The following is a 56,631-nucleotide window of genomic DNA, read 5'->3' on the forward strand; positions in this document are numbered from 1 at the left end:
ACCGCACGCACCGGCTGACGACCGGAGCGTGTAAATTTTTCGAGGGCGGCCTGGTCAGCTGCCGGAAGGGAAAAGGGAGAGATTGGTCGGGCCATAGGCCCTCAACTCTAAATCCTTAATGTTGTTGCTTAACTCGATTGACGCAGCACTAGTCTCCGACGAAGCGCTGGCCAATGCGCGACGCTTCGACCTGGGTACGCTGCTCCCCACGAATGGGAAGCCACTGCTGGCGAGTAAACTACCGCTCCAATTGCGACTTCTGGACCAGCCTTTTAACCAAGGCCACCTAACCAGCCGAATTGCTCGATGAGCATCGCGGAGAGCACCAGCCTCACCACGACCAAAATGATGAGGCAGGTGAGGCCGACGCGGGCCCAAACCAGCGCCACGTTGTAGGCCGGCCCCAATGCCTCACACTTTTTGATGCTCTCGCACAATTGCGGGTCCTCAGCTTTTATAAACCGAACGGGATTCCGCAGCCTTTTGTACTCAGTGCGATGCCTCGCGCTGCAGCCGGCTCAGCCATTGGCGGGCCGAGTCGGCAATCAGTACCACTGCGCCGGCGAGCATCATCACATCCTTGATAACCAACCGGCCCCGGCCCGATAAGAAGGGAAACCCGTAGTCGGCATCGCCCAGGTGGGGCACCCACGCTTCGGGGGTTGTAATCAGAAAGGAAAGCGTGCCGAGACTTAGTATTACCACTAAAATCCCGCCGACAAGGCCAAGAGCCGGGTGCAGGCGGTTGCCTAACAGTAGGAGCCCAAGCCCAATCAGCAGCACGCCCAGGCCTTTGGCGAAACCATAGGTATTATTGGCTTCGTGCCACTGCCGGTTATGGATATTTAACTCTCCTTCTTTGTTTTGATACTTTTGATAATCAGCGGGATGCTGGTAGAAAAAGGACATAAACGGGCTATGGGCCACGAAAGGGACGATGCCATCGGCCTCGTAGGGCGCAAATTTGAGCCCACCAATCCAAATCAGGACGAGGGCAATGGCCAAGCGTAGCGACCGTATCCCAAGGGGTTGAAGATTGGCAAGCGCACGGAGCCAGGAAAGCAGGGAGGAGTTCATAAGGAGTTCAAAAAAACAGACTGGTTTGTACGATTGATTTAAAAAAATCACAGCAGGCTTGCAACGATTTTTTTGGCGGTCTCGATAGGGGCCAGGCTGCGATGAATCTGGCAGGAGATTAAGGCCCCTTCGTAAAGGAGCGCAATGGAGTCGGCGTTGGCCTCGCAGGCAATGGGCAACAGTAGCTCGGCAAAAAAATCGCGCATTTGAATGCTGTGCTGCTGAATAAGTTCGTGGACCCGTGGACTGCTGGCGGGAACCTCGGCCAGCATGTTTTGGAACCGGCACCCCCGGAAATCGTGGCCATCCATGAACTCGGCCATCAGGGAAAAGCACGCCAGTACTTGGTCCCGCGGATTGGCAAGCGGTAGTACCTGAGCCCGCAACCGAACGAACGCGGCCGTGATTGCCTGCTCAAGGTAGGCCACCAATAGCTCTTCCTTAGCCGTGAAGTGCTGATAGAGGCTGGCCTTGGCTACCCCGGCTTCCGCAATAATTTGATTGATGCCAGTAGCCGTGTAGCCTTGCCGGTAAAAAAGCTCGGCCGCGGTATCCACCAGTTTGATTCGAGCACGATAATCTTTGTCTTTTGGCAAAATCATAAAGCAAAGATACAACCGAATAAGCATAAAACAAACCTGTCTGTTTTTTTATTTATTTGGTTTACACTCCCGGACCTGTTGCCAGTTTACAGAAACAGCGTGATTGTCCTGCTTAATAGGAGAGAAAATCCATGGCAGGACGCTAATTGTCCATTTCATAAGCCCACTATAGCCCATAGTTTTGCTTGACTAGTTGGATATTGCATTACAGGAATCACCCCGGCGCCCCGGCTGCGAAGGGATAAATCATTGAACGGACGATTTGCCCTCGCTTGCGACTGGCCCGGCCAAGTTAATGCGGTATCGGGCGGGTAAATACTTCCATTACACGGTTCCGCATTTTCGAGGCAATCCGTTGACTGGAAATAATTTATGTACCAAGCTTATGTTGCCTTCCTCCGCCACCCAAACCGCTGACAGTACGGCGGAACACGCTTTACCAGCCCACCCGGCCTTGCCCGGGCGGAGCTTTGACGTCACGTACATCGGGGGGCCCACGGTTATCCTCGACATTAGCGGAATGCGCTTCATGACGGACCCCACGCTGGACCCCGCGGGCGGGGTTTACCCCGTGGTTGCCGAGGTGGTGATTACCAAGCTAATCGGACCGGCAACGACTGACATCGGCCCGATTGACGTGGTCCTCCTCAGCCACGACCAGCACAGCGATAACCTGGATAAGAAGGGCCGGGAGTTTCTAAAAGAGGTAAAGACCACGCTGACGACCAAAGCAGGAGCCGAACGCCTGCTGGGCAATAGCCAGGGGCTGCTGCCGTGGGAAAGCACGGTGCTACAGGCCCCAAACGGCGACGAAATCACCATCACGGCCACCCCGGCCCGGCACGGCCCCGCGGGGACTGAAAAAGCCTCCGGGGACGTCGTCGGCTTCTTGCTTTCGGTGAAGGGCAAAAGTCCGATGGAGGTATACCTGACCGGCGACACCGTATTTTACGACGGTATAGCTGAGGTAGCTGCCAGGTTCCAGCCGGCGTATGTGTTCGTGTATGCCGGCGCGGCCCAGCCCCGCGGCCCTTTCAACGTGACAATGGGCACCAACGACGCCCTTGACACCGCGGCGGCCTTCCCCAAAGCCACGTTGATTCCCCTGCATTACGAGGGATGGTCGCATGACACCCAACACCGGGAAGCCTTTGAGCAAGCCTTTAAGGCGGTGGGCCTCGGAGGCCGATTGAAATTGCTGACCGCGGGCGTGATGGAACGCCTGCCGGCATAAGCCCACAGGAGCATTTTGCGGCGCTTTTTCCTTTCAGTCGGGCGTTAGCCCTCACCGCCAACGGCCCGCCACCAGCGCCACGCAGCCAGGCGGGAGGAACCCGGGGGCAATTTCTTAAACCATATTTCCTGCTCTACCATGAATCCGAGGATATTAGGACTACACCATATCACGGCAATTGCCGGGCAGGCGCAGCGCAACTACAATTTCTACAGCAAGCTGTTAGGAATGCACTTCATTAAGAAAACGGTCAATTTTGACGACCCCAACACCTATCATTTTTACTACGGCGATGCCACGGGCGCAGCGGGCACCATCCTTACGTTCTTTCCCTGGGGGGATGTGGTGACGGGGCGGCCCGGCGTGGGGCAGGCCTCGGCAGTGAGCTACTCGGTACCGGCCGGCAGCTTCCCCTTCTGGATGCAGCGCCTGGAGGAAAGCCAGGTGCCGTACCAATTGCTGGAAGAGCGGTTTGGGGAGCCCTGCCTGGCGTTTACTGACCCCGATGGGCTGTCTTTGGAATTCGTTATCAGCAACACCCACGACGAGCGCGTGCCCTGGACAACAGCGGAAGTAGGGGCGGAGGTCGCGCTTCGGGGCTTCCACGCGGTGCAGCTCACCCTCGGCCGGGCGGCGGCCACGGTGGCGCTGCTCACGGAGGTATTTGGCTATCAGCTGCTCCGGCAGCAAGGGGGGCGCTGCCGCTTAACCACCGATGCCGTGCCCGAGGCCGCCATTGTGGATGTGATAGAAACCGTGAATGGCAGCCAGGGCCACGTGGCTGGGGGCTCGGTGCATCACGTGGCCTTCCGGGTCGCCGACGATGCCACGCTGCAGCATTTTCGGGAAGTGCTGGTACGCCGCGGCTTGCACGTCACGCCCCAAATCGACCGGCAATACTTTCACTCCCTGTACTTCCGCGAGCCGGGCGGCGTGCTCTTCGAAATTGCCACCGATAACCCCGGCTTTTTGATTGATGAGCCCCTGGCCGAGCTGGGCACTCACCTGCTGCTGCCCCCGCAGCACGAAGTCCGCCGCGCGCAAATCACCGCTCGCCTGCCCCAAATCCTGTAGCATTACGCTCCCAATGCTGATTACCACCCCCTGCGCTACCTCTATCAGCCCGCCCCGGTGCCAGCGGCCCGCACCCCATTGCTGCTGCACGGCACCGGCGGCGACGAGCACGACTTCTTGCCGCGGGCCGCGCACGTTGGGCCACACCTGAATGTGCTGAGCCTGCGCGGTAACGTTTCGGAAAATGGAATGCCCCGCTTTTGTCGCTGCCTGGTACCCCGTCGGTATTTTCCGGTAACGTAATTCGCTGGCCTATTTCGCTGCAGGCACCGCAACGGCCGGTTTCTGCATCGGGGACGGGAGCGCGCGCGCCAGCTGCGGAAAGGTGGATTTACCAACCTCCACCGTTCTGCTGCGGACAACTGCTCCCCGCCCGGAATCGAACGTCATCACCTTCTCTGCCGGCCATAGCCCATCCGGCATTCATATCCGACCACCTCAACCTTCCATAGAAAGGGAGATTCCGACAGCAGCATTTTCCTCGGGAGTGCCCAACCAATAGTGGTATTTCTGAATGGAAATTTGAACAAAATGGCCTATTTCCTCGGGTGTTGGCGCGCGCTGCTGCTCACCTGGTTCAACCACCCGGCCCACTTCCTGAAAAAATCTTCCAAGTGCCGGAGTAGTTGTCGTTAACGTCACCAGGTTTTCGGTGGCGGTATTCTTCCAGGCGTGCTTTACATTACCGGGGATGTGCACAAAATCGCCGACCTTCAGCTCCAGCCAGTTGAAACCGCCTTCCTGCTGGGCCAAAAATTGGGCAACGCCGGCGAGCACATAAAAACTTTCATTGTCGGGATGGCTGTGCAGTGGCACCGATACCCCCGGAGGAATGGTCCCCTCCATTACACAGTATTCAATATCCGGTTCGGAGGGCGAGGTAAGCAGCTGCAAAGTGGGACCGAATACGTCCAGAAATTTAGTCGTCCCTGCTTTGATTACTTTGGGCGTCTTCATGGCATACGATGTTTGTAAAACAATTCTGAAAATCAGTCTGTTATGCAATTCGATTTAATGCCGGGGCAGCGGTAGCTGCGCATTTCGGTGGCATCCCATTCAAAGCACCTGGATTGAGCTTCGACCTTTGTCAACGAGTAAATCAGGTTAGCCGCTTCGGCGGATTAATCTCTGAATCAGACGATTCCTGAAAGACCGTTTAGCCAGCGAAGGCCCCCATGCTTTCCATTCCGGCGCGGCGGTACTGCTGCGGCGCAATACTGGTGGTGTGCTTGAAAAACCGGCTGAAGTAGTACTGGTCGTTGAAGCCCAGGGCAAAGGCAATTTCCTTGACTGATTTGTTGGTCAGGTACAGCTGGCGCTTGGCCTCGATGACGATGCGCTCCTGAATCAGCGCAGTCAGGGTTTTGCGATAATACGTGCGCAGCAGCTTGCCCAAAGACTTAGGGCTCAAATGGAGGAGGTGGGCATAGTCGGCCGGAGTATGTTTTTGATGGTAGTGCTGCTCAATCAGCTTTTCCAGCCGTTGCAGCACGTCCGGCACCGCTGCCCGGGCGGGGCCCGCCGCGGCTTCGGCTGATTGCTCGAGGCGGAGCCGGGAGGCTCGAATCAGCAAAATTTTCAGGCAGGAAAATAACATCTCGCGCTGGGCCAGCGCCGGCTGCTGCATCTCTTCCCGTAACATGGCCACCATGCCGGTAAAGGCGGCTTCGTCGTCCGCGCCCACCTGTATGGTGACCGGCGCGGCCGCCAGGTTGAACAGCAACTCCTTGCAGGCGGCCTCAACCTGGTGCTTTTGCTGGGAATAAAAATCCGGCCCGAAGTGCAAGGCCACTCCGCGAACCAGGGTGTTGTCATCGAACGATAACCGAAACGGCTGGTTCGCGGAGAAGAACAGCAGGGTCTGGACGGCAAACGACGCGTTGCTCAGCGCCACGTCGTAGCGGCCTTCGCCCTGCTGAATCCAGAGAACGGAATAGGTCGGCCGATGCTGCCACTGCACATAATCCGTACCGGGGCCAAACTCGTGCAGCTGAAAATTCGGCTCACCAGTGCGCGGGTCAACCAGAGTGAAGGGGGAAGTCATCATAGCGGGGAAGGCTTAGCTGAGTAAAGGGCGCGAGGGCGGTTAAACCTTGGCAAATAGGTCGTTCAGTACTTCTGCTATTGAGGGGTGGGTAAAGATGTGGTCGCGTAACGCCGTAGCCGGTAAGCCGGCCTGAATGGCCAGCTGCACCGTATTTATGATTTCGCCGGCTTCGACGCACAGCAGCGTGCAGCCCAGAATGCGGTTCGTGCCCACTTCTACCACGGCCTTGAGCAAGCCTTCGGTTTGCCGCAGGATTTGCGCCCGCACGCTGGCGGCCGCGGGCAGCGTTAGGACCTTCACGGTGTAGCCCTGGGCCACCGCCTCTTTTTCGCGCAGCCCGACATGGGCCAGCGGCGGAGTGATAAAAACGGTGGAGGCAACGTACCGGCGGTCAGCAGTGGTGCGCGCACCGGAGCCGAACAGCTGGTCGCGCACCACGCGGTAGTCGTCGAGTGAAATGTAGGTAAACTGCGGCCCGCCGTTCACGTCGCCGAGCGCCCAGATGTGGGGCACGTTGGTTTGCAGGTGCTCGTTGACCGGGATAAAGCCGTGGGCATCCTGGGCCACGCCGGCGGCGGCCAGGTTAAGGTCCGCCGTCACCGGCCTGCGGCCCACGGCTACCAGGATGGCCGAAGCGGGCAGGCGCTGCGTTTGGCCCTGCTGGTCTTCGTATACCACCACGTCCTCGGCCGCAGCCGGTGCTGACTCGATGCGCAGCAGCCGCACGCTGGTTTCGATGCGGATTTGTTTGCGGGTCAGCACCGCCCGCACCACGTCGGCAAAGTCCTCGTCTTCGCGGGGCAAAAAGGCGGGGCCGCTTTCCAGCACCGTGACGGCCGAGCCAAACTGGGCGTACATGCTGGCAAATTCCAGCCCGATAAAGCCCCCGCCCAGGATGACCAGGCGGGCGGGCAATTCGGTTTGCTCCATCAGCGTGGTGCTGGTGAACACGCGCGGGTTGTGGTGCAGGCCCGGCAGGTCGGGCAGGCGCGGCTGGGTGCCGGTGTTGATGAAGATGTGCTCGGCTTCCACCAGCACGTCTTCGCCGGTCTCGCTCAGGTGCACCCGCACCTGCTTCGGCGTGACGAACGAGGCCTTGCCGGTGAGCACCGTTAGCTGCGGGTACGCCGTGACGTTGGCCAGATTGCGCTGGCGCAGGAAACTGGTCAGCCGGTTTTTTTCGGCAATGGCCGCCGGGTAGGGCACTCCCTCCTCGGCGCTGTACACCAACGACTTGGTAGGAATACAGGCGATGTTGATGCAGGTGCCGCCGTACATCTGAGCCGACTGCTCGGCCAGCGCCACCCGCCAGCCCTGACCGGCCAGAAAAGAAGCCAGGGTTTTGCCGGCTTTGCCAAAGCCGATAATCAGGGCCTGGAAGCGTTGGGGTTGGATTTCCATAAACGCGGGGAGGGGGGTACAAGCGCCGGTAACTCAGGTTCGTGAACAGGCCGGCCTGGTAAGCCGTGGTTGGCCAATCTTAACCGAAAAGAGTGCCAAGTGCCTTGGCCGGGCTACCGAATAAACCGGAAGCCAGCCAGTTGGCCAGAAAAGACCTTTTTTCTCGACGGCGTGCTGCTTCGGGAGAATACGATTAACTGCTTAAACTCCAGTCCCGTGGAGATTCTGCCACACACGCTCCATGAGAATGGAGGTTACTCAGAGGGCGAAGGATGCACGGGGCATTTAAGGAGTTGAACCCAGCCTATGAAGGCAGTAAATGCATGTAAGTTTTATATATGATTATAATGTTATTATCTTGTGCTTTTGCGCAGGAACTTCGTTGCGCCGTAGCGCTGGGGAATAGTCTCACAATCAGCACCGCAACCGCCCTGCCGCGTGCTACAGTTAATGATGCAGAAGCTGGATGCGGCCCATTTCTTGCGCTAAGCAAAAACTATAATTCCTTTTTCCAGATTTTCTGCTGCTGATGGCCGGGCTACGCGCCCCGGCAGGAGGGCAGTCGTTCCCCGGGGTGGTGCTCATGCCGGGAGTCAGTCAGCAGTTGGGCAACAGGCGCACCATTTGGAATAATGAGGGGCTGAAAATGCGTTTAGCCTTTGAGAAAGAATATTTGGCCATGTCCCATGCCATGCTAGCGATGCCTGGTTCCCAGCTGCTGCTTCCGTCACCCGCCCAGCAATCCATCCTAATCGTGGAGGATGAGCTTGCCGTGGCCAATGACTTGCGCCAGATTGTGGAACTGGCCGGCTACGTTGTGAGTGGTACCGCTTTCACCGCCGCCCAGGCCCTCCACCTGATTGGGCAGCACCGGCCCAGCCTGGTGTTGCTCGACCTTCATCTGAAGGACCCGCAAGGGGGCATCAACCTGGCTCATCTGCTAAACAAAGCGGGGGTGCCGTTCGTGTTGGTGTCCGCCAATACCAACACCCGCATTCTGGAAGAAGCGAAGGCCACGGAGCCCTACGGATTCATCGTGAAGCCTTTCCGCGACAAGGATGTGCTGGTGGCAGTCGAGATGGCCCAGTACCGGCACGCCCGTGGCATTGAAGTGCGCATCCGGCAAGAGCAGGCCCTGCAAATTGCCCTCACCGATGCCTTATCCGGCGATGGGAGCTGGGAGCACCGCCTGGTAAAAGTGGCCCGGCTTTTCAAGCCCTTCATTCCCTTCAGCTACCTCATTATGGGCCTGAAGAACCAACAGCGTATAAGTGTCTTTCGCGCCTGCTCTTTCCGACGGACCGGCCCGGACGAATATCAAACGATTTGGCTACGCGAGTTCATTCAAAAAGCCCGCCTGACGTGGGACGAGGCCATCCAGATAATTGATGCCAATCCCTATGACGTGGGTTCCATCCTCAACGGAGCGGATTTTGAAGCGGCGTGCCAGCAAAGTCCGCTCAAGCGGCTCCTGGCGGAGCGTTTTGAGCTGCGGTCCAATCTGATAATACCGCTCAAAACGGCCCAGTATGGCACCTTCTTTATTTCTTTTTATAGCGACCAGGCGGCCGCTTTCCTTCCCGAGCATCTGCAAATGCTCGAGCGAATAGAGCCTTCGCTCACCCTCACCCTGGACCGGCTGATGGCCTTTGAGGAAATTGCCGCCCGGGAGCAGTTCAGGACAGCCGAGCTGACGATACTGAATGCCTTCACCGGCGGGCAGCCGTACCCGGCCATCATCGGGCAGGTAGCGGCAGCCCTTAATCAGGTCATTTCCTGCGATTTGTTTAGCGTGTATCGCGCCGGCATGAAGCTGGAAGGCTCCGTCATCGATGGCACGGTCATCAAAAAAGAGGGCGAATTTGTTCCTTTCTCCCTGATAGACCTGCTGCCCAAGCCGGAAGACAAACCACACTGGCAGGAGAAACTGGATGAAATCGACGGCTCGTTCAGCCGGGCCGGCCTTTATGTGGGCGAGCAGTACCGCCAGCTTTCGCACCAGAACGAGATTACGCAGTTTTACAGCGACTCACTCGGGCTGCAATGCTGCATGATTGTGCCCATGACCACCAACGGCAATGCGGTGGCTTCGCTGGTGCTGGCCAGTAGAGCGGCCTACGCTTTCACCGAAAAAGATTTTGCGTCTTTTCAGCAGCTCAGCCTGCAAATGTCGTTGGGATTTGAAAACCACATGGCCTTCGGTCGAATTGACGCTCTGCTTAAACAGCTGGAACAAGAGAATGCCTACCTGCTGGGAGAAGTAAAAACCGGGGCCGACTTCGAGCAAATCATCGGCGATAGCAACCTGCTGCTGAACGTGTTCAAGTGTGTGGGACAGGTAGCACCGACCGATTACACGGTTCTGATTTTGGGCGAGACGGGCACGGGCAAGGAGCTGATTGCGCGGGCGCTCCACAACCTTTCGGCGCGTAAGGGCAAAGCCCTCATCAAGGTGAACTGCGCCGCGTTGCCGCCCCAGCTCATCGAGAGCGAGCTGTTTGGGCACGAAAAAGGGGCTTTTACGGGCGCCACCGACCAGCGTATCGGCAAGTTTGAGCTGGCCCACGGGGGCACCATCTTCCTGGACGAAATTGGCGAGCTGCCCCTGGAGCTGCAACCTAAGCTGCTGCGGGTGCTGCAGGAAAAGGAGATTGAACGCATCGGGGGCAAAGGGTTCATTCCATGCGATGTACGCATCATTGCCGCCACCAACCGTCACCTCCAGCAGGAAGTGGACGAGGGCCGTTTCCGCGCCGACCTGTTTTACCGGCTCAACGTCTTTCCCATCCGGCTGCCCGCCCTGCGCGAGCGGCCGGAAGATTTGCTTCCGTTAGCGACTTATTTCCTGCATAAGATTGCCAAAAACCTCGGCAAGCGCCTGATGGGCATTTCGGAAGCGTCGCTGCGGCAAATGCAGGCTTACCATTGGCCGGGCAACATCCGGGAGCTGGAGCACTTGCTGGAGCGGGCCGCTATCATGGCCACCACGCCGATTATTTCGCTGGTCGAGCCCCTGATGCCCGACTATATGGCCGGTGCGCCCGGGCCGCCACCCCCGGCTGTTAAGCCATATGAGCAGGCCGAGCGGGACAATCTGCTCGCGGCTCTGGAGCAGACCAATCACCGTATCCGAGGGAAAAATGGGGCGGCGGAGCTGCTCCATATGAAGCCCACCACGTTGGAAGGCAAGCTGGCCCGGCTGGGCATTGCTCGCCCCTCCAGCACCGCCTAGCTGTCCGGGTGAGGGTGGTTAAAAGCCGAAAATGAAGCAGCTGGCATTACACACCACAAATAGTCATGACCATGTGATGTATTTGATTAATCGACACTTAGTCAACACCATGCATGTAAGCTGTTAATGTTTGTCAAGGTGTTTTTTTGACATATGTCAAAGGATGTGGTAGTAGGCTTAGCCGACCTTTGTGCTGTCGGAACACCCTATATTTCTTGGCCCGGCAACTCCTTTAATTTTCTCTTACCAATAGCTTACATGCCATGTCTAAAATCATCTTAATTACCGGCACCAGCACCGGTTTTGGCAAGCTGATGACCACCACGCTGGCCGCGGCCGGCCACACCGTCGTTGCCAGCATGCGCGGCAGCACCGGCAAAAATGCCGCCGTCGCGCAGGAGCTGGCCGCCCTGCCCAACGTTGAGGTTGTGGAGATGGATGTAATCAGCGACGAGTCGGTGCAACGGGCCGTGGCGCAAACCCTGGCCCGGCACGGGCGCATCGACGTGCTGGTCAACAACGCCGCCGTGACCGGCTATGGTCTGGTCGAAGCCTACTCGCTGGACCAGGTCCGCGCCATGTTCGAGGTGAACTTCTACGGCGTGCTCCGCACCTACCAGGCGGTGCTGCCGGCCATGCGCCAGGCCAAAAGCGGCCTGATTATCAACATCACCTCGGGGGCCAGCGGGCACACGCTGCCCTTCATGATTCCCTACCTGTCCTCCAAGTTTGCGGTCGAAAGCCTCACCGAGGGCATTCAGGAGGAACTGCGCGACTACCACATTGAGAACGTGAGCATCCAGCCCGGCGTGTACCCCACGGAAATGAATTCCGGCGAGAAAACCGGGGTCAACGCCGACAAGGCCGACATCGTGGCCGCCTACGGCGAAGCCGCCGCGGAGAAGTTTAATGCCATGGGGGCCGGCCTGTTCGGCAAAATGGTCGCCTACGACATGAACCCGCAGGTCATTGCCGATGGGGTGCTGGATTTGGTGAATATGGCTGCCGGCACCCGTCCGCTGCGCTACCCGCTCGATGCCATCGCAGAGGGTACGGACAAAGAATTTATTGATGCCCGCGCCGCTATCAAAGCCAAGTGGCTGACTCATTACACGGCCTAAAAACCAACGGCGCGCTCTGGCCGGCGGTAGCAGGGCCAGAGCGCGCCAGCGGGTTTAGGAGGTGGCATTACCGCAAAAGGCATTTCTTTGCGCATGCATCCGCCACATCCCGCGCCTACGTTCGACGTGTTGGCGAAATACCTGCTTAGCAAGGGTGATTTCACTGCCGACGACTTACGGCACATCCAGGCCGCAACGCTGCTGCGGCCGCTGCGCAAACGCCAGTATCTGCTGCACGCCGGCGATGTTGACATGTACCACGGGTTTGTGGCGCAGGGCTGCCTGCGCACGTACACGGTGGATGCGAAGGGTGGCGAGCACATCATCTATTTCGCGCCGGAAAACTGGTGGGCCGGCGACCAGGAAAGCCTGGCTTCCGGCCAGCCTTCCCGCTACAACATTGATGCGATTGAGGACTCGACCCTTCTCCTGATTAAGAGGGACGATTTTGTTCGGTTGCGCCAGGAACTGCCGGTTTTCAACAGCGTAATAAACGCCATTCTGTACCGCGGCTTCATGGCCTCGCAGACCCGTATTCACGCGGCCATCAGCTACTCGGCGGAAGAAAAGTACCGGGAGTTTCTGCACCACTTCCCCGGCCTGGCCTTGCGCATTCCCCAGCACATGGTCGCTTCTTACCTGGGCATGACTACCGAGACGCTGAGCCGTATCCGCAACCGCCTCAAATAGGGCACAACCGACTTGTTTTCTGCTATTTGATTTTGGCGAATAAACTGATGCCGATTCCGACTGCCTGCAAGCTGGCACTGAACGTCAGCCGGCCCGACCTCGACTGCCTGCAAGCCTTCGCCATCGCGGTGTTGGGCGCGGAGGCCGTGCATCAGGAGCCCGGCCTTTGGGCCGGCAAGCTCCCCGATGGCAACTTGCTCGAACTCTACGGCCCCGGAGCCAATCCGCCGGCGTGTTTGTTCGCGCATGGCCCCGTCGTCGTCAGCTTCCGGGTGGCCAACCTGGGCCAGGCAATGGAGCAGGCGCAGGCCGCCGGGCTGCTTACCGTGAGTGGGCCAACCGACATATGTCCGGGCTTGTCGCACGGCTACCTTCGCCTGGCTGATGGAATGATTATCGGGCTCTACGAGGCCCTCACTGCGGAAAGCCAAATCCGGTAGTGGCTTGCGGGCCAATGCGGCTAAGGTATTGATAACGTAGCGGCGGAATCGGTGCTGTGGTGCAGGAGAGTGGCTGTAGCATCCTATTTATTCGCCAAGGCCGTCTGGAGTAATGCCGGCACGGCGGCCAGGCGCGCTGTCAGCTCCGGAGTCACCGAATAGTAAGTGGTGAGCACCTGCACGGCGTCCTGGTAATCAAGGTGCACGAGCTGCTGGTTATCCTCCCACACCACCACTCGCAGGGGTAGCTCCAAGGCCGCGTGGGGGTTGGCCTGCATAATGGGCGTGCCGGAAGCCGGGTTGCCAAAAAGCAGCAGCCGGGTGGGGCGTAGCTCCAGGCCGGCGTGTGCCGCTGCCGCGCGTTGGTCGATGTCGGCAAATACGGTCAGGCCGTGCGTGGTCAGCGCCGTTTTCAGGCGCGCTATGGTATCCTCGAAGCCATAGCTACTCATTAAAGAACGGACGGAAGCGGGTTGTTGGGCCATGGTGGGGAAAGAAAGAAGCAACAGCGCGAGCAGCATAACCAGCGCCGGCCGACGGAATGGGGGAGTAGGGTTCATGGTGAAACAGTTTGGTTAGGCCGAGTGCCCGTGTTTCCGACCAGCACAGGGGCATCAGAAGCCGCGCCAGCCGCAACGGCAACTCGTCGAGCGGGTGATGGATTGGCGGTTGAATCGCCATTTTCGATGCCCTTCATTTGGCTTGTTGATTGAGATAATGTCTTCCAGTGCTGACGGCAGTTGTCAGCCTACTCCGCTCAGATGCGGACGGTGACCCGCAGCCCGCCATAATATATATCGGTAGTCAGGGCAGGTTGATTCAGCAAGTAGGGCCCGCGTCTGAAGTATACCCCCGTCGCCTGCATCGTCAGGACGGGGGTCGGGTTGTAGGCCAGAATGACGTCGTACATCTCCCCGATAAAGCGTCCGGTGGCTACCGCGGGCAACAGCAGCACCCCGTTCGGCACGTACACCCCATCCTGGAGGCTGGTACGCCAAAAGCGGTAATAACCCGTCAGGAGCCGAATCTGGGGTGCCAGATTCACGTCCGCGCGGGGATGTGCAACGAGAACATTGGAAGACCCCACGTTGTCGACATACCCGTAGTAAATCCCTTTGGGATAGAGGGGGTTAAACGTGTTCAGCTCGTCGTCCGACGCATTGCGGTCACCGCTGGAAAGAGCGCCCTGCAAGGTGAATACGGGCCGCCATTTGGGACTCGGCACTTCGTAAGCGACCAGCTGCGCGGCCTTCCACGCCTTGATCGGGCCGCCGGCAAAATGGCCGAGCTGGCCTTCGACTTCCGTGATGCCGTTCCAGTGGCCCCGCTTGTAGTAGAGGGACGAGCCGGCCGTGTGCCGCCTTTCCGCGCCGATGCCTTGGTTGAAGAGGGTCCGGTCGCGGTGGACGTAGAGGTAAACCAGGTCCAGGCGCGTGACCAACCGGTGCTGGTAGGCATGGGTCAGCCAGCCGCCGAGCAGCCACTGGGTGCGGTCGCGCCCATCGTCGAAAAACCCGGGGTCGTTGCGCACCAGCCACATGGCCAACCCATCGACCCGGGTGTTGCCCAGGTAAACGATGGCTTTAGCGCCCATAAACGAGCGCCGGACGTTGATATCGCGGAGGTCCAGCAGCGTGCCTTGGCCGTATTGCAGGGCCTGCTGGCCCAGCCGAACAAACAGGTGGGCCCGCGGCGCCAGCGGCCAGGAGAGTTCGGCAAAGAGCTGATTGAAGTTGAGCTTGTTGACGTCCTGCACCGGGCGCGGCCCGCCGGTGCGCCCCGAAATGGTGCTGCTGTTCGCTTCGGCATAGGCCCGGAAGTGCCGGTTCCAGCGCACATCGGCGTACCCGATGGCCCGGTGCAGCAGGTAACCGTTCCGGTCGGTCGGTCCCAGGCCCCAGTAGTAGGTCTGGTAATTTTCGTAGGTTTCGCGCAAGTGCAGCCCGTAGCCCATGAAACCCCGCCCCGACCGGATGGGCAGGTGCTTTATTCTGTTGATGAATCTGTTGTGCAACGTGTCCTTCACCGCCGGCCAGTATTCCTCGGCTGAGTTGGCGAGGTGGCCCGTCGCGACGGAGTCCGGACCCGTGATTTGGGCTTTTGCCCCTCCCGGCACCCCGATTTGAAGGGCGACCACCAGGGCAATAGCCGTCAGACCTTGCTGCGCGCGAAGTGATATTGCTGGCTTCATGGCAGTGAAAGTTGGTTTTTCAACGTGACGACAGCTCCCATCGAGCGGGCTGAGGCGCCGCCGCGCCGGGCAAGCCCCCCCCGGCCGGCCCCAAGGACTCGATGCCGAGAAGCTGGCCCAGGTGCCGAAGGCGCTGGGAAAAGGCCTTTTCGCCGCCGAAACAGGGGCGCTGACCGCCGCCAGCCTATCCCGCGTCATCCGCTGCCGCAACTACCTGCCCGCCGTACTGAGCCACCAGCGCCCCGAAGGACTCACATAGCCCTGGCCCGGCCCGATGGCCATGGCGCGTTCCCGGGTATCGGCCAACTGGTAGCGCGTCAGAAAATACCGGCCATCGCCTCCCGCCGAATCCTGGTTCAGCTGCGTGAGAAAATACCCGGCTATTTCGGCCCTAAGCCCGGGCAAAACGGCATATTCAAACGCGTAGTTGGTGTTGTACGAAATGCCCGGCCTGGTATGGGTGCCAATGACGTTAAAGTTGTAATTCAGATGGTGGCGCATGCTGATGGAAAACTTATCCGAAGGCGAAAGAGTGAAGGCGTAACAGGGGGTAATCGTAAAAAAATGCGTGCTGGGGGTGATGATGTAGGCACGCTGAAAAGCGCCTATCGGCAGGGATACGTCCAGTTCCAGCCGCGTTCCCAAAAAATGGCAGTCGAACCACTGGATGGCCGTTCCGACAAGATGCTGGCGCGCGTCGCAGACGCGCGCCAGCCTTACGTTGCGTAACAGCAGGCAGTAGATACCCTCCGCTTCGAAATGCCCTGGGGTTTGATTGAACAGATGCCAGAACTGCTCGGCTATTGCCGGGGCGTTGTATTGGGGGTCGTCGTCTTTGACTACTTCGTTAACAGTCAGCGTGGTGACCTGCACATTGGTGTCCTGCACGCTTAGGGCCGCGCCTATCACCCGAGTACGCAAAGCTGCTTTGCCCATGCTCAACCCAACCAGGACCGGGGAAGGGGCCGTGCTCAGCCCGCCGCCGGTGAAGAAGAGCCGGCCCTTATTCTGCTGTTTATACGCGGGCAAATACGTCTTTAGCACGGTAAAGGCCCCGCCGGCATTCACGGCCAGCTGTTGCTGGTTGAATGGGGCAGCGGCCAGGTTGGCCGAGACGGGCCATTCGCGCCGCTCAGGCTCTATAGTCTTGAGCCGGAACCCTGGCTCCACCCATCAGGGGCACTGCGCTACCAACGATTGTGACGGGCTTGGTTTTTCAGCAGTGCGGGCCTCATAAAGCCCGCCACCCCTTCCATCAGCAAGGCAGAGGGTTACACGCCAACGGACGCATTCTGCGCCGGTTTGGCCGCCAGCAGCTGGGCCTCCCACAGCAGGCTGGTGCCCACATTCCCCCCGTGCGCAATCAGGTTTTCGCCCAGGGCCGGCGTGGTGGCCGTCCGGGCCCAGTCGCGCTGCAGCTCCCCCGAAAAGACCATCCACGTAATGGGCGTGACCCCGGCCTGAATCATGCGCTGAACGGCCATCTCGTGGGCTTCGGGGCTGATTCCGCCCGAGGCATCGGTCACCACGTACACCTCGTAGCCTTCGCCGGCGGCCTGAATGGCGACCATGGCCAGGCACAGCTCGGTCCACAGCGCGGCCACGACCAGCTTTTTGCGGCCGGTCTTTGCCACCCACGCTACCACCCGCTCGTCCTGCCAGGCATTGATCCAGGTGCGGTCGAGGGGTTGTTGCTCCGGGAAAACCTCCTGCAGCTGCTGCAGGATGAGCCCCCCGCGCGCTTCCGTGACGGTGGACAAAAGCGTGGGCACGCCGTAGCCTTTCGCCGCTTTGGCGACCCCCACCACGTTGTTGATGACGGTCTGCGTGTCGTGGCTGCGCAGCGTGGCGAATTGAAAGGGCTGGTGGTCAATCAACAGCAGCACGCAGTTTTCGGGCGTGAGCAGGGCGTTGAGCCCGGCTTTGGGGTTTTGTGGCACAGCAGCTTCCATGGTTGTGGGTTTAGTGGTGAAACATTGAAAAGGCGGGCCTTGGCTTAACTCAGCCCCGCAGCTGCTTAAGCGAAAAGATAGAGGCGGGCTGTCAGGTCACAGCTAGAAAACTGCAGCTTAAAATAAAATATAAATTCCAGATAATCATTATTTTATCGGGATAGAGCCAGTGAGCGGAAATGGTCGAAACATGGGTCTTATGCCGCTGCCCGGTTAGGATGGCGCTAGGTCACGGCGGGCAGCCGGAGCACCTCTTCGAAGTTGCCCAGCAGCTCTTTGTCGCCATTCGTCACGGCTTCGACCAGCAGCGCACCGCCCACGAACGCGCCTTTCCAGGACTCGCCCAGCCCGCCGAAGGCTTCCTCCCGGTCGCCGCGGGAGCGGAGCTTGTTGATGCCAACCTTGAAGGCGCGCACTTCCCGGGCCGTGCGCCGGGCCCACTTCAGGTCGTCCGACGCCACGGCCGCCACCAGCGCCCCGTTGCTGATGTTCATCTCGCCCACCAGCTCCTCCACTCTATCCACCAGCACGATGGAATCGATGGGGCCGAAGGGCTCTTTGAAATATAATTCGCTTTGGCGCGGCAGGTTCACCAGGGCCCGCGGGGCGCGGTAGGTGCTTCTATCCTGGCCGGGCAGAAACAGGCTGTCGTCGAGGCGGCCCGCCAGCAGGGGGGTGGCCCTGGTTTTGAGGGCATCGGCGTAGAGGCGGTCGAGGTCCTCGGCCTGGGCCTTGTTGATGACGGGGCCGAAGGCGAGGTCGGGCAGCTTGTCGTCGGCCTCATCCATCAGCGTGGGGTTGCCGACTTTCAGGCTGTGTACCACGGTCCAGTACGTTTCCAGGAATTGCGGAAACAGCCGCCGTTCCACCACGAAGCGCACGTAGGCCGTGCAGCGCTGCTTGCCGTAGTCGTAGCTTTTTTTGAGCTGGTCGCCCAGCCCGTTCCAGTCCGAAAAATCCCAGATGCCGTAGGCATTCACGCCTTCCATTTCGAACATGAAGCGCTTTTGGGTCTGGGCCAGCGCGTCGGCGATGTTGCGCCCGTTGTAGCGCCCGCCCACGAAGGAGAGGCCGTCGACGGCGTCGTTTTTCACCAGCACGTCGCTCAGCTCGCCGCCGGGGCCGCTCACCAGCGTCACGGGCAGGCCACAGCGGCGGGCCAGGGCGAAGGTCAGGCTCAGGGAAATGAAGCCGCCGTCGGTGGGCGTTTTGGCAATGATGGCATTGCCGCAGAGCACCTGCACCAGCACGGCGTGCAGCAGCACCGAGAAGGGGTAGTTCCAGGAGGCAATGTTGCTCACCAGGCCCAGCGGCTTGCGCGCGCCCAGCATGCCTTCAATGTTGTCGAGGTACCACTGGATGCCGTCGATGCAGCGGTCGATGTCGGTGAAACCCAGCTTGTAGGTTTTGCCGATTTCCCAGATGAGCAGCTTGCCGATAAGCTCGGCGTGGACCCGCAGCTGGGTCAGGTAGTCCTGCACTTTGGCACGGCGCTCGTCAAGGTCGGTGGCGGCCCAGGCGGGGGCTTCGCCTTTGGCAAACAGCACGGCCCGCAGCGCCACATCGCGGCTGAGCATGGGCAAGGCACCCAGCACGGTGCCATCGACGGGCGAAACGAAGGGGCGCGGGGTGCCGGGCTCCTGCCAGCGCCCTTCGAGCAGGTTCAGGAAACCAGTGCCGTCGGGGGTGAAAACCTCCGGCGCTATCTGCCTGGTCTGGTTCAGCAGCAAGCCGAACTCGACCTGAGGGGAAATGAGTTTGGGCATGGCTGGTCGGCTGGGCGATGAGCAGAAGGCTAAACCTTAGAAATAGCAGAAAGCGCAATGCCCGTCCCGGTAATGGGCAGCTCTAAGCAGAGCAGAAAACGCACTACACCAGCGCGCTTACACTCCCCGGTAAACCAGGTAAGTAAATAAATCGCTCTTAATCACGAAATTATTCCACTTGGCGTCAAAGGCCTTGGTTGGTTTCGCGGCCACCGTTTCGGCGAGGGACTTGCCCTGCTTTTTGAGGGTTTCCACGTTGTGTGTGATGGCAGCCAGCATGTCCCGGAATTCAATCAGCTGCGCTTTATTCCCAACCGGGCCGTGGCCGGGCACGACAATGGTGGAAGCCGAGACCCGGTTGACGTTGGCGATAGCGGCCTTGAGCATGCCTTTGATGCTGCCGCCGGTGCTGTAATCGATGAACGGATAGTACCCGTTCCAGAAAGTATCGGCGACGTGTATAACATCGGCATTCTCGAAATGCACAAAAATGTCGCAATCCGTGTGCGCCGGGCCATAGTGCTGAAGCCGCAGGGTTTCGCCGTTCATGTTCATGGCGTAGTCCTTCTCAAAAAGCGTGGTCGGCAGTGCCCCGGCGGGGGCGGGGGGAAAGGTGTAGTTCCAGTCCACTACCCGCACGCTCTGCGACAAGTGCTTTTTGGTGATGGCTTGCGATATGATATTGGCCCCGGTTTCGTGTACCCAGTTGTTGCCGCTGGCATGGTCGAAGTGCCAGTGGGTACTAATCAGGTGTTCGACGTGCTTGGGACTAATGCTGGCCAGGGCCTGCTTAATTTTTGCCTTCGACACGTCAATTCCGGCATCCACCATCATTTTACCCTCCGGCCCGTTAAAAACGAGGATGTTGCCCCCGGAGCCTTCCAGTACATTGAAGCCAGTTTTCAGCTTCTGAATGGTGATGGGCGATTTTGCCGCTTCTGCGATGATGGTTGTGACGGGGCTGCCGCCCTGGGCCAATACCTCCCAGGGGGAAAGTATAATGCCGGCGGTAAGAATGCCAGCCGAGGCCAGGAAGCGCCGGCGGGAGAGTTCGTCCGGGTTATTAGCTAAAGAATTCATCAGTCCTGGGTTTTAGAAGTGTGAATGCAAGCGGCGTTGACTTTTTTCCAAGCAGGCGGTACGGTTCCCGGGCGCGCCAAGCAGTGCTGCCAGGAGGCATGGCCCTGGTAGCCCGCATCAGCACATTTTCACTGCGCCTGTTGGGGAGATTATGCGCCGCAAAGGCGGCGGGTGCCTGGTGGTACCAGGCCGGTTATCAGGCAGGCAGGGCTGGTCCCTCTTCCGGGGTATTTACCGGGGGGTTGAACGGGGAGTAGCCCTCAAACTCCCAGCGGAAGGGCAGCGCGTGGTACAGGGTGCGGGCTTCCTCCACCCGGAAAGTCAGCACCCGTTCCGCGCCGGGGTATTGTTGGGCGTGGGCTTCGTCCCACTCAATGCGGCCCTGGCCGGTGAGCTGAAGCACGTGGCCGGTCGCAAAATCGGGGAATACCAGGCCCGCCCGCGCGTCCAGCGTAAGGTTGCCCAGCGACTGGAACATGCCGTTGCCGTTGTAATCGGGCCATTGCAGGGTGTGCGCATCCAGCACGCGCACGAAGCCGGGCAGGCCACCGCGGTGCGACACGTCGAGGCCGTCGCGGGCGTGAGCGGTGGCCAGAAAAAACGTGTCGGCCGCCGAAATCCACGCCCTGAGGTCGGGGGGCAGCAGCGGCGTTACGGGGCCAGCTTGGGGCGCAGCTTCCGGGGCCGGCCGCAGCTGCCATTCCCGTGCCTGGATGTATCTCGGACAGTTGAAAAAGACTTCTTCCAGGGCCACGACTATCCCATCCCCGGTCAGGTGAGCGCGGCCGTTGAGGCGGATGCGCCGGCGTCGCTCGAAATCAACCACCGTGGTGCCCACGGCCGGGTTAATGGCCAGGTTGGCGGTCAGCACGTCGCCGGGCACGGGCCGGGCCGCGATGCGCAAGGTATGGGCATCGGGGATTTGCAGAAAACCGGGCTTGCCGGCGAGCACCGAGGCCCATAGTCGGCCATGCTCGTCGGCGCTGCTTATCACCAATAGCGGTTCAGCGGCCATGAAGGCCCGGGCCTGGAGCGGAAACTCCGTTTGCAGGATTTGCGCCAGATGGGCCGCTATGGGCCGGGTGCCGGCTTTTTCCTGCACCGCTACTTCACCACTGTGATAAGGAGTTGTTTTCATGCACCGATGGTGAATCCGAATTGTTAAAGACCAGGCCCCCGAAGCAGGGAGAGCAAATTACGGGCATTATTGCTCAGCTACTTCAATCAGCGGCGGCGGCCCCCAGATAGGAATGTCCGCGGCCGTTAGCAGGGGATAAGCCGATGAAAACCCGCCTATGTACGGCACCAACTTACCGATTACGACGCGCGCAAGGCCCGTGTGGCGAATAACATAGGCGCACAGAATGCAGGGCTCGTGGTTGGTGTAAAGCGTGGCGCCGGGCAGCTTGGGCTGGTGCCGGGCCAGGCAGGCGGCCCGGATGGCTACCACCTCGGCGTGGCAGGTGATATCCTGCGCCCGGCGGCTGCTTTCCTGGCCTTCCGCGATTACCACACCATCCATCACAATCAGCGCGCCAACGGCCGACTCGCCCTGCCGGGCGGCGGCCGCGCCCAGCTCCCGGCAGCGCTGCAAGTAGTACCCGGAGTCAGGAGCGAGGGGCACATTCATGGGCAACGAGGAGTTCGGTTAGTCAGCGGCTGCCTACCGACCCAAATAGCGGAACCAGCAAGCTTGAGTAAGCACAACCGGTGTCGCCCGGACCCGTTCAGCTCCGGGCGCGGCGGTGCGGCGCATAACCTACGCGGCCACTATTCCGGTGCCGGCTTAACGGGTAGTGGCCACCGAGGCAGGCAGCTTCTGCGTGGCCTCCACGATAAAGTCCGCCACTTTTTTCGGCTGCGAAACCATGGATACGTGGCTGGAATTCAGCTCGAGGCTGGTGGCTTTAATCATTTTGGCTTCGGCGCGTTCGAGTTCCGGGTCAATGCTGCGGTCGAGCTTGGCGATGATGCACCAGGACGGTTTGGTTTTCCAGGCCGCGGCCGTCACTTTTTCGGTGGTATAGGTCTTGGCCCACGGCACCTGGGTGGCATACATCACTTTCCGTTCGGTGGCTGGCACATCCTGGGCAAAATTCTCGTTCATTCCTTTGAGGGAGAGGGACAAAAAACCGGCGGCATCCTCCCGGACTTCGGCATTGCCCGGGGCCGGATGACCTTCCACAACATCGACCACCGACTGCCCTTCTTTGGGAATCAAGGCCGAGATGTAGAACAGTCCCGCCACTTTCGGGTCAGTACCAACTTCGGTAATGACCATGCCCGCGGAGGAATGGCCCACCAGCAGCACCGGGCCATCCATGAGCGCCAGGGCCCGCCGGGTGGCGGCAATGTCGTCGGCCATGGACAGCATCGGGTTCTGAACGGAAATGACGTTGAGCCCCCTGGCTTGCAACATAGCAATGACCTGGACCCAACAAGAGCCATCGGCGTAGGCCCCGTGCACGAACACCACGTTTTTCACGCCTTTGGCGGGGAGCTGGGCCTGCGCCCGGGCAGGAACGGAGCAGCACAGCAGCAAAGCGAGCAAGCCGCCCAGGGCTAGTTGTTTGAAGGGAAACATAGCAGGGGGTTTTTGAGTGATAAAAGGTGAGATGCCAGAACTGGCTAGCCGGTTCCGGCGAGTGGGTGGGGAGTGCGGGAGCTTAACTGCTAAGCCGTTTTACCTCCAGGCGCGGACCACGTCCACTTTAAGGTTTGGCCGCGTCGGCACCCTTCTTGGCGGGCACCACGAAATTGACCGTTTGCCGGCCGATAATCTTGTGGGTCGGGTCGGCCAGCTCAATCAGCAGGCGGTGCGGGCCCGGCGGAAAACCGTTCAGGGTAATCGGCTCGTTGCTGGCATCGAGCCAGTGCCAGGGCGCGTCATCCACCGTCAGGTGCAGGTGCCCGATGCGCGGGGAAACATCCAGGGCCGCCGGCCCATATACGGGCACGATGTGAAGGTTCTCGGTGCGGTATTGAATTACCACCCGGCCCAGGGCCAGCGGTTCGGGCAGGGGCGGGTCGACCACCAGCTTGGCCGGGGGCTCGGAGGCCAGCGGCACCACTGCCGCCTGTCCGCGCACCTCGTGGGCCGAAGCCTGGGCCGAAGCACTCATGGCCAGCCCCAGAACCAGGCAGGCAGGCAGCAGCAAGTACAGGATGGATTGTTCCATGGCGTTGGGAGTAGGAGTGATGATGGGGATGCCGCCCTGGTCAGGCGGGAAGCAGGTAGACGGAGACGAACAGGTAGAGGCTGATGCCCACGCCGGCGGCCACGATGCCCCGGTGCAGCCAGGCCCCGTTGAGCCGGTGGCCGTAGCGGCCGCCGGCCCAGCCGCCCGCAATGGCCCCGGATGTCATCACCAGCACCTGGGGCCACAGCACGATGCCCGACATCAGGTACACGCCGGCCGTCACGGCCCCGTTGCAGAGCGCCAACTGCACCCTCAGTGCATTGATGGCGTGGCGGTTGCGCATACCGGCCAGGCTCAGCGAGGCCAGCAGCACCAGGCCGAGGTTGGCCCCGAAGTAGCCGCCGTACACGCCGATGAGCAGTTGGCTGAGCAGCACCCCGGCCGTGAGCGGAGGGACCATGCTTCCCGCCTCGGGGGGGCTGTCGGACACCCGCCGCCGGGCCACCACCTGGCCGCTGCCTGCAAACAGCAGCGTCGTGGCCAAGATGAGGAAGGGCACTAAGTGCATAAACACCCGGGGCGGCGTGCGCAGCATCAGCAAAGCGCCCATCACCGCGCCCGTCGCGGTAATAAGCAGGAGCCAGGCCACCGACCGGCGGTGCGGCACCGGGGGGCGGGAGGCGGCCAGCACACTGGCCAGAAAGCCGGGCCATAGCGCCACGGCAATCATGGCATTGGCCCGCAGCGGTGGCACGTGATTGAACACCAACGGCGGCAGCAGGCTGAGGAAGCCGCCCCCGCCGGCTACGGCATTGAGGCCGCCGCCAATCACGGCGGCCCCAAATAACAAGCCGGCTTCAGCTTCGCTCATCGGTTGGGGCGAGCTATTGGCTGGCTGCGCTACCAGCTAGTACCTGCTTGGGAGCTGCCTGGCTCACATTCTTGGTCAGGAAGGCGTCAATCAGCTGGGCCACGTTCTTGTGCTCTTCCTCCAGCACAAAGTGTCCCGTATCAAGCAGGTGCAGCTCGGCGTTGGGCAAATCCCGCAAGTAAGGATGCGCGCCCGAAGGCGGGAATACGTAGTCGTTTTTGCCCCAGGTGATGAGCATCGGCGGCTTGTGCTCCCGGAAATAAGCCTGCCAGGCCGGGTACAGCGGCGGATTCGACCCGTAGGAAGTGAACAGCTGGTATTGCACCGCGTCGTTGCCGGGCCGGTCCAGCAGGGCCTGGTCCAGGGTGTAGGTGTCCGGGCTGAGGCTTTCCACGTCCCGCATGCCGTTGGCATACTGCCAGTAGGTCTTTTCGAAGGTGAACAGCTCGCCAATTTTGTTCACCACGGACGGGGTCTTGTTGTCCTTCCAATAGGCCTTGATGGGGTCCCAAAAGGTTTCCAGGCCTTCGTCGTAGGCATTGCCGTTCTGCACGATGAGCGCGTCAATCCATTCCGGGTGGTGCGCGGCGATGCGGAAGCCAACCGGGGCCCCGTAGTCCATCACGTAGATGCTCATCTTTTTAATACCCAGCTGCATCACAAAGTTTTCTATCAGGGTGGCCAGGTTGTCGAACGTGTATTCGTACTGGGTCACGCTCGGAAAGCTGCTTTGCCCAAAGCCGGGATAATCCGGGGCTACCAGGTGGTACCGGTCTTCCAGGTCCCGCATCAGCTCGCGGTACATGAAGGAAGACGTTGGAAATCCGTGCAGCAGCAGGATGGTTGGTTTCGTTGGGTCACCGGTCTCGCGGTAAAAAATGTCGAGCTCGTTGACTCTTGCTTTTTTATATTTCATGACAAAACGATTTAAAAGTTGATGGCAGGAAAACCGGGCGGGACCGCCGCCCCGCCCGGTACCAGGCAGCAGGCAGCCTACCCCAGGTATTTTCTGAGCTCAGCCGCCCCATGCACGAACAAATCCTTGGCAGCGGGCACGTCGGCCAAGCCATTCAGCAGGCCGAAGTCGTGAATCACCCCGTTGTAGCGGATGGTGGTGGCCGTCACGCCGGCCTCGCGCAGCTTGCGGCCGTAGGCCTCGCCCTCATCCCGCAAAACATCGTTTTCCGCCACCTGAATCAGGGCCGGCGGTAGTCCCTGCAGCTGTTCCTTGGTGGCTTGCAGCGGCGAGGCGTGGATGTCCTTGCGCTTTTCAGGGTCTTTGATGTACATGTCGTACATCCACTTCATGAGGGGTGTGGTCAGAAACCGGTCCTGCCCGAATGCCTGGTACGACCCGGTCTCGAAGTTGGCATCCACAATGGGCCACATCATGATTTGCAGCTTGATGTGGGGGCCGCCCTGCTCCTTGGCCTGCATGCAGGTGACGGTCGTCATGTTGCCGCCCACGCTGTTGCCCACCACGGCCAGGTTCTGGCCGTCCACGTTGATTTCCAGCCCGTGCTCGGCCACCCACTTCGTGGCGGCGTAGATTTCGTGGATGGCCTGCGGGAAGGCGGCGTCCGGGGTGCGGGTGTAGTTGACAAAAACGGCGGCAAAACCCGACAGCACCACCAACTCGCGCACCATGCGCTGGTGGGTGGGGAAGTCGCCCAGCACCCAGCCCCCGCCGTGGATGAACATAAACACGGGCAGGGTTCCGGTGGCGTCGGCCGGCCGCACGATGTTCAGCAACACGGTATAACCGTCCTGGGTTATGGTCTTTTCAGTAACTTTAATGCCCGACAAATCGATTTTGACGGCGTTTTGGGCGTCGACCAGAGCCTGCCGCGCCTGGACGGCGGTTAAGGTTTCCAGGCCCGGTCCGCCCGAGTTCAGGCCCTTGAGAAACTCTCGCACCTGCGGGTCCAGGTTGGGGTCGGTGGCATAGTCCCGCACGGTCACGGGAGGGTGGGTTTCCATGAGCAAAGATTCGGTGCTGTTCATAGTGAAATGGGGGTTAGAATGAGTAACTGTGGTGGCAAAAAGAAGACAGGCTATCAGCAGGAAGCCCGGAAAGTGACGACGGCACCAGGCCGGCGTGAGAGGATGCCACGACTGGAAATTTTCCGACGACAGCTTTCTCTTCAGGGCTTAATCAGGAAATGCTGCTGCCATTAGCATCAGCAGAATTATTCTTGGGCCCGCCGGCTAGTCAAGGCGGGAATGGCGTTGCGTATTAGGTAGTTGAGGATGTAAAGTTGGCTTTCGCTCCTACCGGTTGAAATGGACAATTGCCGCTTTGGCTTAGACAATTGGACCATTTGCATGACTGACCGGGCGTGGCGTGGTGCAGGGCAGTAAATAAGCCAGCTCAGAAGCGACAAATGCGTTTTAGTAATGGAACGTGAGCCCGGCGCCCCACCCGTACTGGTTATCGTAGTTGGTGCTGAGGGAGGCGTATTTGCGGACCATGTAGCGGAAGCCGATGGTGAATTCTTTGTCCGTATTGCCCTGGATGTCCATGAACACGTTGTTGCTCAGCGCCAGGTCGCGGCGCTGCAGCTGCAGGCGCGGCTGCCCCGTGAGGTCGGTGCGCAGCTCGGCGCGCACGAGCATGGGCAAGAGGTAGTAGACGCCGACTTCGGCCTGCCGGCGGAAGTTGCGGTTGTTGTCCGAGGTGCGGCGGGTGCCGCCTTCGGCATCTGCAGCCGACCGCAGGGTTTTGTTGTCCCGGAAGTCGTAGCCCACGAAGCCGGCCCAGAACTGCTGCTTGTCGAGGTAGTGCAGCAGGTGGGTCTCCGTTTCGTAGTTGCCCTTGTAGTTCACCCGGCCCTCAAATTCCAGCGCGCTGCGGTTATTGGAGAGGTTTCCTTCCAGAAAAGCCCCCTGCGAATGCACCGCCAAGTCAAACCACGGGTACACCTTGGCGTCATCGCGCTTGAGTATTTTGTAGTTGGTTTGAGCGTACTCGTTCTGCGGGCTGGCGTCGTAGCTGACGATGCGGGCCATGCCGGCCATCATGTGGTACAGGATGTGGCAGTGGAAAAACCAGTCCTGCTCCGCGTTGGCCTCAAACTCGATGGTGACCGTGCCCATGGCCGGAATGTCGAAGGTGTGCTTCATGGGCGAGTAAGCGCCCTGGGCGTTGACCATGCGGAAGAAATGCCCGTGCAGATGCAGCGGGTGGCGCATCATGGTCTGGTTGGTGAAAATCATGCGCACGTTCTCGCCCCGGCGGATGGGGATTTTATCGGCTTCGGACAAGGTCTTGTTGTCGAACGACCAGATGTAGCGCAGCATGTTGCCGGTGAGCGTGAGCTTGACCTCGCGCCACGGCCGGGTGGAGTCGAGCGTGGTGGGGTGCAGGGCCCGCAGCTGGTTGTAGTTGAAGTCGCCGGCCCCGCTGCCCATGCTCATGCCGGCCATGTTCATGCCCGCCATGCTGCCTTTGTCCTGCATCGTGCCGTTTTTCGTATCCATGCCTTTCATGGAGGGGTCCGCAGCCTGATTCGGCTGTTGGCCCTTCATGTCCATCCCCTTCATATCCTGGCGGCCGCCCTTCATGTCCATGCCCTTCATGTCCATCTGGCTGCTGCCGCCCACCTTCACGCCGGTCATTTTGCCCATGCGGCCATTTTCCCGCATCATTTGGAAGTAGTTGATGCGCGGCAAATCGGGCACTTTCACCGGCTCGCCGGTCCCAAAATAGCTGGACGAATACCCGGTGATGTCGTTGGCGGTGGCCCGCAGCTCGGCCGCGCCCACGGGTGGGATGGTCACCAGCAGGTCGTACGTTTCCGCCGTGGCGATTTGGAGCCTGGACACCGGGAAAGGCTCGACGTTGCCGCCATCGGCGGCGATGACCTGCATGGGCCCGCCGGCGTACTGCAGGAAGAAATACGAGGAGGAGCTGCCGTTGATGACGCGCAGACGCACCACCTCCCCGGGCCGGGCATCCGGGTAGTAGCTTTTCTCGCGGCCGTTGCTGAGAAACTTGCTGTAGTAGATGTCCGTGAGGTCCATGGCCGGCATGCGGCCCCATTCCTGCTTCACCTTGTCCTTGAAGTAGCCGGCGGCAATGGCCTCGCCGTAGCTCTGGGTGGCGCCTTTCTCGACCCCAAACCACTCGCCGGCCCGTTTCAGGTAGCGCAGCAACTCCTTGGGCTGGTAGTCCGTCCAGTCCGAGAGCAGCAGCACGTACTCTTTCATCTCATACTTAATTTCCCTGGGCTGGATGACGATGGAGCCGTAGAGCCCGCTTTGCTCCTGCAACCTGGTGTGGGAGTGATACCAGTACGTGCCGCTCTGAATGAGGGGAAACGTGAAGGTGTGGGTGCCGCCTGGCTCGATGGGAGCCGTGTTGAGGTAGGGCACGCCGTCTTCCTTATTGGGCAGCAGGATGCCGTGCCAGTGAATGCTGGTTTCCACGCTCATCTGGTTGTGCACCCGGATGAGGGCCGTGTCGCCCTCGGTGAAGCGCAGCGTGGGGGCCGGAAACTGGCCGTTGATGGCGATGGCCAGGCGGGTTTTGCCGGTGTAGTTGACCTTGCGCTCGTCCACGTACAGGTCGTACTCGACGCGGTGGCCGCGGTGGGTGGCCCGGGGCTCCACCACGTGGCCCCGCGGGTCTTGGCCCAGGGGAGGCGTGGCAACGCCACTGGCTGGCTTGCCTTTGGGCATGGCCGGGTGCTGCGGCATCTGCGCCGCGAGTTGCAGCGGGCTAAGCAGCAGGCACAGAAAAACGAATGTGTTCATTGCGAGGCGATTGGTTGGAGTGGTACAGTGAAAATGCGCGGGGAGGCACCTGGGGCCGCCGGCCCGTACACGGGCGCGATGTGAAAATTCCCGGTCTGGTACCGGGCCACCACCCGGCCCAGGGCCAGCCCCAGCACCAGGCAAGCAGGCAGTAGCCAGTACAGGAAGGAGTATTCCATGGCGTGGGGAGGAGGAGTGATGATTGGGGTGCCGCCCTGGTCAGGCAGAAAGCAGGTGGACGGAGACGAACAAGCAGAGGCTTTTCACCCGCCCGCTCGTGCGGGCCAGTGGTGCCTCAGTTCCGCCAGCCCCAATCAGGCCCCGGACCTTACCATCCGTCGGGTTGGGCCGGGCAACTGGGTCCAGGGCCGCATGCCACCATGAACGAGCGGCGGCCATGTCTCCTTAGCCGGTCGCACCGGGCTTCGGAAGTAGCACCGGCAGCGAGCAACGCTCCAGGCTGCTCGCTCTTGATAAAAGGGTGAGCTTGGGCTCAGAAAAAATAGCCGAGCCGGACAAGCGGCAGGCGGTCCTCCTTCGAAATGCCGTACATGGCGGCGAGCAGCACTTGCGGGATAGGGGCCACCCACAGGCCGCCGCCGTAGCCCCGGTGCCAGGTGGTCGACGATTCACTGGCCAGCCACACCCGGCCGAGGTCGTGAAAGCCGAGCACGCCAAACGTTGCGGGCAGCACATAGCTGGTTAAATGCCCCAGCTCCAGGCGGGCCTCCAGGTTGTTGAAGGCGCACTCGGTGCCGGCAAACCGGGTGCGGCGGTAGCCGCGCAGGTTGGTGAGGCCGCCCAGCGTGGCAGCCTGCAGGAAAAAGTAGTCGCCAAAGTTGGCCGTTCCGCCTACCCGGAAAGCCAGCGTGAGGCGCACCGGGTAGCGAAAGCTGCGATAGAGCGCCAGCGTTGAGGTAAGTTGGGTGAGCGGGGTGGATATGGTGTTCAGGGGGCGCAGCACCAGCAGGTCGGTTTGCCACTTGATGCCCTGTGGCCACGCCGCTTTCGCGTCGGGGCTCACCACCTCGAAGCCGACCCGGCCCCCGGCGTATTGCTTGGGCGCATACACCGTAGCCGGCAGGCGGTGGCCCTCCACCTGCTGGGCCACGATACGCTCGGGCTGGTCTTCGATGGCTATGCGCTGGTAGACCGGGCCGCCAAATACGTGCAGGCGGGTGCCCACCGCGCGCCACAGCAGGGCCGATGCGCTCAGGTTGTGAACCCGTACCTGGTAATAGCGCCGGTCGTGCGCCGGGTCGTTCAGGGTTTCATTGCCCAGCCCGTAGTAATTGTGGACGTAGTTGGGCGCTTCCAGATTGGCTTCGAGCCGCAGGTCGAGTTTCCGTATCGCGTGGGTGAAAAGGCCTTCGTAGTGAAAATTGAAAGCACCGGTACCCAATGCCACGCTTCCTGTCAGAACCTGCGTAGCGGCCCAGGGCTCTTTGCGAAAGCCCGGATGCTTGAGCCGTACGCCCAGGCCGATGAACAGGCCGTCGTCCACGTTGTAGCTGATGGGGTATAAGGGGGCAACGTATGGGTACTGAAACGAGGCCCAGTTGTAGGCGTTAACGGCCGGCAGCCGCGACAAACGGGTGGCCGTTTCCGGCCCTTTGATTATACTTATACCGTCCGGCACGTCGTAAACTTTCGTTTTGTGGCCCCAGCCGTGCACCTGGGAATGGTCGACCAGGGTATCGGCCCCCGCCCCCCCGATGATGCGCACCAGCGGCGCAGCCCGGCTGGTGCCGCTCAGCACGAAGACGTCGGCCCCGCCCTGCCCGTAAAGTCGGATTTCCTCGGTTTCGGACGCCCAAAAGGTGCGCTGGTAGAGCGCCTGCCCGCGCTGCCCGTTCGCTTTAATGGCAAAAACGTTGACTTGGCTGCGGTCCTCGCCCTCATGCTTGACTTCGAAATATTCTCGCTCGTCGCTGCCCAGCACATCCACCTGCCGGGCCAGGAAACGGTAGTATTGCGCGGTCCAGGTTTTGAGCTGGTTGCGGTGAGCCCGGAGTTTAGCCAGCACCTGCGGCCCCGACAAACGGTAGATGGAATCGGGCCATTGGCGTAGGGCCCGCTCCAGTACCGCATCGGTTAGGCTCAGCTGCAGGGTGTCGGCCAGGGCCAGCCAGTCAGCCAGGGGGAGTTCCGTGAGAAAGGAGCGGTCGAAGTACCGCGCCTGGTAATTGAAGCTGTTGACGTTGCGAAAATCCGTATCAAACCCTTGCAGCTTGGGCAGCAAATACTCGGCGCTGGCCAGGTGGGGGAGCACCCCCTCGTTGACGAAAAATGCCTCGTCCCGGTCGCGCGGCACGGCCCGAAACAAAAGGCCGCCGTCCGGTTGCGGGTACGCCAGCCAGCGCCACTGGTCTTCGTGCCGGTCCCAGTCGGCTATCACCAGGTCAAACAACCGGGCGCGCAGCAGCGCCCGCTCGTCCACGTGGTTGCGCTGGCTGGCCCGGAGCAGGTCGAGCACCTGCTCCGTGCTGTAGTTTTTGGCCGTGGGCTGGCCGGCAAAGTTGCGGGGCGGCGCGGGCTCGCGGGCCTCCAGCAGGGCCAGGCTGCCGGCAAATTCTGTGCGGAAGGGCCCCAGCCGCGGGTCGTCGGGCACGAGTACGAGCCGGGGCGTGGTATGGCCCACCCCCGCCGCCTCGGCCAGGGGCGCCACCGCCAGCGCCGCATAGGGATGGGCGGCCGAAATCTGGTCCTGCACAATATCGGCGGCCAGGGTGTGGCGCAGGTAAGCGGGCACCGAAGAATCCGTCGTTTTATCGATGGACCGCAGCACGTATTCCGTGCCATTGGCCGCACGCAGGCGCAGCGACTTGGTTTGCAGCCCGCCGCCGCGCTTCATCGGCACCAGGCCGCCATAGGCAGTCCGCAAATCCAACACCGGCGCGGGCACCACCTGCTGCCACTCACGCCGGTAGTTGGTGCCCTGCAGCCAGGTGCGCAGCTTGCCGGCCCGGTAGCGGGTGCTGGCTTGCCGGTGGGCAACGAGCCCGTTAAATACGTCGATGGTGTCGCGGGCCAGCTCCCGGGCAACGCATGGCTCGACCCACTGCTCTTCGTGCAGCAGGCCACCTGCCGCCAGCACAGCCGGCGACCAGAAGGTGGCCTTCACCGCCCCGTCGGCAACATAGTCGAGGCGAACAAATCCCGCGGTGGAAGCTTCAAACGTCCTTTGGGCGCTCGGCGCAACATTTGTTGCCAGCGCCGCCGCCCCGCTGCCGAGGTAGTGCAGCCCGTTCTTCTGGCAATAGCTCAGGCTGCGGTCGTGGCCGCTGGCGTAGGTAAGGCCGGGGTATTTCTCCAGCACCTGCAGGAGCGAACGGTTCATTATCCGGCGGCGGGGGTTGGGCATCACCTCCTGCCACACCGAGTTTTTGACGCTGACCAAGGGGCGGTGGCCCACCACGAGCAGGTTTTTGCCCTGGTTGCGGCCCAGCAGGTCGTCGAGCTGGAGCACCACGGCCGCCTCGTCCTTGGCTTCGCAGGCCGATTCTATCCCCGGCTTGTCCCACGCGTGCAGCCACCATTGCGTATCGAGCACCACCAGCGTGTGCCGCGCATCCAGCGCAATCTCAACCGGCCCCGGGCAGCCGTTGCTGGGAATAAATACGTCGCCGCGGCCCAGGTACTCCTCCACAAATTTTTCCTGCGCTTTCACCCGCTGCCACCCGTGGCTTCCGCCCCGTTCCCAGTCTTCGCCACCCGGCACCATCACCAGGCGGCCCGGACACCCCTTTAACAGGTCCAGCACCTGGAGCAGGCGGTTTTGGGCGGCGGGGCGTTGGGGTTTGTCCACGCCCGGCAGCCCGTCGCTCAGGTTATCCCCCAGCAGTATCACCGTGCTTTGGGGGCCGGCCGCCTGCAGCTGCGCGTGTAGCAGGGCAAGCGTGGCCGTCAGGGATTTGTCGGTGCCTACCCCGGTTCCGCCCACCAAAAACACGGTGTAAGCCGAGGGTGGGGGAGCAGCCCCGGCCCCGGCCGGGCATCGGAAAGCACTGCCCAGCAGGCAACAAGCAACAAGCCAGAGAAGGCGCATAATTTCTATCTAAAGCAAGTATTGGCGAAAACCAGATTCTACAAAGTCTGGCGGATAGTGCCCGGCAATGGACCAGCGCAAGGTTCCGAGGCGTATTTGTGAACAATCCGTACAGAAACCCACCTGCGGGCACGCTCATCCTGGCGCAAGGAGCTGCAAAACCGGCGCTCAGCATTGGACCAAGGTGATGTAAGCAGTTGATTAGACCACCTTTGAGCGTACATTTTGGCTGGCAAATAATTGACTCCGTAAAGGTGGGCGCCACGGCCGCAGACTTGGAATACACAATTGGCGCTATTGCTTATACAAACGGCCCGCTTGTGCATCCTGGCGCTGGATAGATGCATTGCCACTGGGAGGCAAATGCAGAGGCGCACACATGACCACGGCACCCGGACCGAGCTGATTCAAAATCATATTGTGCTCGAAGTCAAGCGCGTATGGTGCCTCAGCACTAAAGTGGGTGCAAGGAATAGCGTTTGTACTGAGCTTCAGAGACCAGTAGTACTTCCGCCTTTTTTCAAGCACAGTATCCGCCTCGGGCCGCTGTAGTCCTGCTGTGGCACCAGTCCGGGTCGTGAGGTCCTTTTGTCCAGCTAGTAGCGCCTTCTGTGTATTTCTTCTGCGGGTAGCTATGCCGCTATTTGCAAGGCAGTTGATTAACGCCTATCTGGGCATTCTCCCATCAATTATGCCGTTAACTGCCCCCCCCTTGCCAACGCATTAGGTAAAGATTTGGGGCAGGTCCGGGAGTGTAGCAGCAAAGGATACCGCCCCTTCAGGCAGTGTCAATTCTGTTCTGTTGCCATCAATCACCTAACCATCCTCAGAGTGAATATTTCATCCACCATTGCCGGCCCGGCAACGCCCGGCGCGGCCCCCGAACCGGGCCAGCCCCATACGCACGAAACGGTGCCCACAGCATACCTCGACGTGAACGGGGTCAAAGTTGCTTACCGCTCCTTTGGGAAAGCCGACGGGCCGCCCCTCGTTTTCCTGCAGCACTTCACCGGCACCATGGACAACTGGGACCCGCTGGTGACCAACGCCCTGGCCAACGACCACCGGGTCATTCTCTTTGATAACGTGGGGGTGGGGAGTTCCGACGGGGAAACGCCCACCAACGTGGCCCGCATGGCGCAGGATGCCGTGGCCTTCCTTCAGGCGCTGGGGTTGGAGCAAGTGGATTTACTCGGCTTCTCCCTGGGCAATTACGTTGCCCAGCAGATTGCGATGGACCATCCCCAGCTGGTGCGGCGGCTGGTGCTGGTGGGCGGCGGGCCGGCCGGCCAGGGGGCTGAAAACTACAAGCAGGTGATTGCGAATATCGAAGGCAAATCCGCTAAGGAGGCGCTGTTGTACCTCTTTTTTGAGCCGTCGGACAGCAGCCAGCAGAGCGGCGAGCAATTCCTGCAGCGTTTGCAGACCCGCACTGCCGAGCCCGCCCGGCCCACCACGCAGCAGACCATCGGCGCCCAGTACCAGGCCATTGTGGGGTGGGGCGACCTGCCGGACCCCGATTTTGACCGGCTCAAGCGCATCAAACAGCCCGTGCTCGTGGTCCAGGGCCGCCACGATATCATGATGCCGACGGTCCACTCCATTCTGCTGTTTCAGCACCTGCCCAACGCTCAGCTCAGCCTGTACCCTGATTCGGGCCACGGGTCCCTGTTCCAACACGCCCGCCTCTTTGCCGAACAGGCCGCCTACTTCCTGCGAGCAGAGTAAGCAGGCCAGTGCGCCCGGCTTCGACGGCATTCAGTAATGCTAATCCTCTCAAAACCATCCCATAGTCATGGAAGAATACGATTTTATCGTCGTTGGCGCGGGCTCGGCGGGCTGCGCCGTGGCGGCGCGGCTCACCGAGCGGCCCGGCCTCGAGGTGCTGATTCTGGAAGCCGGCGGGGCCGATTCACGGCCGGAGTTTCACATTCCGGCCGCCTTTCCGCACCTGTTCCAAACCCCGTTCGACTGGGGTTACCGAACCGTGCCGCAGGCGGGCCTCAACGGCCGCCAGGAAATCAACCCGCGCGGCAAGGTGGTGGGCGGTTCCAGCTCCATTAATGCCATGATTTTCATGCGGGGCAACCCCCACGACTACAACCGCTGGGCCGCGCTCGGCAACGCGGGCTGGGCCTGGGACGACCTGATGCCCTACTTCCGAAAAACGCAGCACCAGCAGCGGGGCGAGAGCGCGCACCACGGCGTGGGCGGGCCCATCTACACCTCCGACCTGCGCGACCCCAACCCCCTGAGCCGGGCCTTTGTGGAAGCCGCCACCCAGGCCGGGTACGCGCCCAACGACGACTTCAACGCGGGCGAGCAAACGGGTTTTGGGCTGTTCCAGGTGACGCAAAAAGACGGGATGCGGTGCAGCGCCGCCGACGGCTACCTGCGCCCCGCGCTGGAACGCACCAACCTCACGGCCATCACCGAAGCCCACGTCACGCAGCTGCTGATTAAGGACGGCCGCTGCGTGGGCGTGGCTTACCTGAAAGACGGCGAAACGTACCAGGCGCGGGCCCGCCACGAAGTGATTCTCAGCGGCGGCGCCATCAATTCGCCCCAGGTGCTAATGCTCTCCGGTATTGGGCCGGCCGCGCAGCTCCGGCGCCACGGCATTGCGGTGCAGGTTGATTTGCCGGGCGTGGGCCAGCACTTGCAGGACCACATGTTCGTGCCCATTGCCTACCACTGCACCCAGCCCATCACGCTCGCCAATGCGGAATCGCCGGAGCAGGTGGCCCTTTTTCAGCACGAGCACATGGGCATGCTCACGTCGAACCTGGGCGAGGCCGGGGGCTTCATCGACCTGGGCCTCGACGGCTCACCCGAGCTCCAGTTCATTTTTGGCCCCCTCTGGTTCATTCACCACGGGGCGGGCAACCCCGCCGGCCACGGCTACACGCTGCTGCCCGGCGTGGTACGTCCCCACAGCGTGGGCAGCGTCACGCTGGCCTCGGCCAACCCGCTCGACAAGGCCCTGGTGGACCCCAATTACTATGGCGACCCGCGCGACCTGGAACTCATGAAGCAGGGCGTGGCCGTGGCACTCACCATTGCCGGGCAGCCTGCGTTTGCGCCCTATCGGGGCGAGCAGTACCTGCCCGGTTCCGCTGCGAATACGCCCGAAACCCTTGAAAACTTTATCCGCGACAACACTATGACCCTTTACCACCCGGTGGGCACCTGCAAAATGGGGCAGGACGAGCTGGCCGTGGTGGATGCCACGCTCAAGGTCCGGGGCATCGCGGGCCTGCGCGTGGCCGATGCCTCGATTATGCCCCTCATCATCAACGCCAACTGCAACATCCCCACGATGGTCATCGGCGAGAAATGTGCCGACCTGATTTTGCAGGAGTTAAGCGCGCCCCAGGGCGCGTTTCGGACATCCTCAGCGGCACTTTAGGACGAAATATTCAGCAGATTCCGGCCGGAGCGGCCTGGCCTTTTCCGATCCGCGCACCGGTCCGTTTCAAGCCAATAAGCTCCGGCGGTACACTTTGGAGTCACGGTCCGGGAAAGTGTAGCTGGCCGGTAGAGCGAGGCGGTCAATCAGCGCAAAGCCGTTGCGCTCGTAGAATTTATGGGAAGCCACGGCAATAGCCGGCGTATCCAGATAAATCGTTTTGAACCCCAGCCGGCGGGCGTGCTCAACCAGCGTGTCGAACAGGAATTGGGCCACGCTCGGTTTGGCACCCCGGCTTTCCCGGAGGACAAACATTTTCCGCAGCACGCCATTTTCCGCATCCAGCTTTTGCAGCCCAATTGTTCCGACCAATTTATCGGCTTCCTTCGCCAGCCAAAACCCGCCCTGCTGATAAAAGTGGGCGGTGTCGAGTAAGTCAGGCTGTTCCGCTTCGGTAAAGCCCAGGTTGAACTCCGTGTTTTGAATGGCCAACACAAAATCCCGGACTGGTTTCTGGTCCTTGGCGGCAAAGGGAAACACCTCTATCATCGTGGTTAAAGCGGGAAGTTTTACTGATTAGGGGCTGTCGGCGCTGGTAAAGTTAGCGTCCAACTGGTTGCCGCTGGTTACGCCTGCTGGTCCGGATTACCGTCTGCCCATAGCCAACCGGGCCATTCAGCCGACAGGTGGCTCACGGCTTTGGCTCAGTTTCAGCCCCCAAATACGTGGCCGTGCTTGGCCGGCATTTTCAAACACGGCAAAAACATTCGTTCGGCCACTTACGGGGCGGCGGTGCCTGTGGCACCGTCAATAAAGGTGTAAATCAACTGAATTCGCTCATCAGCCAGAACAAATATGTCGTGGCCGGTAACGGCAGCGGGGGTAGCTGGCGGGCCAAACTGCCAGCCCAGGTAGGCGACGTTGTGGTGGGCTTCGATGGGCCCCGCCAGGCGAAACACGTACCCGGGATTCTTTTTCAGCAAGTCGGCAATAAACGCATTGACCTGCGTTCGGCCCGAGATGGCGAAGAAAGGGTCCACGAAGTGAATGCCTTCGGTGTAGATTTCCGAGATAACCGGCGTGCGCCTGGCCTCGTCGGTTTCGCTCCAGAGGGCCAGGTGCTTGGTTAGCAGAGTTGTTGTGGCTGGGATGTCCATGAGGCAGGATGAAGTAGTGAGGAATTGATTTACTGCTACCGCCCCACAAAAGTCTGAGCTGAATCGGCCAGGCATTTTGGTGTGCGGCTCAAAATAGCCTTATTAAAAAGCTCACCTATCAGTGCGTCAAAACCAAACTTCCCGGTGCCCGGGCTTGGCTGCAACTGCTGCCACCGGTGGCACGGAGCAACTGTAGATGACGGCTTAGCATCGCTTTATCGGGCTCACACGCCGTAGGCTCGGCCAACGGCATAGGTATCCTCGTAAAGATGAAGCCGGACAATGCGCCCCTCCTGCACCGTCAGATGCATGGCAAACGGCGTGGTGTAGGCCAACTCGGTGGTATTTGAAACCTGGGAAAAGCTGCCCAGGGCAACGGCTTCTTCCCCTTCAACAATCAGGTTATCAAGGGAGACTTTCGTCTGCTCCGGGTAAATGTGCGCCCATAGGGTTTTGAAGTACTCGGGCACCTGCTCGCGCCGGCTGCGCCGCCCGCCCCACGGCAGGCCCCCAATTGCGGGCACGTACCAGTCGATTTCATCGGCAAAGAGCGCGGCCACCCCGTCGGCATCCCATAAACCCAGGCGTTGAAAAAAACCCCCTAAAAGGCTTCGCGTGTCCGTTGCGGGTTGGTTATCCATGGTCGTGTAAACTGATGAGAATCATGAGGAATGACGAAAAAGGGAATTACGACGGTCCAGCGCCCGCATAATCTGAAGCTGCCTGACTGTACAAATATTGGGCTTTCCACCCCGGCCAGCAATGGATAATTGCCGCTTTTGCTTAGACGAACCGACCCTTGAACAGCAGGGGCCATTCGTCTAAGCAAAAGCGGCAATTATCCATTTTTACCGATTCGAAGAGCTGTTATTTTAGCCTTTAAATAAATTGACATCGCGGCTTTTTCGCCGGCTTTTTTTTCGTCAGTCATGGAAACACACCCCGCCGAAGATGCCAGCCCGTCTGGCCGCCCCCAACCGCAACACCCTGAAACCACTCTTCATAACAGTGATGAGCGGCCCAATACCCAGGCCGGCCAGGAGCAACTCGATATCCCCCCGCCCGATGTGGCCAATGCCCGCTACCAGCACCCCATTCTGGCCCAGCCCCTGGACACGCTAACCGGCATTCGACTGGCCGAGCGGTCAACCGTGGCCGCCGGCATTCTGGCCGTCCTTCATTCGATGGCGTTTAACCGGCGCGGGTCGGGGCTGAGCCGGGGCACCAGGGGCCTGCTCAGCATGAACCAAAAAGATGGGTTTGACTGCTCCAGCTGCGCCTGGCCGGACCCGGATGGCCACCGCTCGATAGCGGAATTCTGTGAGAACGGGGCCAAAGCCACCGCTTCCGACGCCGATGAGCGGGCCGCCGGGCCGGAGTTTTTCGCCCGGCACAGCCTGGCTGAGCTCTCGCGCATGAGTGACCGCGACCAGAACAACGCCGGCCGCCTCACGCACCCGCTGGTGAAGCGCCCCGGCGACAACCATTATTCGCCCATTGCCTGGTCCGATGCCTTCGACCTTATTGCCAGGGAATTGAACGCCATGGACTCACCGAACCAGGCCGTGTTTTACACCTCGGGCAAGGTGCCCAACGAGCCGGCTTTCCTGTTTCAGCTATTGGCCAAGCAGCTGGGTACTAATAATTTGCCTGATTGCTCGAATATGTGCCACGAGAGCAGCGGTTCGGCCCTCGGTGCCACGCTAGGCCTGGGCAAGGGCTCCGTCACGCTCAACGACCTGTACAAGGCTGAGGTCATTATCGTTATCGGGATGAACCCGGGCACTAACCACCCGCGCATGCTCACGGCCCTGCAAAAGGCCAAGCGCAACGGTGCTAAAATCATCAGCGTCAACCCCCTGATTGAAGCGGGCCTCAACCATTTCAATAATCCGCAGGATTTCATGAATCCGCTCAAGGCGCTGGGCACCTTGCTCGGCGACGGCACACCCATTACCGACCTGTACCTGCAGGTGCGCATCGGGGGCGATATGGGCTTGCTGCGCGGCATCATGAAGCACCTGTTTGAGGCCGAGGACCGGAATCCCGGGCAGGTGGTCGACCACGAATTCATTGCGCAGTACACAACGGGCTTCGAGTCGTTTGAGCAGAACATCCGCAACACCACCTGGGAGGATATTGAGGAAACCAGCGGCATCAGCCGGGCAGAGCTGTTGGAAGCGGCCAACATCCTCGCCACCAAAAGGAAGGTCATCACCTGCTGGGCCATGGGCCTGACCCAGCACCACCAAAGCGTGCAGACAATTCAGGAAATCGTGAACCTGCAGCTCATGCTGGGGGCCATGGGCCGGGCGGGCGCGGGAGTTTGCCCGGCGCGGGGCCACTCCAACGTGCAGGGCGACCGCACTATGGGCGTGTGGGAGCAGCCTGGCAAGGCTTTCCAGGACGCATTGGGCAAGGAGTTCCTCTTCACGCCGCCCTACGAAAAGGGCTACGACACGGTAGCCGCCATCGGGGCCATGTACCGGGGCGACACGCGGGTGTACTTCAGCCTGGGGGGCAACCTGCTGGGGGCCGGCCCGGATACGGAAGTGATTGCCGAAGCCATGCGCAAGCAGAAACTAACGGTATTTGTGGGCACCAAGCTCAACCGCGGCCACCTCACCACCGGCGAAACCAGCCTGCTGCTGCCCTGTTTCGCGCACATCGATATTGACATGCAGAAGAGCGGCCACCAGATGACTTCCTGCGAAAACTCGATGGGGGTGGTGAGCCAGAACAAAGGCGTGTTGGAACCGCTGGAAGGCCAGATGATGAGCGAAATCGCCATCCTGAGTGGCGTGGCCATTGCCACGCTGGGCTCCCGAACCAACATTGCCGACTGGGTGGCCATGACGGAGAACTACGACGTTATCCGTGACCACATTAGCCGGGTGATTCCGGGCTTCGAGGACTTCAACGAGAAGCTGCGCCGGCCCGGCGGCTTCTACCTGCCCAATGGCCCTCGCGACCGGAAGTTCCCGAACACCATCGGCAAGGCCATGTTCACCACCACCACGCTGGAGAAGCACGAACTGGAGCCGGGCCAGCTGGTCATGACGTCGGTGCGCAGCCACGACCAGTTCAACACCACCATTTACGAATACACCGACCGCTACCGGGGCGTATTTAACGAGCGCCGCGTCCTGTTTATGAACCGCGAGGACATGGCCGACCGCGGCCTGAACGCCCAGGACCTTATCGATATTACCAGCCATTACCAGGGCCAGCGGCGCACGGTGGAGAAATTTGTGACCGTGCCCTACGACATTCCGAAGGGCAACGTGGCCGGCTACTTCCCGGAAATAAATCCGCTGGTTCCCATTGCCAGCGTGGCCAAAATCAGCAACCAGCCCACCTCCAAATTTGTGGTGGTGACGGTCGTGCCCGCGCACAAATTGGTGGGTGCGCCCGTCGAACTGCGGCTGGAAACGGAGGCTTAGCGGCCGGGCAGCTACCCTTGTCCACCCTTGAAATACATCTGATGCTTCCTCCGGGCCACATGTATTGTTCTTGTCCTAACCGGCTGATGCCTGTAGGCATACATCAGCAACCGCGCAAAGCCGATGGCCTCCTTCTGCCCGGCAACCGTGGGTCTTTAGTGGTTCTGACAACAGTACCTCACGTAGCGGAGGGCTAATGCACGACTGGGAGAGTGGACAGCGTGGAGCCCAGGTAGGCGTGGATGAACGACACCACCACGCCGCCTTCGCCCACGCCCGCCGCCACCCGCTTCACCGAGCCGGCGCGCACATCGCCGGCCGCAAAAAGGCCCGGTACGGACGTTTCCAGGAAGTAGGGGTCGCGGGCCAGGGTCCACCGGGGGGCTTCGGTGCGCGTCCGCACCGAAGCGCCGGTCAGGACATAGCCCAGCGCGTCGCGGGCCACGGTGTCGGGCAGCCATTGGGTGCGGGCGTCGGCCCCGATGCACACAAACAGGGCACTGGTCGGGTAGCGGGTCTGTTCCTGGGTGTGGTGGTTGAGCACCGTAATGGCTTCGAGGTGCTGCCGGCCTTCCACGGCCACGACCTCGCAGTGGCCGTCGATGCGGATGTTGGGCTTGGTGGCCAGCTGGTCAATCAGGTACTGCGACATGGTGCCCCGCAAATCGGCTTTGCGCAGCAGGACGGTCACCTGCCGGGCGTAGCTGGAGAAAAACAGGGCGGCCTGCCCGGCGGAGTTGCCGCCCCCAATCAGGAACACGGACTGGCCTTGCACGCGCAGGGCTTCGGTGCGCGCCGCCCCGTAGTACACGCCGCAGCCCAGAAACCGGTCGATATCGGGCACCGCGAGCCGGCGCCAGTCCACGCCGGTGGCCAGCACCACGGCGCGGGCGCGCACCACCTCGTCGCCGTCGAGCACCAGCTCGTGGTGCCCCTGGCCGGCCCGAAATGCGACCGCGCTGCGGGTAGTGACAATGTCGGCGCCCAGCCGGACCGCCTGGTTGAAGGCCCGGCGGCCGAGGTCTTCGCCGCTGATGCCGGTGGGGAAACCCAGGTAGTTTTCGATGCGCGAGGATGTCCCCGCCTGCCCGCCGGGCGCTTCCTGCTCAATCAGGAGCGTGGCCAGGCCTTCGGAAGCGGCGTACACCGCCGCCGATAGGCCGGCGGGCCCCGCGCCCACAATGGCCAGGTCGTACGGCCGGTCGGCGGGCCCGGTGCGAATGCCGAGTTGGACAGCCAGCTCCCGCACCGTGGGGTTGGTCAGCACGGTTCCGTCGTTCAGGCGGGCATAGAAGGACTGTTTTTGCAATGGCCGGTTGGTAGGAGCGGCAGCCGGGGTTTCTATTTCGGCGTCCAGGTTCTCCCAGTTAAACAGGATGTTGTTGCGGGACAGGAAATCGCGCATTCGGTAGGCGGCCGGGTCCCACGGATGGCCGGCCAGCGTGACATACGAAGTAAGAACCGCCAGGGCCGCCTGCTGCAGGGGGATGACGTGCCGCACCATTTCGGCCATAATGGTTTGTGCAAAAGCCGGCTGGTCAGCCATTAGCCAGCGCAAATCATGCGCGTCCAGGCGCAGCACCCGGCTGGGCTCGGTGGCCCGGGCGCTGATGGAGGCGGGCGTGCCCATCAGAATGGATACTTCGCCGAGGTAATCGTCGGCCGTGCGCGTGCTCACAAACTGCTGTTGCGAGTAGCTGTGCTTGGTGCTCTCGATACTGCCCGCGAGGATATAGAAAAAAGCCGGCTCTTCGCCTTCGTAGAGGATGTAATCACCGGCGTTGAGAACCAACTCGGCGGCGTGGGTCACCACAAACGCGCGCTGGGACTCATTGAGGTCCGCAAAAAGAGCGAGGGGGCGCAGGGTATCCAGCGTTATCATGACCAGGCAATAAGGTTAGACGGATAGCAATACTAAGCTATTGATAAATAGCGCAGCATCAACAGCCTCGGAGGCATTTGTCCATTACCTGGCGGCCATTGTCTATTTTTTTGGATTCTTCCCCAACCAACCTTTGCCAGTAGCACATGGGGCTCATTCACACCCCGATAGCGCTGCTCCGGCACTCCCAATTCAGCGAAGCCAGGCTTTACGAATTGGCCAGCCACACCAACTGAACTGCGCCGTTTCATCTTGTCTCACGGCTCCCGGTAAGCCATTCATCTCATTTATCATGAACAGCTTTGTTTTTCGAGGCCATCCGGGCGGGGCATTTGCGCGGGGGCACCCGGTGCGGGCGGGCGATGGGCGGGCGGCCTGTTCAATCCACCATGGCCCGCTGCTGGCGAAACGGTTCGGGGGTCTGGCCGACGTACTTCTTGAAGTAGCGCGAGAAGTAGGAAGCATCGTCGAAGCCAAGTAGGTCGGCAATCTGGCTGACCGACTGGGCCGAGTGGGCCAGCAGCCGCTGCGCCTCGGTGATGACCCGTTCGTGAATCAGGTCGCTGGCGGTGCGGTTCACCACTTTTCGGCACAGGGCGTTGAGGTGATTGACCGTCAGGGCCAGCGTATCGGCGTAGTAGCGCACGGATTTCTCGGTGCGAAAGTGGGCGTCGAGCAGCTGGCTGAATGCGCGCACCTGCTCCAGGCCGTGCGAGGGCGCGCGCGGGCCCTGTTCCTGCGTGTAGGCCCGCCAGGCCAGTTCGAGCAGCAGGTACAGGTAAGCCCCCACCACCGTTTCGTGGTTGGTGGCGGGGGTGAATTTTTCCTGGAAAATACTTTCAAACAGTCCCCGAATAGTTGTTTCGCTGGCCGGCAAATACAACACCGGGGGCTGCGCGGGGTCGAAAAACGGATAAGCCCCCAGTCGGTCGGCCGGGTACTGACGCAGGTAGAACGCCGCGCTGAAGAAAAGGATGTAGCCCTGGGCATCGGGCGAAAGCGTCCAGCTGTGGGCCTGGCCCGGCACCAGAAAGTAGAGCCCCCCCGGCCGCAAGTCGTAGGTTACCAGGTCAATGGTATGGGTGCCGCGCCCTTGGGTGACATAGAGCAGCAGGTAGAAGCTGTGGGCGTGGGGCAGGCTCACCTGGGGGAAGCGGACCAGGTGGTCCTCCAGGCGCTCAATGTAATAAGGCTGGCTCCGGCGGCGGTCGTCGGAAAATTCTTCAATCGACAGAACGGGCAGGGGCTGTTTTCTCATGATGAGGCCCGCTGCCGGTAAGACCAATGGGTGCGGGCATTGGGTGCACTAACCTACGAAAACTTGTTGGCCCGCCGCTACTGCCGGCCGCACGAAAAGGGCTTAGCTGCCACCGCCGCACCCGCCCCAAACAGGCAAAATCAGTGATTAGTACCGCATATGCTACCCTTTGTGTCTATTCCTGGCTCGTGCCCCCCAATACCTTTGTAATGCCATTTAGATAACAAAAATGCGCAGCGTCAGCTGATTGGCGCATCACTTTCAACCCCTGTTGTCATGAACCGTTTAACCGCGCTGAACCCCGACACTGCTTCGGGCAAAACCAAAACGCTCTTTGATGCCATCCACTCCAAGATGGGCAAAGTGCCGAACATGATGCGCACCATGGGCCACGCCCCGGCGCTGCTCGAAGGCTACCTGAGCCTAAGCGGGGCGCTGGGCGGCGGCACGCTCGGGGCCAAGCTGGGCGAGCAGCTGGCGCTGGCCATCTCCGAAGCCAACAGCTGCGACTACTGCCTGGCTGCCCACAGTTTCATTGCCGAGAAAATGGTGCGCATGGACTCAGCCGCCATCGCGGCCAGCCGGCAGATGAGCCCCATCGATACCAAGACCGATGCTGCCCTCACCTTCGCCAAGCACCTGGTGGAGAAGCGTGGGCTGGTGAGCGAAGACGACGTAGCCGCCGTACGCGCGGCGGGCTACACCGAAGGCGAAGTAGGGGAAATTGTGGGGCACGTGGCCTTGAATATCCTGACCAACTACTTCAACAACACGGCGAAACCCACCCTCGACTTCCCGGCCGCCGCCGCTCTCTAGAGCGGACCGGCACTACTTGGTTCCCCGCGGCAATTTATTCGCAGTGAGCAACGGGTTGGTGGTGTCGAAACCATCAACCCGTTGCCACGGGAAGGGTGACGAGTCAACGGGTAGCCCCGCGAATTGCCAACGCCACCAAAATAACCGCCCGCAAGCCGCAGCCCTGCACGCCCGCTCGTTAGCATTTTGCCTGGGGGGCTGCTTTAGAATACCCTCTCCGTATAGCTGATACTTTTTTGCTTCGTCATGAAACCGATTGATTCTTCCACCTGGGCCCTGTTGGATTTACGCTGCCCCCGGTGCCATCAGGGCAAGCTGTTTTCTTACCCCGCGTATTATTTAAACAAGTACACCATCATGCCGGAGCACTGCCCGGTCTGCGACCTGGCGTATGAGCCGGAGCCCGGCTTTTACTGGGGGGCAATGTTTGTGAGTTATGCCTTTTCGGTGGCCTGTTTCATTGTGGGCGGCGTGGGAACCTACTATTTGCTTCACGACCCGTCGGTGTGGGTATACGTGCTGGTGGTCACTGGGCTGGTGCTGCTCACGGCTCCGGCTACTTTCCGCTACTCGCGGGCCATCATGCTCTATTTGTTCGGCGGCGTTGAGTACGAGCCCCGCTACAACGCCCCCAGGGGCGCGCCCAAACACGTTGTAAAATAGTGGCTTATCAGCCGGCAATATTCTGCCTGCTCGCTCCCTTCCTGCTTTCTTCTGCATGCCAACCTCCGCCTCCCCATCAGCCCTACTTACGCCGCGCCCTAAGCACAAGGGCTCGGCGCAGCTATTTAAAAACCCGCTGCTCGAGCGCCTGACGCACACGCACTTTGCGCTGCCCGTGGCCATCTTCCTGAGCACGGCCGGCGTTAGCCTGTACTTCGGCCTCACGCGCAGCCTGCTCACGGGGCTGGCCGCCTTCGGGCTGTTTCTGGCGGGCCTGCTGCTCTTTACCCTCGCCGAATACCTGATGCACCGCTTTGTGTACCACCTGGCTACCACCACGCCGGGACGGGCCAGGTTCCAGTACACCATGCACGGGGTGCACCACGAGTACCCCAAGGACAAAACCCGCCTGGCCATGCCGCCCATTCTCACGGTTTTCGTGGCTTCGTTGCTGTTCTTTATTTTTCGCTTCGTGTTTGGCCACCAGGCCCTGGGGCTGCTGTCGGGCTTCACCTTCGGCTATGCCTGCTACCTGTTCGTGCATTACGCGCTGCACATGTACGCGCCGCCAAAAAATGTGCTCAAGCGGCTTTGGCACCATCATGCCATGCACCACTACACCCAGGAAGCGGCGGCCTTTGGCGTATCCACCACGCTCTGGGACCAGGTATTTCGCACCATGCCCCGCCAGCGGCGCTGAGCCCAACCGCTCCTTACAGCGGCCCGTGTTTGGTTTCCAAAATGGCCACCTCATTGGAGCTGGCCTCGCGGCGCTGCAGGAGACCCCCGGCATCAAATTGCCATAGCTCGTTGCCATCCGCGCGGTACCATTGGCCGGCGGCATTGTGGTACTCATACCTGGTGCGGACCGCCATGCGGTTCTCGTGGAAGTTCCACAGCTCCAGCGCCAGGCGGCCGCCCAGCTCAGTCGCCCATTTTTCGGTCAGAAAAGCTTCTACTGCTCCCCGGCCCGTCAGTAAATCAGCCCGCTCACGCCATTCCGTTGTCAAAGAACAGAGCAAGCCAACGGCTTTGGGGTTTCTTGTATTCCATCCATCCTCCAGCTGTCGCACCTTCTGCTGCGCGGTTTCAGCAGTAAAAGGTGGCCTCAGGGCTGGTGGTGTGGGCGCGTAGGGCGGCTGGGCCAGTACGGCATCCCACATGGTGTCGCCGCATTCTTCGTGCACAAAAGGGGCTTCTTCTTCCGGTTCCGGCGTTGCATCGGGTGAGTTCATGGCAGGGCGAATAAGATGGTTTATAAAGGTGATAATCTTCCCTGCGAAAGGCAAGGAATAGCTTCCGGTGGGCGACTTCGGCACCCCGCTGCAAGCGCGGGAGTCAGCCGTAGAAGAGGCCCGTTATTTATGTACAGGGCAAACCCATCAATTGGTACGAATTAATCTAATCGAACGATTATCCCCAATGGTAAAAGCCTCCGAAAACCACCCCTTGCTCCCCGACGTGCCCGGCCTGCGGGCCAGCCAGCGGGCCTACACCAGCTCGACCCTGCTGGAGCGTCAGGCCCTGCCCAGGCGGCTGGTCATCCTTGGTGGCTGCCTGGTCGGGCTGGAGTTTGCGCTGACCTATGCCCGGTTCGGCTCAGCTGTAACGATACTGGAAGCGGCCTCCACCTTTCAGCTTCAGAACGAGGCGGCTATCGAAGACATCATTTGCAAAGTACTCACGCACAAAAACATTGTATTGGTAACCGGGGCCTGCCTGCATCGCATCGAGCCGGGTGCCGCGGCTGATACGGTCGTGTACGAGGATAAATACGGAATTCCTCGGCGCCTAAGCGCCTCGGCCATTCTCGTAACGGCAGGTCGCCTGCCGATGACCACCTGCTGCTGACTGCGGCCAAAATGGCCCGTGGCGCCCGGACTGGCTCCACCCTTTTTTTGCCAAACGCCACGAAATGCCAACCGATTTCACCGTTGCCTGTCCGGTCAATAGTACCGGTACAATCGTTCAGGCTCCCCGGGCAGCTGTGCCTACGGAGCCCGCCCAGCCGGCGGAAGGTGCCCACGCCGATGCCCGGGAACCGACGAAGCGCAGACCTGACAGCCCCCTGCCCGCCCGCGAGTCCCTGTCCGCGGCCGAGCGCACCATCATGGGCCTCGTACAAGGCGAAACCATCTTCTAGCCTCTGGTCAATCACCGCCACTTTTTTTTCTCTTGTCACATGTCTGAAATCCGACCGCCCCTGCCCCCTTTTACCTTCGAAACCGCGACCCTGAAAACGCGGTTGGCCGAAGATGCCTGGAACTCCTGCGACCCCGAGCGCGTGGCGCTGGCCTACACCCCCGACAGCCGGTGGCGCAACCGGAGCGAATTCTTTACCGGGCGCGAGACTATTCGGCTTTTTCTCGCCCGTAAGTGGGAAAAAGAGCTGGACTACCGGCTGATTAAGGAATTGTGGGCCTTCCACGAAAACCACATCGCCGTGCGCTTTCAGTACGAGTACCACGATGCCAGTGGCAATTGGTTCCGGGCCTACGGCAACGAAAACTGGGAGTATGATGCCCAGGGCCTCATGCAGTGGCGGCAAGCCAGCATCAACGACGTGGCGATTGACGTTTCGGAGCGTAAATTTCTGTGGCCGGCCGGGGCGCGCCCGGCCGACTACCCGGGCCTACGCGAGCTGGGACTCTAAACGCCTGCTTTCTCCTTGTTCACCTCATCCCTGATGCCATGCTTACTTACGACACCCTGACGGAAGCCCTAAACGACCTGCGCCAGCGCGGATACGGTCTTGATTACAACCTGACGGGCGCGCAGGCCTACTGCGCCGAAGTGAAGGAATATCTGGGCCCGGATGAGCTGACCATCAAAGAAGTGTACCGCTTTGAGGGCGACTCCAACCCGGACGATAACATGGTGCTCTACGCCCTTGAATCGCGCAAAACGCCTGCCAATAAAGGCGTGCTGGTGGCCGCCTACGGGCCCGATGTCGAGGCGGAAGCCGCCACCTTTATTCAGCGGCTGGATACGAAACTGGCCTCGGGCTAGTCGGGGCTGCGTCCGTAGTGCTCAATAGCTGGCCGAGTCCAGCCGGACTTTGCCCCGGAATACCCAGAACACAAAGCTCGTGTAGGTGGCCACCAGCGGAATACCGATGGCGGCCATGGTGAGCATGATGCTCAGGGATTTGGGCGAGGAGGCCGAGTTTTGGACCGTCAGGTTCCAGGCGGGGTTGAGGGTGGAGCGCACCAGGACCGGAAACAGCCCCGCCGCCACCGTGAGCAGGAGCAGGGCGGCAATCGAGCCCGAGCACACGAAGGCCGGGAAATAGCGCCGCCGCTTCAGGAATCTGCCGATGGCCAGCACCAGCGCCAGCGTGAGCAGCGGCACGGCAAACAGCCACGGCTGCTGCCGGAACACGGCCAGCATGTGCGGCACGTACCACAGCGTGGCCACCGAGAGCAGCAGATACAGCCCGGTGAACACGCGCAGCGTCTGGCGCACGATGAGCGTGAGCCGGGCGTAGATGCGGTTTTCGGTTTTGAGCAGCAGGTAGACGGCCCCGTGCTGGGCAAAGAGCGCCACCGTGGTGAGGCCCACCAGCAGGGCGTAGGGGTTCAGAAACGAGAGCCAGGTGCCGTGAAACTCGCGGTCAGCCCCAATGGGCAGGCCCTGGATGAGGTTGCCCAGCACCACGCCCAGGCTCAGGGCCACCACGATGCTGGCCACCGAGTAGCTCCAGTCCCACATTTTGCGCCACCAGGCCATGGGCTCCTTGCTGCGAAACTCGATGGAAATAGCCCGGAAAATCAGGGCTACCAAAAACAGCATAAACGGCACGTAGAACGCCGAAAACACCGTGCCGTACACCACGGGAAAGCCCGCGAACAGCGTGCCCCCGCCAATGACGAGCCACACCTCGTTGCCGTCCCACACCGGCCCGATGGCGTTCAGGGCCACGCGGCGGCTTGCTTCCTTGCGAAAGAGCATGTGAATGGCCCCCGCGCCCAGGTCGAAGCCGTCGAGCACGGCGTAGCCCGTGAACACGGCGCCCACCACCAAAAACCACCACACGGCTAAATCGAGCCCCAGAATTGTTGTCATGGCCACGGAGTTAAAGGTCTGATACATGGCTTAGGGCGGCACCCGAAGCCGTGGGCGCATCGTGGGAAATAACCGGGTTGTTGCGCTTGGAAGCCGGGGAGAGGTGGCTGCTTTCGCTCAACTCTTCCCCCTCATCGGGGCCGTGCTGAATCTTTTTATTGAGCAGGTACAGAAACAGCGCAAAGAGCAGGGCGTACACCAGCGTGAACAGTATCAGCGAAAACCAGACCTGGCCCGCCGTCACGGCCTTGGAGAGCGCGGCCGACGTGCGCAGCAGCCCGTACACCACCCAGGGCTGCCGGCCCACCTCGGCCGAGTACCAGCCCAGCTGGTTGGCCAGCTGCGGCAGCAGCACCGCGCCCACGAACACGCCCAGCAGCCAGCGCGTGCGCCAGAGCCGCCCGCGCCAGAGCAGAAAGCTGGCCAGCAGCGTCAGGCCAATCAGCGTCACGCCAATGGCCACCATCAGGTGGTAGGTCTGAAAGACGAAGTTGACCGGCGGCCGGTCTTCGGGGCGGAAGCTGTCGAGGCCCCGCACGGGCGCTTTCAGGTCCTGGTGCACCAAAAAGCTGAGGCCGCCCGGAATGCTCAGGCCCGTTACTTTGTGGGTCTTGTTGTTTACCCAGCCCAGCAGGTAGAGGTTGGCGGGGGCCGAGGCCGCGTAGTGGCCTTCAAAAGCCGCCAGCTTGGCGGGTTGGTTCACGGCCACCCCGTTGGCCGAGTGGTGTCCGGTAAAAAGCTGCCCCAGCCCCGCCAGGGTAGCAACGAGGAGGGCAATTTTGAAAGCCGCCTGGGAGCTGGCCACAAAACGCCCTTTCAGCAAATACCAGGCACTCACGCTCAGCACCAGAAAGGAGCCCGCCAAAAACGCGCCCACAATGGCGTGCGACAGCCGGTCTACGCTGCTGGGGTTGAATACCATGGCCCAGAAGTCCGTTATCTCGGCCCGCGCCGTGAGGCCCGTGCCGACGATGTGGAAGCCCGCCGGCGTCTGCTGCCAGGAGTTGGCCACCACAATCCAGATGGCCGAAAACATGGAGCCCAAGGCCACCATCACCGTCGAGAAGAAATGCACCCGCGGCGTAACGCGGTTCCAGCCAAAGAGGAGCACGCCCAGAAATCCCGACTCCAGGGCAAAAGCAAAGATACCTTCCGCCGCCAGCGCCGAGCCGAAGATGTCGCCCACGTAGCGCGAGTAAGTGGCCCAGTTGGTGCCGAACTCAAACTCCATGACAATGCCCGTGGCCACCCCAATGCCGAAAATGAGGGCAAAAATGCGAATCCAGAACCGCGTGAGCCGCTCGTACATCGGGTTGCGCGTTTTCAGAAACATGCCTTCCATCAGCACCAGCACCACGCCCAGCCCAATGCTCAGCGGGGGGTAGATGTAGTGAAACGCAATGGTAAACGCAAACTGGATGCGGGCAAGGGTTTCAACGGACATGGTACCAGCAAAAGGAGGTGAACCGGCGGCCGGGCCCGGCCCCCAACGGGAGAGGCGGCCCCGGGCTTATTGGAATTTAAAACGGCATTTCAGGCAGGCTACCGTGCCTTATATCGAATATCGGATAAATATTGCGAAATTACTATGCAGACTCGTGTTTGCTATGTGGAGTCCCATAGCACTAACCGTGGCCGGGGCAGCAGTACCCCTGCGATAAGTAGTGGGGGCGGTTCGAAAAACCTGAACACCTCTTTGCTACCGGCAGCTCTAGCAGCCGCAGCTATAGTTGGGAGCATCGGCGTAGCCTGGCGCGGGCTGGTCATCAACCCGCAGAATGTGGTCGAGGCGAATTTCCTCGCCTGACTTCAGGCGCATGAACTCGGCTTTTTCGCGCACGAAAAACGTATCAATCACCCCTGATTCCAGGCAAAGCTGGCGGATGTCGTCGAAGTATTGGAGCACCACCCGGCGACGCTGGGTGGCAGCCGCTTCCAGCTCATCGTAGAAGCTGCAAGCGACGGGTTTATAGTCTGCATTCATGATTTTACGGGAATTAAAGTAGCAGCAACCCACACTTTACGCTGCTGATACTCAAAATTACGGCTTGCCACCACCCCGTCAATGGACCATTTGGTTGAAATTACCAGACAAATCAACGATTGGGCAGGGGCCGAAAAAAGCGCCTTCCGCCAACGAAAAAAGCCCCCGCCGGTGGGCGAGGGCTTTTTTCGGATTATTACCCGGCTTGCACTGTAGCAGGCAGGTTGTGGCAGCCCCTTACTTGACAAAAAGGGTCGTCACCTGGCCGGTTTTCTTATCCACCGCGAAAGCCGCTGCGTTGGGCATGCGCCCGGCCCAGTCGGTGCGCGGCACCATCACCTGCCAGTGGTTGTCCACGTCCACAAACTGGGCCGAGTCAATCTGGAAGACGGCCGCATTGGGCTTCTGTTGCAGGAACTGGGTGAGGGCCGTGCGGGCGGCGGCCTGGGTGCCGGCCGCCGTAGTAGCACCCGTTGGTTGAGGGGTAGTCGCCGGAACGCTGGCCGTGGGTTTTATTCGTTGGCAGCTACCCAGGCCCCCCAGGGCGGTGAGAGCAATAATTAGCAAGGAGGGTACTCGTTTCATTGTAGGTGTTGATAAAATGGGTCCTTTTTTCATAGGCTGTTCGATTGGCGACCGAAAGTTAGTGTAGGAATGCACCGCCGAAACTGGGCGAGTCCGCGGGTTAAGTTTGTCAATGGCCATTTCTGGAGTAGAAAAACAAGATTATAAGTACGATAAGGCTTCATTCCTGTAGTCAGCTCCAATTTGGGCAACCTGAAAACAAGTTATGATAATGCTTACTTATCATAACTTATCTTTACTGGCAAAAATGGGTGCTTTTTGACCGGTTACGGCACCTATATAGAAGGTATACGCCCGCGGTCTGGTTTGTGCTCGGTTCACCTCGCCTTTGCGCCATCTTAAACCTCCTCCATGAACGAAGAACTTTCGATTGTACCGGCGTCAAACGCCAACCAACCGGTCAGCGCGCAGCTGACCCGGGCCTCCGCGAAAGTCGCGGGCTTTTTAGAGGCCGGCCTGCAAGGAGCGGCGAACACCGAGCGGGCCTACACCTCGGACCTGAAAAGCTACGGGGCCTTTTGCGAGCAGCACGGCTTACAAGCAATGCCGGCCGACGTGGATACGCTCACCGAGTATGTGGCGCACCTAGCTTCCGAGAAACCCGAGGCTTCGCCCGAGAACAGACGGGGAAAAAAGAAGGGCCAGCAACCGCTCACCCGGCCGCACGCCCTGGCCACCATCAAGCGGCACCTGGCCGCCATTCGCAAAGCCCATCAGCTCGCCGGCCACCGGCTGCCGGCCACGCTCGATGCGCTCAACATCGTGATGGAAGGCATTGCCCGCACCCTGGGCAAGCGGCAGGACCAGGCGCCGGCCTTTACCGTCGAGGAGCTGAAGCAGGCCATTCGCCGCATCGACCTGGAAACGGCGGCCGGCCTGCGGGACCGGGCCCTGCTGCTGCTCGGCTTCGCGGGGGCCTTCCGGCGCTCGGAGCTGGTGGACCTCAACATCGAGCAGCTGGAGTTTACCGAGCGGGCCTTGCTGGTGCACCTGGCTAAAAGCAAAACCAACCAGTACGGGGCCGTGGAGGACAAAGCCATTTTCTACGCGCCCAACGCGGATTTCTGCCCGGTACGGTGCCTGAGGGCTTGGCTGAATCTGCTGGGCCGGACCACGGGGCCGCTGTTCGTCAAGATTCCGCGGGCAGCCCCGGGCCCGATGGCCATTCCATCAGACAAACGGCTCTCCGACATCTCTATTAACAAGCTGGTGCAAAAGCGCCTCGGGCCAGGCTACTCGGCGCACTCCCTGCGGGTATCGTTTGTGACGGTGGCCGTGCTCAACGGGCAGTCCCACAAGGCCATTAAAAACCAGACCAAGCAGAAAACGGACGCTATGATTGAACGCTACACGCAGCTTAACAACGTAGTTTCCTACAACGCAGCTCAGAGCCTGGGCCTATAGATAGAATTCCTTCTTCTGAATTAGAGCAGTTCTCAGTTTAGTGTACATGGTACCCACAGTGGTCAAACCAGTTTTTAGCGTCGTGCCCGCTTATCCAGTCCGTAGCGGTCTGGATGACGGCTTCCAGGGTTTCGCGGGTGCGGGCCTGAACGGTGCGGAGCCAGGGGTTGAGTTTGCTGAAGGCCCGTTCGATGGGGGTTAAAATCGGGCGGGTAAGGCGGCAGGTATAGCAGGCGTGCGCCGCGGGCTTCCACCACTTCGGCCAGTCCGGCCACTTTGTGGGCGGGCAGGTTATCGAGCACGACCACTTTGCCGGGCCGCAGCGTGGGGCCGAGCACCTGGTCCAGGCAGGCGGCGAACACTTAACGCCGATACTGTACACCATCCGGAGAACCGCTCCAACAGCGCCGGCCGCTGCCACTCGTTCTGCCGTGGCTGTCAGTGGCTTCACCAATCGCGAATACCACCAATTGCAACAGGGCCCGGCCGGGGCCCTCTACTTGACGGATATCATGCGATGCGGCAATTCTTGTCATGGGGGGAACAGGGAGCGGCGGGGACCTTTGCGGAAGGCTGGCTTTTAAGCCTGCCCTCACTTTTCCACCCAACTCCGCCCGCTCATGCAAACTACCCAACTGCTGCCGCCCGCTTCCGCTGCGTGTATGGCCGATGCCGACATCACGGCCGCCATCAAGACGCTGCTGGCTACCAAAAAAGGCCTTACTGCGCACCTGATTGCCGTGCAGACCCGCGAGGGCATCGTCGAGCTGACCGGCTTCACCGATAACCTGCTGGCGCAGCAGCGGGCCGAGGAAATTGCGCTGGCCGTGCGCGGGGTGCGCGGCCTGCACAGCGCCCTGGCCGTGCGCACCGCCGATGTGCCCGATGCCGAGCTGCAGCACGCCGTGGCCCGCGCCCTGGCCGATGACCCGGCCACCGACGACTACCAGGTGCACTGCCTGGCCAGCCACGGCGTGGCCACGCTGAGCGGCCTGGTGCAGTCGTGGGCCGAAAAACAGCTGGTGCTGCGCGTGGTGAAGGGCGTGCGCGGAGTGCGCGGTTTCGAAGCCGGGCAGCTGATGGTTCGCGGGGGCGCCATCCGGAATTCTGACGAGGAAATCACCACCCAAATCCGGGAGCGGCTCGATTGGGACATTCGCGTGAACGGGGCACTGGTGCTCGTGCTCACCACCGAGCAGGTGGTGCACCTGTCGGGCACGGTGGGCACGGCCGCCGAGAAAGACCGCCTCGTGGCCATCGCCTACCAGAGCGGGGCTACCCGCGTGGATGCCCGCGACCTGTTTGTGGCCTACTGGGCGCTGGGCCGCGAAATCCGCCGCGAGAAATGTGCCCCTAAAACGGATGCCGCCATCGGCGCCGCCGTGCGCGCCACGCTGCGCTTCAACCCTCGGGTGCGCTCGGCGGAAACGCTGGTGCAGGTGCTCGACGGGGTGGTAACGCTGGCCGGCACCGTGAGCAACCTGCGCACCCGGCAGGATGCCGAACAGGACGCCCGCCACGTCGTGGGCGTGGCGGGCGTGCACAACCTGCTCAAAGTGCGGCCCGCCCAGCGGGTGCCCGACGAGGACATTCGCCTGACCATTGCGGCCGCCCTGGCCCGCGACCCCTACGTGGGCCACCTGGTATTCGGCGTGCAGGTGCACAGCGGGCTAGCCCTGCTCACGGGCCTGGTTGCCACGGATTTTGAGCAGGAACATGCCGGCGAATTGGCGGCCGGCGCGAGCGGCGTGCTCGACGTAAATAACCGGCTGGAAGTAGTGAGGGCCGCTACGGCGGCTGAAACCCCATCGCCCGTCCTGCTGCCGGGAGACACCGGGCCGGCCCCGGTTCTGCTCAGCCCCGACCTGGCCTTGGCCGCCCGCATCCGGGCGCGCTACTGCTGGGCGGCCGGCCTGCACGACCAGGAGGTGACCGTGCAAGTTGCCAACGGCCGCGCCACCCTCACCGGCACCGTCGATTCCTGGCCCGACCGCCAGCGGGCGGCCGAGGAAGCCCGCGATGCCGGCGCCCACGAAGTGAACAACCACGTGCGGGTACTGGTCAACGCGCCACTCAGCCGCCCCCAAACGCTCGCCAGTCATGGAATCGAAGCCTAGCCCCGACCGTCACCGCGCCGAAGACCTGGCGTGGTCCATCAGCGGCGGCACGCGGCAGGGCGCGCAGGAAGCCGATGCGTGCATGGCTTACGACGACTGGCTGTACGCCTCCCCCAGCCCACCGGCGCAGGTTGAACCCCCATTCATCGGTACCACTACCTCTCCCCGGACTCCGGTGCGCTGATTATAGGCAGCCAGGTATATCAGAAAACGGTGGTGAGCGGCATCCCCCAGCAAGCCAGCGCGCAGCGAGCCGATGTGCTGGTAATCATCGCGCGCCGCCACCGGCCCGGCACCCGCCAATTGATGGCCAACGCGCCAACCGCAAGGTGTGGCGTTTTCGCTTGCTCATTTCTAATCCTGAAACCATGAAAAAGAAGCCCTTGCTCCCGCCACCCACCACCCCAGCCGTGCCGGAGTCAGCCGCCAAAGCCCATAACGGCACGCCGCAATACGGCGACTACGGGCATCCGTCCACCCAATCCGGGCCTGAGCCAGCACCCGACCGGCGGGCAGCGGGCGGCAACGTGTTCGACCTGCGCAACGAGCAAACCACGCTGTAATCCCTCCCCTCCATGATAACTCCCACGATAATGTTCTCGGTGATGCTCCTGGCCTCGCTGGCCGTGTTCAGCTCCTACACCCGCGCCACGCAGGCCCAACTCCAGCCCGCCGGCCGGTAAACTGCACTGCGCCCTCATTCCTGACGAGGGGGCATGACTGCCCGCACCGTCATTCGGCTGGTAGCCGGCAATTAATCCCCTCGCTAAAATTAACCAATCCAATGCCGACCAAAACCACTCTGGAAGCCCCCGTTGCCACGCCCCTTTCGCCGGAAATGCTGCACCGCATCAATGCCTACTGGCGGGCGGCCAACTACCTCTCGGTGGGGCAGATTTACCTGCACGACAACCCGCTGCTGCGCGAGCCGCTCACCCTGGCGCACGTCAAGAAGATGCTGCTGGGGCACTGGGGCACCACGCCGGGCCAGAACTTCATCTATACCCACCTCAACCGCGTCATCAAGGCCAATGACCTGAATATGATTTACCTGTCCGGGCCGGGCCACGGCGGGCCGGCGGTGGTGGCCAGCACCTACCTGGAAGGCACGTATAGCGAGGTCTACC

General features: G+C 61.1%; 51 protein-coding genes and 1 pseudogene (1 of these 52 only partly in view). 20 read left to right on the forward strand and 32 right to left on the reverse strand.

All coding sequences use genetic code 11. The annotated features are described in order from the left end of the window. Positions 1-489: 489 nt before the first annotated feature. Both rclC and J4G38_RS22390 read right to left on the reverse strand, forming a co-directional pair. Complete coding sequence (rclC, locus tag J4G38_RS22385; protein ID WP_317198223.1) at positions 490-1,128, reverse strand: reactive chlorine resistance membrane protein RclC; 639 nt, start codon at positions 1,126-1,128, stop codon at positions 490-492. Next, positions 1,125-1,679 carry a TetR/AcrR family transcriptional regulator gene (locus tag J4G38_RS22390; RefSeq protein ID WP_210521128.1) on the reverse strand — a complete coding sequence of 185 codons (555 nt, stop codon included), beginning with the start codon at positions 1,677-1,679 and terminating at the stop codon, positions 1,125-1,127. The genes rclC and J4G38_RS22390 overlap by 4 nt, the downstream gene beginning before the upstream one ends. A 385-nt stretch (positions 1,680-2,064) precedes the next feature. Between J4G38_RS22390 and J4G38_RS22395 the strand changes: the two genes are divergently transcribed. Beyond that, complete coding sequence (locus J4G38_RS22395) at positions 2,065-2,913, forward strand: MBL fold metallo-hydrolase (protein ID WP_210521129.1); 849 nt, start codon at positions 2,065-2,067, stop codon at positions 2,911-2,913. 138 nt (positions 2,914-3,051) lie between these two features. Continuing rightward, positions 3,052-3,987: a ring-cleaving dioxygenase gene (locus J4G38_RS22400; protein ID WP_210521130.1), complete on the forward strand. Its 936-nt coding sequence runs from the start codon at positions 3,052-3,054 to the stop codon at positions 3,985-3,987. Positions 3,988-4,425: 438 nt separating this feature from the next. On the opposite strand, the gene J4G38_RS22405 is transcribed toward J4G38_RS22400, so the two are convergent. The 3 genes from J4G38_RS22405 to J4G38_RS22415 all read right to left on the reverse strand — a co-directional run bounded on the left by J4G38_RS22405 (position 4,426) and on the right by J4G38_RS22415 (position 7,435). Continuing rightward, positions 4,426-4,944 carry a cupin domain-containing protein gene (locus tag J4G38_RS22405; RefSeq protein ID WP_210521131.1) on the reverse strand — a complete coding sequence of 173 codons (519 nt, stop codon included), beginning with the start codon at positions 4,942-4,944 and terminating at the stop codon, positions 4,426-4,428. A gap of 199 nt (positions 4,945-5,143) precedes the next feature. After that, positions 5,144-6,034: a helix-turn-helix domain-containing protein gene (locus tag J4G38_RS22410; protein WP_210521132.1), complete on the reverse strand. Its 891-nt coding sequence runs from the start codon at positions 6,032-6,034 to the stop codon at positions 5,144-5,146. A 39-nt stretch (positions 6,035-6,073) separates the two neighbouring features. After that, entirely contained in the window at positions 6,074-7,435 is a 1,362-nt protein-coding gene (locus J4G38_RS22415; protein WP_210521133.1) for an FAD-dependent oxidoreductase, read from the reverse strand. 700 nt (positions 7,436-8,135) lie between these two features. On the opposite strand from J4G38_RS22415, the gene J4G38_RS29040 reads away from it, so the two are divergent. From J4G38_RS29040 to J4G38_RS22440, 4 genes are all read left to right on the forward strand, one after another. After that, complete coding sequence (locus J4G38_RS29040; protein ID WP_210521134.1) at positions 8,136-10,667, forward strand: sigma 54-interacting transcriptional regulator; 2,532 nt, start codon at positions 8,136-8,138, stop codon at positions 10,665-10,667. 263 nt (positions 10,668-10,930) lie between these two features. After that, on the forward strand, positions 10,931-11,788 hold the full coding sequence (locus J4G38_RS22430) for an SDR family oxidoreductase (RefSeq protein WP_210521135.1): 858 nt from the start codon (positions 10,931-10,933) through the stop codon (positions 11,786-11,788). 93 nt (positions 11,789-11,881) lie between these two features. Then, positions 11,882-12,478, forward strand: a complete 597-nt coding sequence (locus tag J4G38_RS22435; RefSeq protein ID WP_210521136.1) for a Crp/Fnr family transcriptional regulator — start codon at positions 11,882-11,884, stop codon at positions 12,476-12,478. A 47-nt stretch (positions 12,479-12,525) separates the two neighbouring features. Then, on the forward strand, positions 12,526-12,918 hold the full coding sequence (locus J4G38_RS22440) for a VOC family protein (protein ID WP_210521137.1): 393 nt from the start codon (positions 12,526-12,528) through the stop codon (positions 12,916-12,918). An 83-nt stretch (positions 12,919-13,001) separates the two neighbouring features. Here the strand turns inward: J4G38_RS22440 and J4G38_RS22445 are convergent, their stop codons facing one another. The 16 genes from J4G38_RS22445 to J4G38_RS22520 form a co-directional block, all read right to left on the reverse strand. After that, positions 13,002-13,478 (reverse strand): DUF302 domain-containing protein, encoded by a 477-nt coding sequence (locus tag J4G38_RS22445; protein ID WP_210521138.1) that lies wholly within the window; start codon positions 13,476-13,478, stop codon positions 13,002-13,004. A 197-nt stretch (positions 13,479-13,675) separates the two neighbouring features. Then, entirely contained in the window at positions 13,676-15,055 is a 1,380-nt protein-coding gene (locus J4G38_RS22450; RefSeq protein ID WP_226163687.1) for an alginate export family protein, read from the reverse strand. A gap of 264 nt (positions 15,056-15,319) precedes the next feature. Beyond that, positions 15,320-15,997, reverse strand: coding sequence for a transporter (locus J4G38_RS22455; RefSeq protein ID WP_210521140.1), 678 nt, complete (start codon positions 15,995-15,997; stop codon positions 15,320-15,322). Positions 15,998-16,380: 383 nt separating this feature from the next. After that, entirely contained in the window at positions 16,381-17,061 is a 681-nt protein-coding gene (locus J4G38_RS22460) for a hydrolase (RefSeq protein WP_226163689.1), read from the reverse strand. Between the two features lie 224 nt (positions 17,062-17,285). Further along, on the reverse strand, positions 17,286-18,827 hold the full coding sequence (locus J4G38_RS22465; protein ID WP_210521141.1) for an aldehyde dehydrogenase family protein: 1,542 nt from the start codon (positions 18,825-18,827) through the stop codon (positions 17,286-17,288). Between the two features lie 117 nt (positions 18,828-18,944). Continuing rightward, complete coding sequence (locus tag J4G38_RS22470) at positions 18,945-19,907, reverse strand: MBL fold metallo-hydrolase (protein ID WP_210521142.1); 963 nt, start codon at positions 19,905-19,907, stop codon at positions 18,945-18,947. A 196-nt stretch (positions 19,908-20,103) separates the two neighbouring features. Next, positions 20,104-21,045, reverse strand: coding sequence for a pyridoxamine 5'-phosphate oxidase family protein (locus tag J4G38_RS22475; protein WP_210521143.1), 942 nt, complete (start codon positions 21,043-21,045; stop codon positions 20,104-20,106). 66 nt (positions 21,046-21,111) lie between these two features. Further along, on the reverse strand, positions 21,112-21,537 hold the full coding sequence (locus tag J4G38_RS22480; protein ID WP_210521144.1) for a nucleoside deaminase: 426 nt from the start codon (positions 21,535-21,537) through the stop codon (positions 21,112-21,114). Between the two features lie 156 nt (positions 21,538-21,693). Beyond that, the gene (locus J4G38_RS22485) at positions 21,694-22,491 is read right to left on the reverse strand and encodes an alpha/beta hydrolase (RefSeq protein ID WP_210521145.1); all 798 of its coding nucleotides are present in this window, start codon (positions 22,489-22,491) and stop codon (positions 21,694-21,696) included. Positions 22,492-22,618: 127 nt separating this feature from the next. Next, positions 22,619-23,086, reverse strand: coding sequence for a DUF6130 family protein (locus J4G38_RS22490; protein WP_226163691.1), 468 nt, complete (start codon positions 23,084-23,086; stop codon positions 22,619-22,621). Positions 23,087-23,126: 40 nt separating this feature from the next. Next, complete coding sequence (locus tag J4G38_RS22495; RefSeq protein ID WP_210521146.1) at positions 23,127-23,918, reverse strand: sulfite exporter TauE/SafE family protein; 792 nt, start codon at positions 23,916-23,918, stop codon at positions 23,127-23,129. Between the two features lie 13 nt (positions 23,919-23,931). Then, positions 23,932-24,834, reverse strand: coding sequence for an alpha/beta fold hydrolase (locus tag J4G38_RS22500; protein WP_210521147.1), 903 nt, complete (start codon positions 24,832-24,834; stop codon positions 23,932-23,934). Between the two features lie 77 nt (positions 24,835-24,911). Beyond that, positions 24,912-25,922 carry an alpha/beta hydrolase gene (locus J4G38_RS22505; RefSeq protein WP_226163693.1) on the reverse strand — a complete coding sequence of 337 codons (1,011 nt, stop codon included), beginning with the start codon at positions 25,920-25,922 and terminating at the stop codon, positions 24,912-24,914. Positions 25,923-26,309: 387 nt separating this feature from the next. Beyond that, the gene (locus J4G38_RS22510; protein WP_210521148.1) at positions 26,310-28,673 is read right to left on the reverse strand and encodes a multicopper oxidase domain-containing protein; all 2,364 of its coding nucleotides are present in this window, start codon (positions 28,671-28,673) and stop codon (positions 26,310-26,312) included. Beyond that, positions 28,670-28,852, reverse strand: a complete 183-nt coding sequence (locus J4G38_RS22515; RefSeq protein WP_210521149.1) for a DUF6130 family protein — start codon at positions 28,850-28,852, stop codon at positions 28,670-28,672. Before J4G38_RS22515 ends, J4G38_RS22510 begins: the two co-directional genes overlap by 4 nt. A 314-nt stretch (positions 28,853-29,166) precedes the next feature. Beyond that, entirely contained in the window at positions 29,167-32,721 is a 3,555-nt protein-coding gene (locus J4G38_RS22520) for a metallophosphoesterase family protein (RefSeq protein WP_210521150.1), read from the reverse strand. Between the two features lie 831 nt (positions 32,722-33,552). Between J4G38_RS22520 and J4G38_RS22525 the strand changes: the two genes are divergently transcribed. Together J4G38_RS22525 and J4G38_RS22530 are read left to right on the forward strand one after the other, a co-directional pair. Beyond that, the gene (locus J4G38_RS22525; RefSeq protein WP_210521151.1) at positions 33,553-34,449 is read left to right on the forward strand and encodes an alpha/beta fold hydrolase; all 897 of its coding nucleotides are present in this window, start codon (positions 33,553-33,555) and stop codon (positions 34,447-34,449) included. A 67-nt stretch (positions 34,450-34,516) separates the two neighbouring features. Continuing rightward, entirely contained in the window at positions 34,517-36,130 is a 1,614-nt protein-coding gene (locus J4G38_RS22530; RefSeq protein WP_210521152.1) for a GMC family oxidoreductase, read from the forward strand. A 66-nt stretch (positions 36,131-36,196) separates the two neighbouring features. Here J4G38_RS22530 and J4G38_RS22535 read toward each other — a convergent pair whose 3' ends face one another. From J4G38_RS22535 to J4G38_RS22545, 3 genes are all read right to left on the reverse strand, one after another. Beyond that, entirely contained in the window at positions 36,197-36,679 is a 483-nt protein-coding gene (locus J4G38_RS22535; RefSeq protein WP_210521153.1) for a GNAT family N-acetyltransferase, read from the reverse strand. A gap of 230 nt (positions 36,680-36,909) precedes the next feature. Next, complete coding sequence (locus J4G38_RS22540; RefSeq protein ID WP_210521154.1) at positions 36,910-37,287, reverse strand: nuclear transport factor 2 family protein; 378 nt, start codon at positions 37,285-37,287, stop codon at positions 36,910-36,912. 224 nt (positions 37,288-37,511) lie between these two features. Next, a complete protein-coding gene (locus tag J4G38_RS22545; protein ID WP_210521155.1) occupies positions 37,512-37,928 on the reverse strand; it encodes a nuclear transport factor 2 family protein in 417 nt (138 codons plus the stop codon). Between the two features lie 288 nt (positions 37,929-38,216). Here J4G38_RS22545 and J4G38_RS22550 point away from each other — a divergent pair, with 288 nt between their 5' ends. Then, positions 38,217-40,730, forward strand: coding sequence for an FdhF/YdeP family oxidoreductase (locus tag J4G38_RS22550; protein WP_210521156.1), 2,514 nt, complete (start codon positions 38,217-38,219; stop codon positions 40,728-40,730). Positions 40,731-40,923: 193 nt separating this feature from the next. Here the strand turns inward: J4G38_RS22550 and J4G38_RS22555 are convergent, their stop codons facing one another. Together J4G38_RS22555 and J4G38_RS22560 are read right to left on the reverse strand one after the other, a co-directional pair. Continuing rightward, positions 40,924-42,612 carry an FAD-dependent oxidoreductase gene (locus J4G38_RS22555; protein ID WP_210521157.1) on the reverse strand — a complete coding sequence of 563 codons (1,689 nt, stop codon included), beginning with the start codon at positions 42,610-42,612 and terminating at the stop codon, positions 40,924-40,926. 379 nt (positions 42,613-42,991) lie between these two features. Next, positions 42,992-43,870 (reverse strand): helix-turn-helix transcriptional regulator, encoded by an 879-nt coding sequence (locus tag J4G38_RS22560; protein WP_210521158.1) that lies wholly within the window; start codon positions 43,868-43,870, stop codon positions 42,992-42,994. Positions 43,871-44,146: 276 nt separating this feature from the next. Here J4G38_RS22560 and J4G38_RS22565 point away from each other — a divergent pair, with 276 nt between their 5' ends. The 3 genes from J4G38_RS22565 to J4G38_RS22575 all read left to right on the forward strand — a co-directional run bounded on the left by J4G38_RS22565 (position 44,147) and on the right by J4G38_RS22575 (position 46,049). Further along, positions 44,147-44,686: a carboxymuconolactone decarboxylase family protein gene (locus J4G38_RS22565; RefSeq protein WP_210521159.1), complete on the forward strand. Its 540-nt coding sequence runs from the start codon at positions 44,147-44,149 to the stop codon at positions 44,684-44,686. A gap of 246 nt (positions 44,687-44,932) precedes the next feature. Next, a complete protein-coding gene (locus tag J4G38_RS22570; protein ID WP_226163695.1) occupies positions 44,933-45,349 on the forward strand; it encodes a DUF983 domain-containing protein in 417 nt (138 codons plus the stop codon). Between the two features lie 55 nt (positions 45,350-45,404). Then, a complete protein-coding gene (locus tag J4G38_RS22575; RefSeq protein ID WP_210521160.1) occupies positions 45,405-46,049 on the forward strand; it encodes a sterol desaturase family protein in 645 nt (214 codons plus the stop codon). A 13-nt stretch (positions 46,050-46,062) separates the two neighbouring features. On the opposite strand, the gene J4G38_RS22580 is transcribed toward J4G38_RS22575, so the two are convergent. Beyond that, positions 46,063-46,584, reverse strand: a complete 522-nt coding sequence (locus J4G38_RS22580) for a DUF1348 family protein (protein WP_226163697.1) — start codon at positions 46,582-46,584, stop codon at positions 46,063-46,065. Positions 46,585-46,771: 187 nt separating this feature from the next. Between J4G38_RS22580 and J4G38_RS22585 the strand changes: the two genes are divergently transcribed. From J4G38_RS22585 to J4G38_RS22595, 3 genes are all read left to right on the forward strand, one after another. Then, positions 46,772-47,200: an FAD-dependent oxidoreductase gene (locus J4G38_RS22585; protein ID WP_210521161.1), complete on the forward strand. Its 429-nt coding sequence runs from the start codon at positions 46,772-46,774 to the stop codon at positions 47,198-47,200. A 331-nt stretch (positions 47,201-47,531) separates the two neighbouring features. Beyond that, positions 47,532-48,002: a nuclear transport factor 2 family protein gene (locus tag J4G38_RS22590; RefSeq protein ID WP_210521162.1), complete on the forward strand. Its 471-nt coding sequence runs from the start codon at positions 47,532-47,534 to the stop codon at positions 48,000-48,002. Between the two features lie 38 nt (positions 48,003-48,040). Further along, complete coding sequence (locus tag J4G38_RS22595; protein WP_210521163.1) at positions 48,041-48,358, forward strand: phosphoribosylpyrophosphate synthetase; 318 nt, start codon at positions 48,041-48,043, stop codon at positions 48,356-48,358. A 21-nt stretch (positions 48,359-48,379) separates the two neighbouring features. Here J4G38_RS22595 and cydB read toward each other — a convergent pair whose 3' ends face one another. The 4 genes from cydB to J4G38_RS22615 all read right to left on the reverse strand — a co-directional run bounded on the left by cydB (position 48,380) and on the right by J4G38_RS22615 (position 51,983). Then, entirely contained in the window at positions 48,380-49,414 is a 1,035-nt protein-coding gene (gene cydB, locus J4G38_RS22600; protein WP_210521164.1) for a cytochrome d ubiquinol oxidase subunit II, read from the reverse strand. Positions 49,415-49,424: 10 nt separating this feature from the next. Then, positions 49,425-50,858, reverse strand: a complete 1,434-nt coding sequence (locus J4G38_RS22605) for a cytochrome ubiquinol oxidase subunit I (RefSeq protein ID WP_210521165.1) — start codon at positions 50,856-50,858, stop codon at positions 49,425-49,427. Between the two features lie 267 nt (positions 50,859-51,125). Further along, positions 51,126-51,398, reverse strand: coding sequence for a hypothetical protein (locus tag J4G38_RS22610; RefSeq protein WP_210521166.1), 273 nt, complete (start codon positions 51,396-51,398; stop codon positions 51,126-51,128). A gap of 237 nt (positions 51,399-51,635) precedes the next feature. Next, positions 51,636-51,983, reverse strand: coding sequence for a hypothetical protein (locus J4G38_RS22615; RefSeq protein WP_210521167.1), 348 nt, complete (start codon positions 51,981-51,983; stop codon positions 51,636-51,638). 351 nt (positions 51,984-52,334) lie between these two features. On the opposite strand from J4G38_RS22615, the gene J4G38_RS22620 reads away from it, so the two are divergent. Further along, positions 52,335-53,387 carry a tyrosine-type recombinase/integrase gene (locus tag J4G38_RS22620; protein ID WP_210521168.1) on the forward strand — a complete coding sequence of 351 codons (1,053 nt, stop codon included), beginning with the start codon at positions 52,335-52,337 and terminating at the stop codon, positions 53,385-53,387. 136 nt (positions 53,388-53,523) lie between these two features. On the opposite strand, the pseudogene J4G38_RS22625 reads toward J4G38_RS22620, so the two are convergent. Further along, a pseudogene (locus J4G38_RS22625) lies at positions 53,524-53,722 on the reverse strand (transposase); the annotation flags it as partial. 285 nt (positions 53,723-54,007) lie between these two features. Between J4G38_RS22625 and J4G38_RS22630 the strand changes: the two are divergent. The 4 genes from J4G38_RS22630 to J4G38_RS22645 all read left to right on the forward strand — a co-directional run. Continuing rightward, on the forward strand, positions 54,008-55,504 hold the full coding sequence (locus J4G38_RS22630) for a BON domain-containing protein (protein ID WP_210521169.1): 1,497 nt from the start codon (positions 54,008-54,010) through the stop codon (positions 55,502-55,504). Further along, positions 55,488-55,688 carry a hypothetical protein gene (locus tag J4G38_RS22635; RefSeq protein WP_210521170.1) on the forward strand — a complete coding sequence of 67 codons (201 nt, stop codon included), beginning with the start codon at positions 55,488-55,490 and terminating at the stop codon, positions 55,686-55,688. Before J4G38_RS22630 ends, J4G38_RS22635 begins: the two co-directional genes overlap by 17 nt. A gap of 184 nt (positions 55,689-55,872) precedes the next feature. Next, positions 55,873-56,067: a hypothetical protein gene (locus tag J4G38_RS22640; protein WP_210521171.1), complete on the forward strand. Its 195-nt coding sequence runs from the start codon at positions 55,873-55,875 to the stop codon at positions 56,065-56,067. Between the two features lie 221 nt (positions 56,068-56,288). Beyond that, positions 56,289-56,631 carry the 5' end (the start) of a phosphoketolase family protein gene (locus J4G38_RS22645; protein ID WP_210521172.1) on the forward strand. It continues 2,051 nt past the right edge of the window, so the window shows 343 of its 2,394 coding nt (coding positions 1-343); its start codon is at positions 56,289-56,291; the stop codon falls past the right edge of the window.

Origin of the sequence: Hymenobacter terricola, assembly GCF_017921975.2 — a bacterium.
Lineage (GTDB): Bacteria > Bacteroidota > Bacteroidia > Cytophagales > Hymenobacteraceae > Hymenobacter > Hymenobacter terricola.

What these genes read in the sequence shown, in the direction of transcription:
- J4G38_RS22480 (WP_210521144.1), bottom strand. Translation starts at nt 21,537, where the DNA reads ATGAATGTGCCCCTCGCTCCTGACTCCGGGTACTACTTGCAGCGCTGC.
- J4G38_RS22575 (WP_210521160.1), top strand. Translation starts at nt 45,405, where the DNA reads ATGCCAACCTCCGCCTCCCCATCAGCCCTACTTACGCCGCGCCCTAAG.
- J4G38_RS22610 (WP_210521166.1), bottom strand. Translation starts at nt 51,398, where the DNA reads ATGAATGCAGACTATAAACCCGTCGCTTGCAGCTTCTACGATGAGCTG.
- J4G38_RS22565 (WP_210521159.1), top strand. Translation starts at nt 44,147, where the DNA reads ATGAACCGTTTAACCGCGCTGAACCCCGACACTGCTTCGGGCAAAACC.
- J4G38_RS22585 (WP_210521161.1), top strand. Translation starts at nt 46,772, where the DNA reads ATGGTAAAAGCCTCCGAAAACCACCCCTTGCTCCCCGACGTGCCCGGC.
- J4G38_RS22415 (WP_210521133.1), bottom strand. Translation starts at nt 7,435, where the DNA reads ATGGAAATCCAACCCCAACGCTTCCAGGCCCTGATTATCGGCTTTGGC.
- J4G38_RS22495 (WP_210521146.1), bottom strand. Translation starts at nt 23,918, where the DNA reads ATGAGCGAAGCTGAAGCCGGCTTGTTATTTGGGGCCGCCGTGATTGGC.
- J4G38_RS22620 (WP_210521168.1), top strand. Translation starts at nt 52,335, where the DNA reads ATGAACGAAGAACTTTCGATTGTACCGGCGTCAAACGCCAACCAACCG.
- J4G38_RS22545 (WP_210521155.1), bottom strand. Translation starts at nt 37,928, where the DNA reads ATGGATAACCAACCCGCAACGGACACGCGAAGCCTTTTAGGGGGTTTT.
- J4G38_RS22530 (WP_210521152.1), top strand. Translation starts at nt 34,517, where the DNA reads ATGGAAGAATACGATTTTATCGTCGTTGGCGCGGGCTCGGCGGGCTGC.
- J4G38_RS22430 (WP_210521135.1), top strand. Translation starts at nt 10,931, where the DNA reads ATGTCTAAAATCATCTTAATTACCGGCACCAGCACCGGTTTTGGCAAG.
- J4G38_RS22560 (WP_210521158.1), bottom strand. Translation starts at nt 43,870, where the DNA reads ATGAGAAAACAGCCCCTGCCCGTTCTGTCGATTGAAGAATTTTCCGAC.
- J4G38_RS22580 (WP_226163697.1), bottom strand. Translation starts at nt 46,584, where the DNA reads ATGAACTCACCCGATGCAACGCCGGAACCGGAAGAAGAAGCCCCTTTT.
- J4G38_RS22485 (WP_210521145.1), bottom strand. Translation starts at nt 22,491, where the DNA reads ATGTTTCCCTTCAAACAACTAGCCCTGGGCGGCTTGCTCGCTTTGCTG.
- J4G38_RS22555 (WP_210521157.1), bottom strand. Translation starts at nt 42,612, where the DNA reads ATGATAACGCTGGATACCCTGCGCCCCCTCGCTCTTTTTGCGGACCTC.
- cydB (WP_210521164.1), bottom strand. Translation starts at nt 49,414, where the DNA reads ATGACAACAATTCTGGGGCTCGATTTAGCCGTGTGGTGGTTTTTGGTG.
- J4G38_RS22390 (WP_210521128.1), bottom strand. Translation starts at nt 1,679, where the DNA reads ATGATTTTGCCAAAAGACAAAGATTATCGTGCTCGAATCAAACTGGTG.
- J4G38_RS22400 (WP_210521130.1), top strand. Translation starts at nt 3,052, where the DNA reads ATGAATCCGAGGATATTAGGACTACACCATATCACGGCAATTGCCGGG.
- J4G38_RS29040 (WP_210521134.1), top strand. Translation starts at nt 8,136, where the DNA reads ATGCCTGGTTCCCAGCTGCTGCTTCCGTCACCCGCCCAGCAATCCATC.
- J4G38_RS22515 (WP_210521149.1), bottom strand. Translation starts at nt 28,852, where the DNA reads ATGGAATACTCCTTCCTGTACTGGCTACTGCCTGCTTGCCTGGTGCTG.
- J4G38_RS22590 (WP_210521162.1), top strand. Translation starts at nt 47,532, where the DNA reads ATGTCTGAAATCCGACCGCCCCTGCCCCCTTTTACCTTCGAAACCGCG.
- J4G38_RS22570 (WP_226163695.1), top strand. Translation starts at nt 44,933, where the DNA reads ATGAAACCGATTGATTCTTCCACCTGGGCCCTGTTGGATTTACGCTGC.
- J4G38_RS22490 (WP_226163691.1), bottom strand. Translation starts at nt 23,086, where the DNA reads ATGGAACAATCCATCCTGTACTTGCTGCTGCCTGCCTGCCTGGTTCTG.
- J4G38_RS22510 (WP_210521148.1), bottom strand. Translation starts at nt 28,673, where the DNA reads ATGAACACATTCGTTTTTCTGTGCCTGCTGCTTAGCCCGCTGCAACTC.
- J4G38_RS22410 (WP_210521132.1), bottom strand. Translation starts at nt 6,034, where the DNA reads ATGATGACTTCCCCCTTCACTCTGGTTGACCCGCGCACTGGTGAGCCG.
- J4G38_RS22500 (WP_210521147.1), bottom strand. Translation starts at nt 24,834, where the DNA reads ATGAAATATAAAAAAGCAAGAGTCAACGAGCTCGACATTTTTTACCGC.
- J4G38_RS22535 (WP_210521153.1), bottom strand. Translation starts at nt 36,679, where the DNA reads ATGATAGAGGTGTTTCCCTTTGCCGCCAAGGACCAGAAACCAGTCCGG.
- J4G38_RS22595 (WP_210521163.1), top strand. Translation starts at nt 48,041, where the DNA reads ATGCTTACTTACGACACCCTGACGGAAGCCCTAAACGACCTGCGCCAG.
- J4G38_RS22460 (WP_226163689.1), bottom strand. Translation starts at nt 17,061, where the DNA reads ATGGAAGCTGCTGTGCCACAAAACCCCAAAGCCGGGCTCAACGCCCTG.
- J4G38_RS22445 (WP_210521138.1), bottom strand. Translation starts at nt 13,478, where the DNA reads ATGAACCCTACTCCCCCATTCCGTCGGCCGGCGCTGGTTATGCTGCTC.
- J4G38_RS22465 (WP_210521141.1), bottom strand. Translation starts at nt 18,827, where the DNA reads ATGCCCAAACTCATTTCCCCTCAGGTCGAGTTCGGCTTGCTGCTGAAC.
- J4G38_RS22475 (WP_210521143.1), bottom strand. Translation starts at nt 21,045, where the DNA reads ATGAAAACAACTCCTTATCACAGTGGTGAAGTAGCGGTGCAGGAAAAA.
- J4G38_RS22630 (WP_210521169.1), top strand. Translation starts at nt 54,008, where the DNA reads ATGCAAACTACCCAACTGCTGCCGCCCGCTTCCGCTGCGTGTATGGCC.
- J4G38_RS22440 (WP_210521137.1), top strand. Translation starts at nt 12,526, where the DNA reads ATGCCGATTCCGACTGCCTGCAAGCTGGCACTGAACGTCAGCCGGCCC.
- J4G38_RS22395 (WP_210521129.1), top strand. Translation starts at nt 2,065, where the DNA reads ATGTTGCCTTCCTCCGCCACCCAAACCGCTGACAGTACGGCGGAACAC.
- J4G38_RS22635 (WP_210521170.1), top strand. Translation starts at nt 55,488, where the DNA reads ATGGAATCGAAGCCTAGCCCCGACCGTCACCGCGCCGAAGACCTGGCG.
- J4G38_RS22615 (WP_210521167.1), bottom strand. Translation starts at nt 51,983, where the DNA reads ATGAAACGAGTACCCTCCTTGCTAATTATTGCTCTCACCGCCCTGGGG.
- J4G38_RS22470 (WP_210521142.1), bottom strand. Translation starts at nt 19,907, where the DNA reads ATGAATTCTTTAGCTAATAACCCGGACGAACTCTCCCGCCGGCGCTTC.
- J4G38_RS22640 (WP_210521171.1), top strand. Translation starts at nt 55,873, where the DNA reads ATGAAAAAGAAGCCCTTGCTCCCGCCACCCACCACCCCAGCCGTGCCG.
- J4G38_RS22605 (WP_210521165.1), bottom strand. Translation starts at nt 50,858, where the DNA reads ATGTCCGTTGAAACCCTTGCCCGCATCCAGTTTGCGTTTACCATTGCG.
- J4G38_RS22520 (WP_210521150.1), bottom strand. Translation starts at nt 32,721, where the DNA reads ATGCGCCTTCTCTGGCTTGTTGCTTGTTGCCTGCTGGGCAGTGCTTTC.
- J4G38_RS22435 (WP_210521136.1), top strand. Translation starts at nt 11,882, where the DNA reads ATGCATCCGCCACATCCCGCGCCTACGTTCGACGTGTTGGCGAAATAC.
- J4G38_RS22540 (WP_210521154.1), bottom strand. Translation starts at nt 37,287, where the DNA reads ATGGACATCCCAGCCACAACAACTCTGCTAACCAAGCACCTGGCCCTC.
- J4G38_RS22550 (WP_210521156.1), top strand. Translation starts at nt 38,217, where the DNA reads ATGGAAACACACCCCGCCGAAGATGCCAGCCCGTCTGGCCGCCCCCAA.
- J4G38_RS22505 (WP_226163693.1), bottom strand. Translation starts at nt 25,922, where the DNA reads ATGAACAGCACCGAATCTTTGCTCATGGAAACCCACCCTCCCGTGACC.
- J4G38_RS22405 (WP_210521131.1), bottom strand. Translation starts at nt 4,944, where the DNA reads ATGAAGACGCCCAAAGTAATCAAAGCAGGGACGACTAAATTTCTGGAC.